Origin of the sequence: Corynebacterium sp. CMW7794, assembly GCF_001563605.1 — a bacterium.
GTDB classification, from domain to species: domain Bacteria; phylum Actinomycetota; class Actinomycetes; order Mycobacteriales; family Mycobacteriaceae; genus Corynebacterium; species Corynebacterium phoceense.
On sequence record NZ_KQ961737.1, the window covers coordinates 60,625 to 113,356 of the forward strand.

The 52,732-nt window shown below is 64.3% G+C and carries 49 protein-coding genes, 1 tRNA gene and 2 pseudogenes; 25 read left to right on the forward strand and 27 right to left on the reverse strand.

Features of this window, described 5'->3' with window-relative positions; translation table 11 throughout:
• On the reverse strand, positions 1-918 hold a 918-nt coding region (locus tag HMPREF3227_RS06565), incomplete at its 3' end, for an alpha/beta hydrolase (protein WP_066511430.1).
• 25 nt (positions 919-943) lie between these two features.
• Here HMPREF3227_RS06565 and HMPREF3227_RS06570 point away from each other — a divergent pair.
• A complete protein-coding gene (locus tag HMPREF3227_RS06570; RefSeq protein ID WP_066511435.1) occupies positions 944-2,272 on the forward strand; it encodes a M20 metallopeptidase family protein in 1,329 nt (442 codons plus the stop codon).
• Here the strand turns inward: HMPREF3227_RS06570 and HMPREF3227_RS06575 are convergent.
• From HMPREF3227_RS06575 to HMPREF3227_RS06630, 12 genes and pseudogenes are all read right to left on the reverse strand, one after another.
• Complete coding sequence (locus tag HMPREF3227_RS06575) at positions 2,228-2,593, reverse strand: hypothetical protein (protein ID WP_066511438.1); 366 nt, start codon at positions 2,591-2,593, stop codon at positions 2,228-2,230. The genes HMPREF3227_RS06570 and HMPREF3227_RS06575 overlap by 45 nt on opposite strands.
• A pseudogene (locus HMPREF3227_RS06580) lies at positions 2,574-4,357 on the reverse strand (BCCT family transporter). The gene HMPREF3227_RS06575 and the pseudogene HMPREF3227_RS06580 overlap by 20 nt, the downstream one beginning before the upstream one ends.
• 357 nt (positions 4,358-4,714) lie before the next feature.
• Positions 4,715-6,304, reverse strand: coding sequence for an FUSC family protein (locus HMPREF3227_RS06585; RefSeq protein WP_066511441.1), 1,590 nt, complete (start codon positions 6,302-6,304; stop codon positions 4,715-4,717).
• A 1-nt stretch (position 6,305) separates the two neighbouring features.
• On the reverse strand, positions 6,306-7,589 hold the full coding sequence (locus HMPREF3227_RS06590; protein WP_066511450.1) for an ATP-binding cassette domain-containing protein: 1,284 nt from the start codon (positions 7,587-7,589) through the stop codon (positions 6,306-6,308).
• Positions 7,586-8,371, reverse strand: coding sequence for an ABC transporter permease (locus tag HMPREF3227_RS06595; RefSeq protein ID WP_066511454.1), 786 nt, complete (start codon positions 8,369-8,371; stop codon positions 7,586-7,588). The genes HMPREF3227_RS06590 and HMPREF3227_RS06595 overlap by 4 nt, the downstream gene beginning before the upstream one ends.
• Positions 8,368-9,273, reverse strand: coding sequence for an ABC transporter permease (locus HMPREF3227_RS06600; RefSeq protein WP_066511460.1), 906 nt, complete (start codon positions 9,271-9,273; stop codon positions 8,368-8,370). Before HMPREF3227_RS06600 ends, HMPREF3227_RS06595 begins: the two co-directional genes overlap by 4 nt.
• The gene (locus tag HMPREF3227_RS06605; protein ID WP_066492443.1) at positions 9,270-10,703 is read right to left on the reverse strand and encodes an ABC transporter substrate-binding protein; all 1,434 of its coding nucleotides are present in this window, start codon (positions 10,701-10,703) and stop codon (positions 9,270-9,272) included. The genes HMPREF3227_RS06600 and HMPREF3227_RS06605 overlap by 4 nt, the downstream gene beginning before the upstream one ends.
• An 11-nt stretch (positions 10,704-10,714) precedes the next feature.
• Positions 10,715-11,479, reverse strand: a complete 765-nt coding sequence (locus HMPREF3227_RS06610; protein WP_066492442.1) for a GntR family transcriptional regulator — start codon at positions 11,477-11,479, stop codon at positions 10,715-10,717.
• Between the two features lie 141 nt (positions 11,480-11,620).
• Positions 11,621-12,610 carry an LLM class flavin-dependent oxidoreductase gene (locus HMPREF3227_RS06615; protein ID WP_066492441.1) on the reverse strand — a complete coding sequence of 330 codons (990 nt, stop codon included), beginning with the start codon at positions 12,608-12,610 and terminating at the stop codon, positions 11,621-11,623.
• 56 nt (positions 12,611-12,666) lie between these two features.
• Positions 12,667-14,037: a branched-chain amino acid transport system II carrier protein gene (gene brnQ, locus HMPREF3227_RS06620; RefSeq protein ID WP_066492439.1), complete on the reverse strand. Its 1,371-nt coding sequence runs from the start codon at positions 14,035-14,037 to the stop codon at positions 12,667-12,669.
• A 92-nt stretch (positions 14,038-14,129) separates the two neighbouring features.
• Positions 14,130-15,206, reverse strand: coding sequence for a MalY/PatB family protein (locus HMPREF3227_RS06625; RefSeq protein WP_066511466.1), 1,077 nt, complete (start codon positions 15,204-15,206; stop codon positions 14,130-14,132).
• Between the two features lie 9 nt (positions 15,207-15,215).
• On the reverse strand, positions 15,216-17,078 hold the full coding sequence (locus HMPREF3227_RS06630; protein WP_066492435.1) for an ABC transporter ATP-binding protein: 1,863 nt from the start codon (positions 17,076-17,078) through the stop codon (positions 15,216-15,218).
• Between the two features lie 114 nt (positions 17,079-17,192).
• On the opposite strand from HMPREF3227_RS06630, the gene HMPREF3227_RS06635 reads away from it, so the two are divergent.
• Both HMPREF3227_RS06635 and idi read left to right on the forward strand, forming a co-directional pair.
• Complete coding sequence (locus HMPREF3227_RS06635; protein ID WP_196131411.1) at positions 17,193-17,735, forward strand: hypothetical protein; 543 nt, start codon at positions 17,193-17,195, stop codon at positions 17,733-17,735.
• Entirely contained in the window at positions 17,732-18,235 is a 504-nt protein-coding gene (gene idi, locus HMPREF3227_RS06640; protein WP_066511469.1) for an isopentenyl-diphosphate Delta-isomerase, read from the forward strand. The genes HMPREF3227_RS06635 and idi overlap by 4 nt, the downstream gene beginning before the upstream one ends.
• 112 nt (positions 18,236-18,347) lie before the next feature.
• On the opposite strand, the gene HMPREF3227_RS06645 is transcribed toward idi, so the two are convergent.
• Positions 18,348-19,574: a carboxylesterase family protein gene (locus tag HMPREF3227_RS06645; protein ID WP_066511474.1), complete on the reverse strand. Its 1,227-nt coding sequence runs from the start codon at positions 19,572-19,574 to the stop codon at positions 18,348-18,350.
• A 25-nt stretch (positions 19,575-19,599) separates the two neighbouring features.
• On the opposite strand from HMPREF3227_RS06645, the gene HMPREF3227_RS06650 reads away from it, so the two are divergent.
• Both HMPREF3227_RS06650 and HMPREF3227_RS13540 read left to right on the forward strand, forming a co-directional pair.
• Complete coding sequence (locus HMPREF3227_RS06650; RefSeq protein WP_066511478.1) at positions 19,600-19,779, forward strand: hypothetical protein; 180 nt, start codon at positions 19,600-19,602, stop codon at positions 19,777-19,779.
• Positions 19,763-19,924, forward strand: coding sequence for a hypothetical protein (locus HMPREF3227_RS13540; RefSeq protein WP_168162255.1), 162 nt, complete (start codon positions 19,763-19,765; stop codon positions 19,922-19,924). The genes HMPREF3227_RS06650 and HMPREF3227_RS13540 overlap by 17 nt, the downstream gene beginning before the upstream one ends.
• Here HMPREF3227_RS13540 and malQ read toward each other — a convergent pair.
• On the reverse strand, positions 19,914-21,986 hold the full coding sequence (malQ, locus tag HMPREF3227_RS06655) for a 4-alpha-glucanotransferase (RefSeq protein WP_231732331.1): 2,073 nt from the start codon (positions 21,984-21,986) through the stop codon (positions 19,914-19,916). The genes HMPREF3227_RS13540 and malQ overlap by 11 nt on opposite strands.
• A gap of 76 nt (positions 21,987-22,062) precedes the next feature.
• Here malQ and HMPREF3227_RS06660 point away from each other — a divergent pair, with 76 nt between their 5' ends.
• From HMPREF3227_RS06660 to HMPREF3227_RS06670, 3 genes are all read left to right on the forward strand, one after another.
• Entirely contained in the window at positions 22,063-23,895 is a 1,833-nt protein-coding gene (locus tag HMPREF3227_RS06660) for an AMP-dependent synthetase/ligase (RefSeq protein WP_066511491.1), read from the forward strand.
• Between the two features lie 116 nt (positions 23,896-24,011).
• Positions 24,012-24,695 (forward strand): hypothetical protein, encoded by a 684-nt coding sequence (locus tag HMPREF3227_RS06665; protein WP_066492427.1) that lies wholly within the window; start codon positions 24,012-24,014, stop codon positions 24,693-24,695.
• 98 nt (positions 24,696-24,793) lie between these two features.
• On the forward strand, positions 24,794-25,693 hold the full coding sequence (locus HMPREF3227_RS06670; protein ID WP_066492425.1) for an endonuclease domain-containing protein: 900 nt from the start codon (positions 24,794-24,796) through the stop codon (positions 25,691-25,693).
• A gap of 91 nt (positions 25,694-25,784) precedes the next feature.
• On the opposite strand, the gene HMPREF3227_RS06675 is transcribed toward HMPREF3227_RS06670, so the two are convergent.
• Both HMPREF3227_RS06675 and HMPREF3227_RS06680 read right to left on the reverse strand, forming a co-directional pair.
• Entirely contained in the window at positions 25,785-26,825 is a 1,041-nt protein-coding gene (locus HMPREF3227_RS06675) for a CNNM domain-containing protein (protein ID WP_066511500.1), read from the reverse strand.
• Positions 26,818-28,185, reverse strand: coding sequence for a hemolysin family protein (locus HMPREF3227_RS06680; RefSeq protein WP_066492420.1), 1,368 nt, complete (start codon positions 28,183-28,185; stop codon positions 26,818-26,820). Before HMPREF3227_RS06680 ends, HMPREF3227_RS06675 begins: the two co-directional genes overlap by 8 nt.
• Positions 28,186-28,315: 130 nt before the next feature.
• Between HMPREF3227_RS06680 and hemW the strand changes: the two genes are divergently transcribed.
• From hemW to HMPREF3227_RS06735, 11 genes are all read left to right on the forward strand, one after another.
• The gene (gene hemW, locus HMPREF3227_RS06685) at positions 28,316-29,467 is read left to right on the forward strand and encodes a radical SAM family heme chaperone HemW (RefSeq protein ID WP_066511505.1); all 1,152 of its coding nucleotides are present in this window, start codon (positions 28,316-28,318) and stop codon (positions 29,465-29,467) included.
• A 5-nt stretch (positions 29,468-29,472) separates the two neighbouring features.
• The gene (gene hrcA / locus HMPREF3227_RS06690; RefSeq protein WP_066511515.1) at positions 29,473-30,501 is read left to right on the forward strand and encodes a heat-inducible transcriptional repressor HrcA; all 1,029 of its coding nucleotides are present in this window, start codon (positions 29,473-29,475) and stop codon (positions 30,499-30,501) included.
• A 49-nt stretch (positions 30,502-30,550) separates the two neighbouring features.
• Positions 30,551-31,693, forward strand: coding sequence for a molecular chaperone DnaJ (gene dnaJ, locus HMPREF3227_RS06695; RefSeq protein WP_066492409.1), 1,143 nt, complete (start codon positions 30,551-30,553; stop codon positions 31,691-31,693).
• Positions 31,694-32,416 (forward strand): 16S rRNA (uracil(1498)-N(3))-methyltransferase, encoded by a 723-nt coding sequence (locus HMPREF3227_RS06700; protein WP_066492407.1) that lies wholly within the window; start codon positions 31,694-31,696, stop codon positions 32,414-32,416.
• Positions 32,417-32,426: 10 nt separating this feature from the next.
• Positions 32,427-33,404 (forward strand): PhoH family protein, encoded by a 978-nt coding sequence (locus HMPREF3227_RS06705; RefSeq protein ID WP_066492405.1) that lies wholly within the window; start codon positions 32,427-32,429, stop codon positions 33,402-33,404.
• The gene (gene ybeY, locus HMPREF3227_RS06710) at positions 33,401-34,003 is read left to right on the forward strand and encodes an rRNA maturation RNase YbeY (protein ID WP_066492403.1); all 603 of its coding nucleotides are present in this window, start codon (positions 33,401-33,403) and stop codon (positions 34,001-34,003) included. Before HMPREF3227_RS06705 ends, ybeY begins: the two co-directional genes overlap by 4 nt.
• A 147-nt stretch (positions 34,004-34,150) precedes the next feature.
• Positions 34,151-35,797: a CTP synthase gene (locus HMPREF3227_RS06715; RefSeq protein ID WP_066511517.1), complete on the forward strand. Its 1,647-nt coding sequence runs from the start codon at positions 34,151-34,153 to the stop codon at positions 35,795-35,797.
• A 49-nt stretch (positions 35,798-35,846) separates the two neighbouring features.
• Positions 35,847-36,704 carry a pyridoxal kinase PdxY gene (gene pdxY / locus HMPREF3227_RS06720; RefSeq protein WP_066492397.1) on the forward strand — a complete coding sequence of 286 codons (858 nt, stop codon included), beginning with the start codon at positions 35,847-35,849 and terminating at the stop codon, positions 36,702-36,704.
• Between the two features lie 45 nt (positions 36,705-36,749).
• Entirely contained in the window at positions 36,750-37,790 is a 1,041-nt protein-coding gene (era, locus tag HMPREF3227_RS06725) for a GTPase Era (RefSeq protein ID WP_066492394.1), read from the forward strand.
• Positions 37,780-38,544: a DNA repair protein RecO gene (gene recO / locus HMPREF3227_RS06730; RefSeq protein ID WP_066511528.1), complete on the forward strand. Its 765-nt coding sequence runs from the start codon at positions 37,780-37,782 to the stop codon at positions 38,542-38,544. The genes era and recO overlap by 11 nt, the downstream gene beginning before the upstream one ends.
• A 22-nt stretch (positions 38,545-38,566) precedes the next feature.
• The gene (locus HMPREF3227_RS06735) at positions 38,567-39,325 is read left to right on the forward strand and encodes an isoprenyl transferase (protein WP_077210089.1); all 759 of its coding nucleotides are present in this window, start codon (positions 38,567-38,569) and stop codon (positions 39,323-39,325) included.
• A 2-nt stretch (positions 39,326-39,327) separates the two neighbouring features.
• Here HMPREF3227_RS06735 and HMPREF3227_RS06740 read toward each other — a convergent pair whose 3' ends face one another.
• Complete coding sequence (locus HMPREF3227_RS06740) at positions 39,328-39,750, reverse strand: Fur family transcriptional regulator (RefSeq protein ID WP_066492386.1); 423 nt, start codon at positions 39,748-39,750, stop codon at positions 39,328-39,330.
• Positions 39,751-39,780: 30 nt separating this feature from the next.
• Positions 39,781-40,098 (reverse strand): ArsR/SmtB family transcription factor, encoded by a 318-nt coding sequence (locus HMPREF3227_RS06745; protein WP_066511531.1) that lies wholly within the window; start codon positions 40,096-40,098, stop codon positions 39,781-39,783.
• Positions 40,099-40,417: 319 nt separating this feature from the next.
• Between HMPREF3227_RS06745 and HMPREF3227_RS06750 the strand changes: the two genes are divergently transcribed.
• From HMPREF3227_RS06750 to HMPREF3227_RS06760, 3 genes are read left to right on the forward strand one after another with little or no spacing between them, the layout of a single operon-like run.
• Positions 40,418-41,797 carry a glycine--tRNA ligase gene (locus HMPREF3227_RS06750; RefSeq protein WP_066492382.1) on the forward strand — a complete coding sequence of 460 codons (1,380 nt, stop codon included), beginning with the start codon at positions 40,418-40,420 and terminating at the stop codon, positions 41,795-41,797.
• A gap of 2 nt (positions 41,798-41,799) precedes the next feature.
• Entirely contained in the window at positions 41,800-42,312 is a 513-nt protein-coding gene (locus HMPREF3227_RS06755) for a hypothetical protein (protein WP_066492380.1), read from the forward strand.
• Between the two features lie 6 nt (positions 42,313-42,318).
• Positions 42,319-42,762 carry a hypothetical protein gene (locus tag HMPREF3227_RS06760; protein ID WP_066492375.1) on the forward strand — a complete coding sequence of 148 codons (444 nt, stop codon included), beginning with the start codon at positions 42,319-42,321 and terminating at the stop codon, positions 42,760-42,762.
• 144 nt (positions 42,763-42,906) lie between these two features.
• Here the strand turns inward: HMPREF3227_RS06760 and HMPREF3227_RS06765 are convergent, their stop codons facing one another.
• Together HMPREF3227_RS06765 and HMPREF3227_RS06770 are read right to left on the reverse strand one after the other, a co-directional pair.
• A complete protein-coding gene (locus HMPREF3227_RS06765; RefSeq protein ID WP_066492371.1) occupies positions 42,907-43,785 on the reverse strand; it encodes a hypothetical protein in 879 nt (292 codons plus the stop codon).
• Positions 43,786-43,910: 125 nt separating this feature from the next.
• Entirely contained in the window at positions 43,911-45,896 is a 1,986-nt protein-coding gene (locus HMPREF3227_RS06770) for a TPM domain-containing protein (RefSeq protein WP_066511535.1), read from the reverse strand.
• Positions 45,897-45,915: 19 nt separating this feature from the next.
• Between HMPREF3227_RS06770 and HMPREF3227_RS06775 the strand changes: the two genes are divergently transcribed.
• Positions 45,916-46,458, forward strand: coding sequence for a YdcF family protein (locus HMPREF3227_RS06775; protein ID WP_066511538.1), 543 nt, complete (start codon positions 45,916-45,918; stop codon positions 46,456-46,458).
• Between the two features lie 18 nt (positions 46,459-46,476).
• Positions 46,477-47,769, forward strand: coding sequence for a deoxyguanosinetriphosphate triphosphohydrolase (locus HMPREF3227_RS06780; RefSeq protein ID WP_066511542.1), 1,293 nt, complete (start codon positions 46,477-46,479; stop codon positions 47,767-47,769).
• Here HMPREF3227_RS06780 and HMPREF3227_RS06785 read toward each other — a convergent pair.
• On the reverse strand, positions 47,766-48,002 hold the full coding sequence (locus HMPREF3227_RS06785) for a hypothetical protein (RefSeq protein WP_066492360.1): 237 nt from the start codon (positions 48,000-48,002) through the stop codon (positions 47,766-47,768). The genes HMPREF3227_RS06780 and HMPREF3227_RS06785 overlap by 4 nt on opposite strands.
• Complete coding sequence (locus tag HMPREF3227_RS06790) at positions 47,999-48,484, reverse strand: guanyl-specific ribonuclease (protein WP_066511545.1); 486 nt, start codon at positions 48,482-48,484, stop codon at positions 47,999-48,001. Before HMPREF3227_RS06790 ends, HMPREF3227_RS06785 begins: the two co-directional genes overlap by 4 nt.
• A 75-nt stretch (positions 48,485-48,559) precedes the next feature.
• Between HMPREF3227_RS06790 and dnaG the strand changes: the two genes are divergently transcribed.
• The gene (gene dnaG / locus HMPREF3227_RS06795; RefSeq protein WP_066511547.1) at positions 48,560-50,473 is read left to right on the forward strand and encodes a DNA primase; all 1,914 of its coding nucleotides are present in this window, start codon (positions 48,560-48,562) and stop codon (positions 50,471-50,473) included.
• A gap of 141 nt (positions 50,474-50,614) precedes the next feature.
• Here the strand turns inward: dnaG and HMPREF3227_RS06800 are convergent, their stop codons facing one another.
• The 4 genes and pseudogenes from HMPREF3227_RS06800 to HMPREF3227_RS13730 form a co-directional block, all read right to left on the reverse strand.
• Complete coding sequence (locus tag HMPREF3227_RS06800; RefSeq protein ID WP_066511559.1) at positions 50,615-50,881, reverse strand: hypothetical protein; 267 nt, start codon at positions 50,879-50,881, stop codon at positions 50,615-50,617.
• Positions 50,882-51,074: 193 nt separating this feature from the next.
• Positions 51,075-51,147, reverse strand: a tRNA-Asn gene (locus tag HMPREF3227_RS06805).
• Positions 51,148-51,529: 382 nt separating this feature from the next.
• Positions 51,530-52,388: pseudogene (locus tag HMPREF3227_RS13995) on the reverse strand (transposase).
• Positions 52,363-52,665, reverse strand: a complete 303-nt coding sequence (locus HMPREF3227_RS13730; RefSeq protein ID WP_077210088.1) for a transposase — start codon at positions 52,663-52,665, stop codon at positions 52,363-52,365. Before HMPREF3227_RS13730 ends, HMPREF3227_RS13995 begins: the two are co-directional and overlap by 26 nt.
• Positions 52,666-52,732 lie beyond the last annotated feature (67 nt).

The following is a 52,732-nucleotide window of genomic DNA, read 5'->3' on the forward strand; positions in this document are numbered from 1 at the left end:
GCCGCCAATCTGATCCGTGAGCGGCTTGCCAGCGTAGCCGCGCTGGTCGGCCTCGGTGACCTCGCCGGTTGCCGCGGAGAGGTAAATGCGCGTGCCGCGCAGGCCTTCCGGGTGCGAGGTGACGTCGTTGCGCTTCCAGTCGGACGCGTCCCACATGTTGGCGGTGCTGCCGCCGCCGTTGCCGACGGTAAGCTCCACGGTGCCGCGGCCCGTCGGGTCGAGTGTCGAGTAGCAGCCGGAGATGCCCGCGACGGCGTCGAAGAATCCCGGATTGTTATTGGCCATCATGACGGCGCCGGAGGCACCCATGGACAGGCCGATGGCGGCGCGCTTGCCGTTATTGGGGATTTCGCGGTCTACAAGCGGGGCGAGTTCCTTCGTGTAGAACGTCTCCCATTTCATGCGGCCGAGCTTGGGGTCATCGCGGCGCCAGTCCTGCCACATGGAGGAACGGCCTTGGTTGGGAATGATGACGGTGGCATCGGAGTCCGCGAAGACCTTCTGCGCAATGCCGCGTTTGATCCAACCGGAGGTCTCCGGCGAGTCGACGCCCTCGAAGAGGAAGACGACTGGGCCGGTGCCCACGAGGACGTCGGCCTCGATGACGCGGCCCATGGCCGGTGAGGCGATGTCCCAGCGCTCTTGGCGACCATCGACCTTGTGGCGGGTGATGGATGCGGAGGGGAGGGAGGTGATGGGGTGGGGATAGGCGGCATCGGAAGCAGCCCAAAGATCGGTGAGAAGCTTGGCGTTGGGCCCCAGCGCGCCGAGGAGCGTGGTGACGGCCTCGACGGTGACGCGGGAGGAGCCGTGGTTGGTGCTGGAGAGCTGGTGTGCCTCGGAGGAAAGGTCCTGGGCGTGGGCCGCCGGGGCGGCGAGGGTAAGGGTAGCGGCGAGAGCAAGAGGGAGAATTCGCATGCGCGTTACCTTACAATAGGCGGGCATGACTACACCCCACATTGGCCAGCAGCTCCCGCCGCTTCCGGCGCCGGGCGCGACCTTGCAGGGCGAGCCTGCCGTCGACGTCCTGCGCAGCGAAGCTAAGGAATTATTGAGTAACCTGCAGGTTATTCGGCGCGACCTGCACGAAAACCCTGAGATTGGAAATCAGCTTCCGCGTACGCAACGTCGCGTGCTCGAGGAGCTCGAAGGTCTGCCGCTGGAGGTGTCGACCGGCCTGGCCGTGTCCTCGGTCGTCGCGGTGCTGCGCGGGGGTAAGAGGGGCGACCATCCGGTCTCGGTGTTGCTGCGCGCAGACATGGACGCGCTCGAGGTGGGGGAGCGCTCTGGCAGCCCCTTTGCTTCGACGAATGGCTACATGCATGCGTGCGGCCACGACCTACACACGTCGGCGCTCATTGGCGCGGCGCGCATGCTCTGCGCGCACCGGGAAGAGCTCGAGGGCGACATTATTTTCATGTTCCAACCGGGCGAGGAAGGCCCGGGCGGCGCGAAGCCGATGATTGAGGAAGGCGTGCTTGACGCGGCGGGGCGCCGTCCGATTGCGGCGTATGGTTTGCACGTCGGCCCGCAGGACTTTGGCACGTTCAACCACGCACCGGGGCCGCTCATGGCATCCTCGTCGAACCTTCGCATTACGGTGCTGGGCAAGGGTGGCCACGGCTCGCGCCCGCACGACGCGGTGGATCCCGTGCTGGCGCTGGCGGAGATTCAGCTCGCGCTGCAGTCCGCGGTCACGCGCCGCTTTGACGCGCTCAATCCGGTGGTCATCACCGTGACCAACCTCTGGGCGGGCGACGGCGCGATTAATGCCATCCCGGAGCGCGCGGGCTGCTCGGCCACGGTGCGTGTGCTTGACGATGCCGCCATTGAACGGGTCCGCCAAGTCATCACCGAGGTCACCACCAATGTCGCAGCGGCGCACCGCTGCTCTGTGGAGACCGAGTTCGAGGTGCTCTACCCGTCCACGAAGACGAATGCGCGCGAGGACGCGTTTGCCGCGGGCGTGTGGGCTCGCCAGTTCGGGCAGGAACGCGTGGTGCGCATGCGCACGCCGATGATGGCCAGCGAGGACTTTGGCGTCGTGCTTCAGCAGGTACCGGGCACGTTCGCGTGGCTGGGCACGGTTGACCCGAGCCTGCCGGAGCAAAAGCGCGAGTGGAATCACTCGCCGCTCGCGCGCTTTGATGATCGCGTGCTCGGCGATCAGGCGGCGGCGCTGGCTGCGGTGGCGGTGGAGCGACTGCATGCGGCGCAGTCGCACCCGTCACCGACGATTCATGCGGCGCGCCAGGCTGCCCACCAGGTATAGGACCACCGCGGCCGCGATGAGCACAAGGGTTTGGGGAAGCCAGTAGAGGGGGTAGTACTGCGCTGCATACCCGGCTGCCGTGGGATCGTCGAAGAGACGGTAGGCAAGAACGGGAATCCACCACAGGCGGTGGAGTGCTAGGAGGACGCCGGGGATGAGCAGCCAGCGGAAGCGCCAGCCTGCGATTGCGATGAGCACGAGGCCGACGACGGCGAGCAGCGAGAACGGCCCGCCCTCGGTGAGGAAGATATGGTCGATCTGGTGCTGCTCGGCAAGCGAGTAGCCGTCAAGAACGACCTCACTAGGAATTCTTGTAGCCATCGGCCCATTCTCCTGTCTCGAAATCGTAGTCGACGTTCTCGCCGTCTTCGTCCGTGCGCTGGTACCACTCGGTGTAGCGGTCCGCGGAGGAATCGAAGTCGGAGCCAGCGCCGCGGCCCTCTTCCGCATGCTCGACGGAAATCTCGAAGTCGTCTCCGTGTTCTTCGATGCCGCGGACGATGGCGTTCTCGACGGCGGTGCGCGCGTAGGCGCGGCGGATAAACATCGGGTCGGAGTGCAGGTCCTTGATGAACGCGACCATCATGACGAGCAGGACAACGCTAAACGGCAGGGCCGCGAGGATGGTGAGGTTCTGCAGTCCGGAGAGGACCTCCTCGCCGCCGGTGAGCAGCATGACGACCGCGATGCCCATCATGGACAGACCCCAGAAGACGACGACGAACTTATTGGGGTCGGGTCGCCCTTGGAGGACATGGTGCCCATGATGACGGAGGCGGAGTCCGCCGAGGTCACGAAGAAGACCGCGAGGACGAAGAGCAGCAGGAACGGCGTGATGGTACCCAGCGGCAGATCCTGGAACATGGCGAAGAGCACCTGTTCGTTGGATGCGGAGCCATCGAAGCCCTCGAGACCCTTCTGGTTGAAGCTAATCGCGGTGCCGCCAAAGACGGTGAATGCGAGAATGAGGATGGCCGTGGGCGCGAAGACCGTGATGAGGGTGAATTCGCGCAGGGTGCGGCCGCGGGAGATGTGGGCGACGAACATGCCCACGAACGGGGTCCACGCAATCCACCATGCCCAGTAGAACGCCGTCCAATAGGACTGGAACTCGATGGTCTCATCACCCCAGGACAGGCCCTTGGCCATCATGGGCAAAAGCTGGTCGAGGTAGGTGATAATGCCCGACGGGATGAGGTTGAGCAGCAGCAGCGTGGGGCCCACGATAAAGACGAAGATGACGAAGCCGAGCGTGAGCGTGATGTTGATATTCGACAGGTAGCGCACGCCGCGCGAGACGCCGGAGACCGCGGACAGGATAAACGCGCAGCCGAGGATGCCGATGATCACGAGCAGGCCCGCGTTCGCCACCGGGTGGCCGGAGATGATGGTTACGCCCTCGCCAATTTGGATGGCGGAGACACCCAGCGTTGCGGCGGTGCCGAAGAGGGTCGCGATGAGCGCGAGGGCATCGATAAGCTTGCCCAGCGGGCCGTCCGTGTCGCGGGAACCGAAGAGCGGCTTGAAGATGGAGGACACGAGCGGGACGCGGCCGCGGCGGTAAGACGAGTACGCGATGGCGCCGCCCACGAGGGCATAGGCCGCCCATGGGGAGATGCCCCAGTGGTAGTTGGCTTGCGCCATGGCCTGGTGGAGGGCCTCGACCGAATTGCCGTCCACGGTGTGCGGCGGCGGGGTGAGGTAGTGCGCCAGCGGCTCAGACGGGCCGTAGAAGAAGATACCGACGCCGATGCCAGCGCCGAACATCATGGCGATCCAGCTAAAGCGGCCGAACTCGGGTTCTTCGTCATCTGTGCCGAGCTTGATGCGGCCCAAGCGCGAGAAGCCGACGTAGGCCATGACGAAGATCGCGAGGATCATCGTGATGTTGAGCAGCCAGCCAGCGTTCGTAATCGCCCACGAGAACGCGGCTGAGGAGACATTGGCCACGGAGTCAGGCCAGATGACGCCCCAGATAATGAAGGCGATGATGAAGGCGGCCGTGGTGAAGAAGAGCGGCTTGTCGAGCCCGAAGCGGTTGCGCTGGTCATCGACGGAAATGCCCGGGACGAGGCCCGGGTGCATGTCGTGGGGATACAAGCCGACCGCGGTCTCCTTATCCGCGGGGTTGAGTGAAGAGTGGTAGGGATCCGCGGTTGTCACGGGAAATCCTTAAAGTAGACAGTGTCGCCAATTATCCCTGTGCGGCGCGAAAATTGCTACTATGTGGCTAATCTAGACCGGTAGGTGATACGCATGCATGTACCTGATTTTGATGAGGCCCTAGTGGAACTCGACGTCTTTGAGCGCGTCGAGGAGCATGTCCTCAACCCTGCCGTCCTGCTCGACATTTACTCCTCATAAGGTGTTGTAGCGCGCTCTTTCCGCCCGACGAGGTCGCGCCTGTCGAGTCGCACCTGGGTGAGGGCCGCGGCTACGAGGTTATCCAGACTTTTCTACTGCGCTAACGAGTTCGCGCAGCTCCGGCTCGGTGGGCCGGCGGTCCGGGTGAAGTGAGCAGAAGTCGAGCAGGTGATAGCCCGCGCGGCGCAGCCGCTGGTGGCGCTCCCAGAAAAGCTCACCGTGTCCATTGGCGGCGAGCGAAAGAATGGCACGGCGCTCGGAGAGCAGCTCATACTGGAGATCGCGGCGGGTGGTGAGCGCTGCGTCCGGGGTGGTGGTGAGCAACGAGCCGAGCAGCGTGGACATCGCCTGGACGCAGCGTGCCTGAAGACGCTGTTGATCCTGGGCCGCCGCACGGGGACGCCACAGCCACAGCACGGCGAGCGCGAGCGAGACGGACAAGGCAATCTCGGCGAGACGCGCCTCAATCGCCGCGAAATTCGAGTTGCCCATGAGAAGCGCCAGCGGCGTGGAGAATATGACGCAGATCGCGTAATTGCGCACGACGAAGGTTTCCGCCGCGTACTGGCAGGCCGCGAGCGCGAGCAACAGCGTCCACCCGGAGACGCCGAAATAGTGGAACGCCGCGAAGAGACACACGCCCAGGCACGAACCGAGCATGCGCTGCACGCCGCGAATGGTGCCGGGCACGCGGTCGGGACCCCATTGGAGGACGAGGAGCACGGAGACCGCTCCCCAGTCCGGGCGGTTGAGCCCAAGTGCGAGCCCAATGAGCACGGTGAGCAGACCGCCCCCGAGGACGCGCTGCGCCGCCAAGGACGGGTGCGAATTGCGCGTCGCCGAACGGTAGAGACGGTAGCGCGCGGTCGGGTTCGTGTGCGGAATGACGGTGCGGGAAGGATCGATATCCGCGGGTTCATCCGAGAGCAGCGCCGAATCCACGTGTTGGGCGGCGACGGCGCGTTGGGCGGCAAGCGTGCGGTCCACGAGGTCGCGCTGTGCGGGCTGGAGGATGCGGCCGCCGCGGATAATGGCGGCATCGGAAAGCGCTTGCCACGCGGAGACCAACGCGGTCTGCGCCTGGTGATGGTGGGCAAGCGTGGGCTCTTCTACGAAGGCGCGCGCGGCCTGTTCGACGCCGAGGACGCGGCGCTTCTCCGGCCCATGCGCGTCGAGGGCTGCGGGCAGCATGCCAAGGATGATGCCGGTGAGCGAACCGACCGCGCACCAGAGGCCGACTTCCCAGGCAGGCACTCCAGTGATCATGGTCGAGCCGCCGCCGACCATGACGATGAAGAAACAGCCCGGCGGCGGCAGGCGCAAGGCGTTTTGTACGAAGGTGCCCAGGACGCCGAGAGCTACCGCATAGAGACCGCCAGCGAGAAGGCCGTCGACGAGCACGCCGCCTACCGATGCCCCCAAGAGCAACAGCGCCGCAGTCGCCATCACCCGCAGGCGCGTGCGGTAGGGATGGCCCTCGCCGTAGATGACCGCGAACGCGCCGGCGGAGATGAGCAGGACCGCATGGTCATAGCCCAGGAGCAGCGCAATGGAGCCGGGGATGAGGATGGCGAGTGCTGCGCGCAGCGCGCCGGGCCAGCGGCGAACCTTCGAGTTGTAGGCGGTGAGTAACTGGAGGGGACTGGGTCTTTGGGGTAGCGCTTCCACGTCAGGGTAGCTTAGCCGCCGCGAGCAAACGCTGCGTATACGGGTGCTGGGGGTGCTCCCAGATCTCGTCGACAGGGCCGTGCTCGACAATCCGGCCCTCGTGGACAACGGCGACCGACGAACAGATCTCTTTGACGACGCCCAGATCGTGTGTGACGAAGACGAGCGTGAGCCCGTATTCGTCGACGAGCCGGTCGAGGAGCTCGAGGATCTGCCGGCGTACCGTGACGTCGAGAGCGGAGACCGCCTCGTCCGCGAGCAGGATATCCGGGCGGCCGACGAGGGCGCGCGCGATGGAGATGCGCTGGCGCTGGCCGCCGGAGAACTCGTGCGGGTACTTCTTCGCGTCTGAAGGTTGGAGGCCGACGTCCACGAGAGCCTGCGCCACGTCCGGACCGGCCTCCTTGATCGACCGGCCGACCCGCAGCCGCGGGTTGAGCGAGCCCCGCGGGTCCTGGAAGACCATCTGGATTTTCCCGTGGACCTCGATCGTGCCTGACGCTGGCTTGAGCAGCCCCGTGAGCATCTTCAACAAGGTTGTCTTACCGGAGCCGGAGCCGCCCACAACGGCGAGCCGCTCGCCGCGCGCCACCGTGAGATCGACGTGCTCGAGCCCATAGGGCGCGGCGGCGTGGACCTCGATAATGGGCTCGCCGGTCCTAGCCGGCGATGGGGTAATCGGCTGCGGCACGAGGCTGCGGCCATACTCGGACTCGAGTGACTCAAAGTGGCCCGCCTTGAGCAACAGCCGGCGCGTCGTCATGCGGTCGATGACCCGCAGGTCGTGCGAGATGAAAAGTAGCGCGAAGCCACGTTCATCCGCGAGCCGCTCGATCAAAGCGAGCACGCCTGCCTGCGTCGTCGCGTCGAGCGCCGTCGTGGGCTCGTCACAGATGAGCAGATCCGGATTCTGCGCGAGCGCCATGGCGATGAGCACGCGCTGGCGCTGTCCGCCGGAGAGCTCATGCGGATACCGCTTCGCCACAGCAGGGTCGAGGTCCACGTCCTTGAGGGACTCCGGCGTCGCGCCGGCATAGTGCAGCTGGCGCGAAATCTTCATCAACGGGTCCAACGCGGAGAGCGGCTCCTGAAAGACCATGGCGGCTTTTCCATCGAGCTCCACATCACCGGAATGCGCAACGAGCCCCATGATGGACAGAGCCGTCTGCGACTTGCCCGAACCAGACTCGCCGATGAGGCCCACTCTTTCGCCGCGGCCGACCTCGAAAGTGAGGCCGTGGAGGATCCCCGGAATCGTGAGGTTGCGTACTTCCAGAACGTTCATTGATCCTCCGGATCCAGTAGGTCGCGCAGGCCATCGCCCAGCAGGTTAAAGCCCAAGACGGTGAGCGCGATGGCCAGGCCCGGCCAGAGTGCGAGCAGCGGCTGCGTGCCGAGCATGGTCTGTGCGTCGTGGAGCATGCGGCCCCAGGAGGCGGCCGGGGGAGCGGTGCCCAGGCCCAGGTAGCTCAGGCCAGCCTCGGCGAGGATGGCGAGCGCGCAGTAGACGGAGGCCTGCACGACGATGAGGCTCACGATATTGGGAAGCACGTGGCGCACCGCGATGACCGGCTTGGATACGCCCGAAATCCGCGCGGCCGCGATGAAGTCCTGGTGCATGACCTGCAGCGTGCCTGCCCGGGCGACGCGGATAAACGACGGAATGCCTGCGATGCCGATGGCAATCATCGCCGTGAGCGTCGACGGCCCCCACACCGCGCCCGCGATAATCGCGAGCAGCAGCGCCGGGAACGCGAGGAGCAGGTCCGCGCCCCTCATGATGAGCGGGAAGCCCATGCCCGCCGCGATGCCCAGCGGCACGCCGATGACTGCCGCGATGAGCACCGCGACGATGGCAACAGACAGCGTAATCTGCGCGCCGGACATAAGGCGCGAGAGCTCGTCGCGGCCAAAGCGGTCGGTGCCGAGAAGATGCTCCGCCGACGGCGAGGCCGCAAGCTGGTTCGAGACTTGGAACGGGTCACACGGCGTCCAGAAAAACGCGACCACGGTCGTGAGCACCGTGAGCGCGACGAGGATCGCGCCAATCCACCCTGTGCGACTCATGCGCGCGCTCCAATCCGGGGGTCGATGACGCGGTACACTACGTCCGTGAACAGGTTGACCGTGAGCGTAAACGCCACGAGCAGCATGACGAGCGTCTGTACCGTCGTGAGGTCGCGCACCGCGACCGCGTCAAGGAGCATGGAGCCCAGCCCTGGGATGACGAAGACGGATTCGATGACTACCGCGCCGATGACCAGCGTGGTGAGCTGCAGCCCCGCGACGGTCAGCACCGGCAGCGCGGCGTTGCGCAGCCCGTGCCGCAGCAATGCCTGGCTTTCCGATGCCCCCAGCGAGCGCGCCGTGCGCATATAGTCCCGGTGGAGCTGCTCCCGCACGGCGCTGCGCACGTAACGGGTGAGCATCGCGCCTTGGACGAGCGCCAGGGAGATGACGGGCAAGACGAGATAGCGCGGCGAGACCGGCACGACCCAGCCGTTGGCGGGCAACCAGCCGAGTTTTACGGCGAAGACGGCAACGAGGAGGATACCGACGAGGAAGCTCGGCACGGCGATGCCCAGCTGCGTGAGCGCCGACACGGCCGTCGAGTCGCGTCGAGCCAGGAAGATGCCGGCGGGGATGGCGCCGAGGAGGGCGAGCGCCATTGCGGCGAGGACGAGGATGAGCGAGACCTGAGCGCGGTCGAGGACGAGCGGCGTGATGTCCTGGCCGGAGCTCAAGGACGTGCCGAAGGCGCCGGTGAACAGTCCGGAAAGCCATTCCCAGTACTGCGTGAGCAGCGGGCGGTCCAGGCCGAGCTCATGTGTTAGCGCGGCGACAGACTCGTCGTCCGCGTTGACGCCGAGGACGACACGTGCCGGGTTGCCGGGGACAGCGCGCATGAGAGCGAAGATGATGACGGAGGCGGCGAAGAGCGTGCCGAGGTAGCGAGCGAGGATTTTCACTGGGTGATCTCCTTCAAACGAATGCCGTCCGTGACCTGGTTGGCGTCGACGCCCGTGACGCCGTGGGAGAGCACGATATTGGGCATATTCGCGACGGTGAGCGCGCCGGCGTCGTCCATGATCTGGTCGACGGCGTCGTGCATGAGCTCCGGGTCCTTGGCGTCGGCCTCGGCGAAGAGCTCGCGGGTGTGCGCGTTGTCGTAGCCCAGGTAGTAGTCCGGGCTGCCGAAGAGCGTGGTGATATCGCGCGGCTCGACGTGCGCGACGATGGACATCTGGTAGTCCTTGGCACCCATGACTTGGCCGAGCCACAGTGCAGGGAACTCCGCGGACTCAAGCGTGACATCGAAACCGATATCCGTGAGCTGCGAGTAGAGCAGCTCGCCTAGCGTCTGCGCGTAGGGCAGCGTGGGCACCGTGATGGTCAATGGGGTACCCTCCGCGCCAGCGGAGGCCATGAGTTCCTTGGCCTTCTCCGGGTCGTACGGGTAGTAGTTTTTCCCGGTAAACCATGGGTCCGCGGGGGCTACGGGGGCGCCGCCGGTGTCGGTCGCCATGCCGTCGAAGAGGATGCGGTTGGCGAGCTCGCGGTCGACACCGTAGGCGACGGCCCGGCGCACGGTCACGTCGTCGAAGGGCGCGGTCTGGTTGTTCATGGAGACGAGCACCTCGCCGTTCGTGGCACCCACCTGGACCTCGTAGTCCTCCGGCAAGTTGGCGAGGAGCTCCGGATTCTGGACGGCCCACACGATGTCGACGCTGCCGGATTGCAAAGCGTTGACGGACGAGACGATATCCGGGAAGTAGCGGATCTGGACGTCCTCGTGCGCGGACTCGCCCCAATAGTCGCGGTTGACGGCGAGGTCGACGTACTCGCCAGGGGAGAAGGCGCGCACCGTATACGGTCCGGTGCCGATGGTCTCGCCGGACGGATGGAGCATGGCGCCGACGGTCGTGCCGAGCTTCCACAAGAAAGACTCCGAGGGCGCGTCCAGGCTGATCTTTAACGTGTGCTCGTCCACGGCGCGCGCGTGCGCGGCGGCGAGCTGCTTGCCCAGGGCGTTCGTCCACTCATGCGTATGATTAATCGCCCACGCGGCGGTCTCTGCAGAAAAAGCGTCGCCGTTACTGAAGGTGGCTTCGCGCAGGTGGAAGGTGTACTCCGTACCGTCGATATCCCAGGACTCGGCGAGGCCCGGCTGGATGGAGCCGTCGTCCGCGATGGTCACGAGGGTCTCGTAGACGTTGCCCATGAGCGCGGCCGGAATGGCGGCGCCGCCGGTCGTCGTGAAGTCGAGCGAGGTCGCCGCGGCCGTGGTGGCGAGGACCACGGAGGGAGTATCGGTCGCCTCGACGACGGCGGTGTGCCCGGCGGAACAGCCCGCGAGTGTGAACGCGAGCGCCACCGCCCCGAGAGAGGGTAGTTTCATACCCGATTAAGTTACTCGGTGGGTGATTGGAGAGTGAAGCGCAGGGGGGATCCGGCGCCGCGGATGGCGTTCATCTGCATCTGCATACGGTCAGCGGGGAAGACGTAAACGCCGTACTCGATGGGGTCGCCGTTGTGATTGTGGAGGCGATTGGTCACCTCGAAGACCGGGAAGCCCTCCTCAATGCCGAGCGTTTCCGCCTCCTCCGGAGTCGCGGGGCGGGCGCGCAGCTGACGCGAAAGATTGTCGACCTCGACGCCAGCGCGGGCGAGGACGGCATGCAGTGACGGCTCTGATTCATCGAAGTCGAGGATGTGGCGTCCCACCTCGAGCGGGAAGTATTCCTCCTGGATGAGGCGCGTCTGCCCCGCGCGTTGACGAGTGCGGTGGATATAGACGATGGGGTCGCCCTCTTTGACACCAAGGGCCTCGGCCACCTCGCGGGGCGCCGGGCGGCGGGCGAGCCAGTGAATCTTCTGCTCGAGCGTGAATCCAGCTTCCTTGTAGCGCTGCGCCGCGGAGTAGGAGGCCTCGAAAGACTCGGAGCTGAAGTTGCCCAGCACGACGGAACGGCGGCCGCGGCCCGAGGAGATGGTTCCCTCGGAACGCAGCTCGGCCATCGCCTGACGCACGGGGCCGCGCGAGGTCTGGAACTGCTCGCACAATTCCGCCTCGCTGGGAAGGACATCGCCTACACCGAGGCGACCAGAAGAAATTTCACCGCGCAGGAAGCTTGCGATCTTTTGGTACTGCTGCGGTTCGCGCCGACCAGGCATGGTGGTCTCTCCCCTGAATAGAATAGAAATGACCCACGTGGAACAGTGAAAGGTCGCTTAGATATTACATCGTGACGCATCAATGAATGAAGTCAGTTTGCATATTTTTGCGCATATTATTCACCCAGGTGCGGTAGAGCACTACGTGAGGTCCCAGGCCTCCGCGAGGAGCTCCATGTTGTGGAGCACGCTGTCATGCGTCGTGGACTGGAGCGAAATCATGAGTTCGTCGGCGCCCACGGACTGCTGGAACTGCTCGAGGTAGTCGCGCACCTCGTCCTTGGTGCCCACGGCGGAGTACTTGAGCATCTCGAGGATCTGCTGGCCCTGGTAGGACGCCACGATCTGCTCGACCTGTTGGTCAGTGAGGTACTTCCCGCGGCCCGCGAAGGCCTTGACACGGTTGAAGCAGACCTTCTCCCATTCTTCCTGGGCGGCCTCGTCCGAGTCCGCGGCAAGCACGTTGACGGCGGCGATGAGGTACGGCTCCGGGTACTGCTCGGACGGCTCGTAGTTGTCCTTGTAATACTTCGTCGCGGTCTGGAGGTGCTGGGGTGCGAAGTGGGAGGCGAAAGCGTAGGGCAGGCCCAGCTTCGCGGCGAGCGAGGCGCCGTACATGGACGACCCCAGGATGTAGATCGGGATACTGGTGTTCTCGCCAGGGATGGCGCGCACACCCGGGATGATCGACTTACCGGTGAGGTAGCCGTTTAATTCCTTGATGTCCTCAGGGAAGCGCTCGGCGGAGTGCGAGTCGCGGCGCAGTGCGCGGCCCAAGGTCTGCATGTCAGTGCCCGGTGCGCGGCCCAGGCCTAAGTCGATGCGGTTGGGGTGCAGCTCGGCGAGTGTGCCAAACTGCTCGGCGACGACGTAGGGGGAGTGGTTGGGCAGCATAACGCCGCCAGAACCCAGGCGGATGGACTGGGTGTTGGCGGCGATGTGTGCAATCAGCACGGCGGGGCTGGAAGAGGTGATGGTGGGCATGTTGTGGTGCTCCGTGTACCACATGCGCTTAAATCCGAACTTCTCTGCGTGCTGGGCAAGCTCCACGGAGCGGGCCATGGCCTGGCCGTAGGTTTCCCCTTCGTAGACGGTGCAGAAGTCGAGGACTGAGAGTGCGGCGCGGGTCATGGATTCTCCTTGAAAGTAAACAGCGTACTTACTAGAAAACCCTATCCGCGTCACGTTTATTCCGGTACCGTCACGGGCTCACCCTGCAACACGGCGGCGTCTTTGGCGCGGCCGCGGCGGGTGGCGAAGTCGAGGAGCAGGCCCACGATGAAGGCGAGGACGGTCGGCACGATCCAGCCCAGCTGAGCGTCCTGGCCCGGTGACAGCGCGAGCATGTCAGGGAAGATGCCCAGCTGGCTCAGTGCGGACCACAGGACGGACATCCACAATGCGAGACGGTAGCCCCAGTAGAAGATGACCTGCTTCTTCACCAGCGGCTGGACCATGGTGAGTGCGATGAGCGTGATCGCCGGCGGGTAGAGGAAGACGATGAACGGCACGGCGATGGAGAGCACCGTCTCCAGGCCCTGGAACGCGAAGAGGATGGACAGTGCGGTGAAGATGATGGCCCACAGGTGGTACGTCGTCTTCGGCACGAGGGCGGAGAAGAACTCCGAGGTCGAGGTGATAAGTCCCACGGCAGTGGTCATGCAGGCGAGCAGGACGATGGCGGAGAAGACGACCTGGCCGGCGGTGCCCATTGTGGAGTTGGCGGCATCGGCAAGCAACTGTGAACCGGACTCATAGGACTGGCCGTTGGGCATGGTCTGCGCGATGTAGCCCAGGCCCAGGTAGATGGCGGCGAGCAGGACGCCCGCGATGGCGGCGGAGACGACCGTCGCCTTGATGACCGGGGCACCGGCTTTGAAACCCTTGCCGCGCAGCGCGGAGACGATGACGATGGAGAACGCGAGGCCCGCGATGGCGTCCATCGTGTTGTAGCCCTCGAACAGGCCGGTGGCGAAGGCGCCGGAGGCATAGTCCTCAGTGGGCGTGCCAGGGTTGCGCGGATTGGCGAAGGCGGCCAGCGCGATCAGCACGACGAGCAGCGTCACCAGCGCCGGGGTGAGGAAGCGGCCCAGAGTGTCCATGATGGAGTTGGCCTTCCATGACAGCGCGAGTGCGATGAGGAAGAAGATGGCGTTGAAGATGCCGTTGGCGGCGGTGCCTTCCCAGCCCGTCATGGGAGTAATCGCCAGTTCCATGGACACAGCGCCGGTACGCGGCAGGGCATAGAACGCGCCGATGGCCAGGTACGCCATGGCGGAGAAGACGATGCCGAAGAGCCAGCCGCCGTGGTTGGCGATATCGCGCACGGAGCGACCGGTGATCGCGACGGCGACGACGGCGAGGACTGGCAGGAGCACGCCCGCGGTGAGGAAGCCCAGGATGGCGGGCCAGAAGTTGGTGCCGGAGCTAACCCCCACCATGGGCGGGAAGATGAGGTTGCCCGCACCGAAGAACATGGAAAAGAGCATGAGGGAGGCGACCACGACGGTCATCGCGCTCGGTGTTTGGGGAGATCCTGAGGAGACAGGTGAAGCCATGGAATTGGGGATCCTTTCGCGGCTTGAATACTTATCGACTACTCAACAGAGTAGCGATCCTCAGTATGGAAACACAATCCCATCATGTGAGACTACAGTGCGGTCGTGATCCTTTCGACCGCCTCACGGAGGATCTCCGGGGAGGTCGCAAAGTTGAGGCGGGCGTGCCCCGGGGCCGCGAAGGTCACGCCTTCGTTGACAGCGACCTTCGCGTGCGCGCGCAGCCATGCCGCAGGCTTCTCGCCGAGCTGGGGGAGCGTGAGCCACATGAGGTACGTCGCCGCGGGGCGCGTGGACTCGATACCGGCCTTGGCGAAGGCGTCAGCGGCGAAGTCGCGGTTCTGCTTAAGGATGGCGAGCTGCTCGTCCAGGTACGGGTCGCCGTCACGGTAGGCGGCCTCGGCAGCGAGCACACCGAGCGTGCCCGTGCCGTCCTTGGCCACGCTGGTGAGAGAACGCCACGTCTTCACGTCGTCTGCGTTGGCGAAGATCATCTGCGCGCACTTGAGACCCGCCACGTTAAACGCCTTGGAGGTCGCCGTCACGGTGATGACGCGGTCCGAGAGCGAGGCGAGCGGGATGTGCGTGCCTTCGTAGACAATGCCCGCGTGGATTTCGTCCGCGAGGATGCGGGCGCCGTATTTATCGGCGATGTTCACCAGTCGTGTGAGCCAGTCTTTTTCAAACGCGATGCCGAGCGGGTTGAATGGCGTGGACAGCACGATGGAGCCGGCGCCCTTCGCGAACGCAGCCTCGATCTCATCCAGGTCCAGCGAGGTCTCGATCTTCTCGCGGCCGGCGGTCTCCGGCAGCTCGAGCAGCGGCGGGTAGCTGGGCACCGGCACGACGACGGGGGAGCCGGGCGTGGTGAAGTACTGGACGCCGAGCAGCATGCCGCGCACGACGTCGCCGATGGTGAAGATGTAGTCCGGGTTCGGCTCCCACCCGAAGCGACGGTTGTAGAAGCCGGCGAGTTCCTCCGGCAACGTCGACGTGCCCGGCGTGTAGCCGAAGGACTCGTTCTTTACCGCGCGCTCGATCGCCTCCATGACCGGAGGGGCGGTGGGGAAATCGGACTCCGCGATCCACAGGGGCAGGACGTCGTCTCCGTAGACGGTCCACTTGCGGGTGCCGCGGGCTTTCAGTTCTTCAAGGCTGGGAAACTGCATGCACCCAGACTACTCATCGTCCTCAGATCCTGGCTCAATAAATCCATAGCGCTTGAGCCGCTCGCGGTCCTCCTTCGCCGAGGACTGCGTGAGCGCGAGCAGCTCAGCATAAATGCCTCCCGATGCCGCCAGCTCCGCAGGCGTACCAATCTCCGCGACCCGCCCGTGGTCCAGCGTGATGATGGTATCGACGTCCGCGATGGTGGACAAGCGGTGGGCGATAATGAGCGTCGTGCGGTCCTTCATGAGCTCGTCGAGGCCCGCCTGCACGACGCGCTCGGACTTCGTGTCGAGCGCCGAGGTCGCCTCGTCGAGGACCAGGATGGGCGCGTCCTTGAGCATCGCGCGGGCCACGGAGACGCGCTGCTTCTGGCCGCCGGAGAGCTTGAGGCCGCGCTCGCCGATGATCGTGTCGTAGCCTTCCGGGAACGCCATGATGAAGTCGTGGGCGTTGGCGCGCCTGGCCACGTCGAGGATTTCCTCCTCGGTCGCGCCCGGCTTGCCGTACGCGATGTTCTCGCGAATCGTGCCGGAGAAGAGAAAGGGATCCTGGAAGACGACGCCCACGGAGGCGCGGATTTCCGCCGCGGTGAGGTCACGGACGTCGTGGCCGAGGATGTGCATGCTACCGGAGTTGGGGCGGTAGAGGCCCAGGAGCAGGTTGACGAGCGTCGACTTGCCGCCGCCGGACTCGCCCACGAGCGCTACCTTGTGGCCTTCCGGCGCGGTGAACGTGATGTCCGTGACGACGGGCTTGCCTTCTTCGTATTCGAAGCCGACGTGCTGGAAGTCGAAGACGGGCGCGCCGGGGGTGACGTCCAGCGGTTCTGCCGTATCCAGGTCCAAGGTCGGTTCGTCCGAAGCCTCGATCGCCTTGACGAGCGACGCATTCGCCGTGGGCTCGAGGTCCTCCTCCATGACTTTGTAGTAGTCTGCCGAGCCCGCGATGGCGCGCTGGCCGGTGTCGACGATCCAGGAAAGCATGGTCACCGGCTGCTTGGACATGGTCACCAGCTGCATGAGCATGACCATGTCACCCAGAGTGAAGTCACCGGAGAGCGTGCGCCAGAAGATGACACAGTGAATGCCAAAGAACGCCGCCGCCATCGCGAGCTGACGCGCGGTGTCCATGGAATGCCACCAGTTCGACTGCGGCTTCGTCGTATCCACGATCCCGCGGTAGTGGTGCGCAAAGGAAGCGAGCTCGCGCGTCTCCGCCACGAAGGACTTGGTCACCTTCACCTGGCCGATGACCTCGGAGAAACGCCCGTTGGCCACGTCGATGTGCTCGTTCTTGACCTTCTCGAACTTCTGCCAGCGCTTGGAGGTAAGCGCCGTGAGCCAGAAATACAGCGGGAACAAGATGAGCAGCAGGATGGTGAGCGGCCAGTAGTAGAACGCCGTGATGACGAGCACCGCGACGATCTGCAGGATCATCGAGAAGAAGTTATTGCTAAACGACTGCAGGAACTGCGTGATGTTCATGATCGAGCGGTCGAGCCGTGCGATGATCGTGCCTGTCACCTGGTTGTCGTAATAACCCTGCGGCAGTGCGAGCAACTTTGCGAAGTAGCGCGTGGAGAGCACCTGACGCAGCCGCGCGACCATGACATCGCCGAAGTAGCCGCCGATATTGGCGACGATGCCTCTAGCGGCATCGGCAGCAAACAAAGCAACCGCAAGCCAGAGCACGGTGCGCAGCGCGCCCGTGGACGAGCCGCTCACGGCGTCGACAATCGTGTTGGTCGCCTCGCGGATAATGAACGGGGAAATAAGCGTCAGCACCGCGCCGGCCACGGCGGTGAGGAAAATTGCAAGATAATACGGCCACAGCGCAGCGGCGCCGCGCACGATACGAACGAGAGGTTTCATCAACCGGCTACTATGCCACCGCACGCGCGCGGTTGCACCTTGCCGTTACCTAAGATGGCCGGTGCGTCGGTTAAGGTAGAAGCACACTCATCGATATTCCGGAAGGTTCCTCCATTGCGTAAGCTCACCGTGGCATTTCTTGTGTCCGCCGCGTGCCTCCTCGCCTCGTGCAGCATCCTCGAACCAGGCGAGACCGGACTCAACCCAGGCGACGACATTTCCGTGACCACCTCGGAGACCCCCGCCTACCAGCCGCAGGACGTGAAGAACAAAGAGGTCAACTCGGACCTCGGCGCCCCCGTCCACGATGACGGCATGAACGTCGATTGGCAGCTCCAGGGCGTCTACTCCGACTCCGTCCAGGGGAGCGTGCTCACCGTGCTGCTCAAGAACCTCAACGACCAGCCCCTGCCTGTCGACGCCGTGACCGAGCCAGTCCTCGAGGTCGCCGACGGCAACGGCGGCTGGACCCGTGTCGAGCTCCTCCCGTATGACCCAGAGGCCAACGCGGACGTCCTCGCGCCGGGCCTCGACATGCCGCTGGGCGCGCATTCCGCGACGAACCTTCAGTACCGCTTCGACGCCGCCCCCGGCACCCTGTGGAACGCCCGCCTCACGATGGGCAACGTGACGTGGACTGGAAACCTCAACCTATGACGGAACTCGTAGTCCTCTGCGACGACGCAGGAAACCCCACCGGCACCGCCCCCAAGGCAACCGTCCACACCAGCGACACCCCCTTGCACCTCGCGTTTTCCTGCTGGGTCTTCCGCGGCGACGACGTGCTCCTCACCCGCCGCGCGCTCACGAAGAAGACGTGGCCCGGCGTGTGGACCAACACCTTCTGCGGCCACCCCGGCCCCGGCGAGGCCACCGTCGACGCTGTCCACCGCCGCGCCGCCTTCGAGCTCGGCGCCCAGCTTTCCGATGTCGCCCTTGCCCTACCCGATTTCCGCTACCGCGCCGTTGATTCCTCAGGCGTCGTAGAAAACGAGATTTGTCCCGTCTACACCGCTTGGCTCGCGGGCACCATCGACCCGAACCCGGAGGAAATCGACTCCTACGCGTGGGTTCCCCTCGATGACGTGCGCCGCGCTGTCGCCGCGACCCCCTTCGCGTTCAGTCCGTGGATGGTGGAGGAGCTCGCGCTCCTCTAATTCCCCTACGACCTCAAAGGCCATATCCCGTTGGCCATATTCCCTGGTCGCTCATTTTCGTCTCGTTTAGGCGACCTGCGGTTATGGCCACCGTGACATGGCCTTCTTGGTTTTAGTCCTCCTGGAACGCCTGTCCCACGTAGTCGAGCGCACCGTACGTGGTGGTCGCCTCGCCGGTGTCGAGGTTGAAGCGCCACACGGCGTGCTCGGGGTGGTACGGCTCGAAGCCCGGCTCGCCGGTGCGTGCGAGGCGCTGGAGCCAGCCGGTGAGTGGGGACTCGGTGACGCCGAAGAGCGGGCGCAGCTCTTGGCAGTGCAAGGCGTTGCCGTCACGAACGAATTCGACCATCCACGTGTTCACGTTGTGGCCCACGAGTTCGACCCAGCGGCGGATGCAGCCGTCGCCGATGAGCCGACCCACAATGCCCTTCGTGCCCGCGAGGTCTGCCCACGTGCTGAAGCGCTCGCGCCGCATGCCGAACTTGGGCGCAATATACCAGCCAATCGCCTTGGGAAACGGCGCGCGGTCGAAACGCTCGCCGAGGTTGGCGAACTCTTCGCGCGTGGAACCGAGCACGATGGGAATATCCGCGAGCTGCGTCGGGTCGAGCGGGTAGGGGCCGAGCGCCATGTCGAAGCCGAACTTCTTGCGAAACTTCGCGTAGCCGGCCGCGAGTTGTTCGTCGGTGAGTTTGTCCAGGCCCGCGCGCGTAATGGGCACCTTGAGGATCTGCCGCAGGGTGGCCTTGCGTGCCTCGAAGGGCTCGCGTGGGTAGCACGGCGAGAGCGCGACGAGACGACGGAACGCGCCGCGGTAGTGGTCCCGGCGCGCGAGCCACAGACCGATGGTCGCGCCCGCGGATTGACCGACGAGCGTGACATTCGTGGGGTCACCGCCGAAGGCCTCGATATTGCGCTGGATCCACTCGAGGCCCAGCTGCGCGTCGTCGATGGCGCGGTAGCGGAAGTACTCGTCCTCGGGGAATTTCGCGAGTCCCGCCAGGCCCACGCGGTAGCCGAGCTGCACCTCGACGATGCCAGCCCGTGCATTCGCGCTGCCCTCGGCCCGCGGATCTTCGTGGGTGCCCGACTCGAAGCGTCCGCCGTGGATATAGACGATGACGGGGGCGTCGCAGGCGTCCTCCGGTGTGGTGATGGTGAGCGCCACTGCGTCCGGCTGCGGCTCGCGCGCGTCGACGATGCCCTGGTCACCCAGCTTTTCCGCGTCCGCGAAGCGACTCGGGATATGCGAGTAGGGGATGGAGTGGAAGTAGCGGACTCCGCCTTCCGCGGTGCCGCGGAACGTGCCGCTGGGGGCCTCAATGCTCAACTCGTGCATGCCTTAAAGACTACAATTGCTCCCCATGGAATGGTTGCGCGAGGTCCTGGACGCCTTCTCCCAGTGGATGGTGGAGGCGCCCATCGCGGTGCAGATGCTCATCCTCACGGTGGCGGTGGTGCCCGCCTTCGTCGCTGTGGCGTGGGTGCTCATGTTCTGCATTGACCGGGTGGCTAGAATAAAGCACCATGTCGACGCCGAATAACAATGATCCGCGCGAGGGCCTGTGGGACCCGGAGCGCCGCCCGGTCAAGCGCAAGCGGGCGCTGCCCAAGTCCCGCGTCGCGCCCACCCTGCTGGCGATGTTCGCTTTGATCTTCATCGCCGCCGTGCTCGGCTTTATCTTCTAGACGCCTCCGCGACCTGCTGGAAGAGCTCGAGGCCCGCGAGGTCCTCGATAATTACCGGCTTGCCGTCCGGATCCGTAAGCGGCATGCACCAGTTGGGGTAGGTGTCGTGCGTCGTGCCCGGCATATTCTGCGCGCGGCGGTCACCCACCATGTCCACGAGGTTCGTGCACGTGAGCGCCGACGGCGTGCCCGCCATAAACTTGTGCAGCGCCACGAGCTGTTCGCGCTCGGTCTCGGCACCCGGCGCGGCGACGGCAAGGACGCGGTCCATCCACTCGCGCTCGCCAGCGAGCTCCTCGTCCGCCGGACGCGTGAGCAGGCCCAGGCGGGCGCGCAGCGTGATGTGCTCGCCAGCCAAGTACGCGAGCGTGGGCGGCAGATCGTGCGTGCCCACCGAACCGAGCGCCAGCGCGCGGTAGTCCTGCTGTGCCAGCGCGCTCACATTGTCCGAGGCGTGCTCGAACCACACGATGGACGTGCCCATGACACCGCGCGACGCGAGCGCATCCAAGACCCACGGCTCGAGCGTGCCCAAGTCCTCGCCAATGAGCACCGCGCCAGCGCGCTCGGCCTCGAGCGTGAGCACGCCGAGCATCGCCTCCCAGTCATAGGCGACATACGCGCCCATCGTCGGCGCCTGCATGCGCGGAATCCAGTACAGACGGAACAGGCCTAGCACATGGTCGACGCGCACGCCGCCGGCGTTGCGCAGCACCGTGGCCATCATGTCGCGCCACGGCTTGTAGCCCGCCTCCGCCAAACGGACAGGGTGCCATGGCGGCTGGGACCAGTCCTGGCCCATCTGGTTGTACTCGTCCGGCGGGGCGCCTACCGATGCCGCCGGCGCCAGGTAATCCGCCAAGCTCACCGCCTCTGCGCCGCCCGGGTGAATGCCCACCGCGAGGTCGGTGACGAGGCCGATGCCCATGCCCGCATCGATCGCCTTCTGTTGCGCCGCGGCGAGCTGCTCGTCGCAGAGGAACTGCAGCCACGCATAGAAATCCGTGAGCTCGGTGAGGCCTTCCGTCATCGCGTGGCGGCGGCCCGTGTCGCGCGCCAGGTGCTGCTCCGCGCACCACACGGCGAAGTCGCGCAGCGCCTGGCCCTCGCGGGCCTGGTACTCGCCGAAGGCCACCGCGCGCTCGTCGCTGAGCGGGTGCCCAAACATCGCATGGAGGGCCTGGAGCTTTGCCTCGAAGATGTCGTTGCGCACGATTTCCCCAGCCGACTGGTTGCGGGCGCGGAATTCCTCGGCGAGCTCGGCGACATCGGAAAGCTCGTCGGGGGAGAGGTTGTTCAGCTCCGGGACGTCCTCGACGCGCAGGTAGATGGGGTTGACGTAGCGGCGCGAGGTGGGCAGGTACGGGGAGTCCTCGACCGGTGGGAAGGGCTCGGCGGCGTGGAGCGGGTTGATAAGCAGGAAGTCCGCCCCAGCGTCGTGGGCGAGGGTCTGGGCGAGCTCGCCCAGATCGTGGAAATCGCCCATGCCCCAGGACTCGGCGGAGCGCACCGAGTAGAGCTGTGCCATGACGCCGCCGGTCGGGTGCTCGAGGTACTGGTCCACGGTGGACAGGCGGGTGGGGGTCACGATGAGCGGGCATGTGGCAGCGATTCCCTCGGAAACGAGTTCAATTTCGTGGTAGCCCAGCGGCAGGTCGCCCGGGACGTGGAAGGTGGCCTCGCCCCACATCTGGCCCGCGACGTCAGCGTCCGGCTGCATGTTCTCGTCCTGGTAGACCTCGCGCGTGCCGCCGTCCTCCAGTCGAATCTCGACACGGGCTTCCATGCCCGCGTGGACGTGGACGTCGAAGCGTTTCTCGTGCCCCGACGTCGTCACCACACATGCAGGCAGCGGCCGTGACATACGGGTCTGGTACTCCTCGAAGAGCAGGCGCGTGAGCTCCTCATCGGAAGGATCGGAGCTCACGTTCACACCGAGCGCGGTGAGGGTATAGAGAATAGACGAGGTTGGGGTGACGATGTACTGGCCGCCCGCGGAGGTATACCCGGTGGCGACGCCGTACCGTCCGGCGAGTTCGCTTAGCAGCTCATAATTAATCACGAACCCGATTGTGCCATCTTGAAGCGTTGCTAGAGTGGTGAATAGCAAATTTATCGCGCTACAAGGAGTTTCGCCCATGACCCTGCAGGAAGCCACCACGCCCGCCCCGTTTACCATCGAGCCGGGCGAAACGTGTCTCACCGCCATGATGGACACCGCCAAGGCGCGCCCGCACGGCGTCATGTTTACCCGACCGGCCAACTACGAGTGGGTTAACGTCACCGCGAAAGAATTCGTAGACGAGGTCTTCGAGGTGGCCAAGGGCCTCATTGCGTCGGGTGTTGAGCACGGCGACCGCGTGGTCCTGCTGTCGAATACCCGCTACGAGTGGTCGCTGCTCGACTTCGCCATCTGGGCCGCGGGTGCCGTAAGCGTGCCGATTTACCCGTCCTCCTCGTTGTCCCAGATTCAGTGGATTGTCGAAGACTCCGGCGCCGTGCTCGCTATTACCGAGACCCGTGACCACTCCGAGCTCATGCGCCACCTCGTCCTCGGCGAGGACGGCCAGCCGGGTATCAAGGGCTCGCCCTCGCAGCTGCGCCGCATGCTCGAAATCAACTCCTCGGCCATCGCCACCCTCAAGTTCGAGGGCCGCGAGGTCTCCGATGACCAGGTCTGGGAGCGCATTCACGGGACGAAGACGGAGGATCTTGCCTCGCTCGTCTACACTTCCGGTACCACCGGCCGCCCCAAAGGCTGCATCATCACCCACCGCAACTGGTTGGCGGAGGCCCGTGGCCTGCTCACCAACCCCATCGGCGCCATCGCCGTCCCGGGTTCTCACGTGCTCACGTTCCTGCCGCTTGCCCACGTGCTCGCCCGTGCGGTCTCGCTCGCCGTGGCCATCGGCGGCGCCTCGCAGAACCACTGGTCTGACTTCTCGACCATCACGATTGAGTTCGCCCGCTCGCGCCCGAACCTCATTCTCGGCGTCCCGCGCGTCTTCGAGAAGGTCCGCAACGCCGCGGCTGCGAAGGCCTCTGCGAACCCGGCGCAGGCGGCCATCTTCGCCCGCGCTGAGGCCACTGCCATCGAATATTCCAAGGCGCTCGACCAGCCGGAGGGCCCGTCCCGCCTGCTCAAGGCCCGCCACGCCATCTTTGACAAGCTCGTCTACTCCAAGGTCCGCGCGGCCATGGGCGGCGACGTCAAGTACGCGATTACCGGTGGCTCCGCCATGAGCCCGGACCTCCTCCACTGGTACCGAGGCCTGGGCGTGCCGGTCTATGAAGGCTATGGTCTCACCGAGGTCGCCGCGGCCGCCGCCGTCGACTTCGTGGACCAGACCATCGGCACCGTCGGCCCGCCGCTCGAGGGCGTGTCCATCAAGATCAACGACGAAGGTGAAATCCTCATCAAGGGTGACATCGTCTTTGACGGCTACTGGAACAACCCGGAGGCCACCGCCGAGTCCATCCAGGACGGCTGGTACAACACGGGTGACCTCGGCGAAATCAACGACGAAGGCAAGGTCGTCATCACCGGGCGCAAGAAGGACCTCATCGTCACCGCCGGCGGCAAGAACGTCTCGCCGGGCCCCATGGAGGACCAGCTGCGCTCCCACCCGCTCATCTCCCAGGCGATGGTGGTGGGCGACGGCAAGCCATTCATCGGCCTGCTTGTCACCCTCGACGACGACGCCCTGGCTCGCTGGCGCCTGGCTCACAACATCCCGGAGGGCCGTTCCATGAAGGAGCTTGCTACCGATGCCACCCTCCGCGCCGAGATTCAAGACGCCATCAACCAGGTCAATTCCACGGTCTCCCATGCCGAGGGCATTAAGAAGTTCTTCATCCTCGAAACCGACCTCACGGAAGAGGAAAACGAGCTCACCCCGACGATGAAGGTCAAGCGCAACGTCGTGGCGCAACGCTACGCGGATGCCATCGACCACATTTACCAGCGTTAGATTTCCTGTGAAATCCATCGGAGTGTCGCACAGTTAATCCGCGCGGCACCCGATAGAGTTTCACCCGTTGAGCAAAACCCTCAACCTTTACTAGAGGTCTTGAAAGGAGTGCGCGGGTGCACAAAATCGCCGCTGAGCTGCGTCACCGCGAGCTCACCCAGGAGCTCTACAACATCGGCGACGAGGTTGTCGAATACATCGAGCACCTCATCGAGGCCATCGAAGACTGGGACGACGAACTCACCCTCGACTGTCTGGCCGAGCTCCACGACATCGTGGGTGACGCCCGCCGCGACTCCGGCCGCGTCGTAGGCGAACTCATCGGCCTGCGCCACGCGCTCGTCTCGGGCGTACGCGCCGGCACCATCTCTGCGGCCGTCACTGGCGACTTCGACATCGAAGCCCCACGCGACGTCACGGCCCGCACTCTCACGCTCAAGTTTCCGCTCGAAGGACCCCAGGTCATCTCCGAGATGGCCCACGCCCTCCAAGGCCGCACGTTCCTCGTCACGGACTACCTGCGCGACATGGTCGAGTACGTCCTTGAGCAAACCGATGCCGTCGCCCGCAACCTCGACATGGTCTCGCTCCCGCAGCTCTACCGCCGCTCCGGCGAGTCCGTCGCCACCGCGGTCGAGGGCTGGCTCCACACCGTGGTCCACGCCCAGCCTGCCTATGCCCGCGCCATGCGTGGCCACAACCCGCCGCCGTTCCTCGAGGAACGCGCCCGCGTCAACGCCATCGTGGCCAAGGTTGCCGCGAAGCGTGCCGCCGCCCGTAAGAAGGGCCAGACGGCTTAAACCCCACATTCTTCGACTCCCCGCAGCACTCCCTCTTCCGCTGCGGGGAGTCGAGCCTTATCCGGAACCTTTCGCGGCGTGCTGCGGTCTAAGGAGGTATGAACCTTCACGAAGTAATCATCCGAATCCCCGGAGATCCGAAAGCCTCGAGACCCCTTATCGACGGAATCTCTGACGGCGCCTACCTGCGTCTCGGCAATGCTCACGCCGTGGCGCGTGGCGCGTGGTCGGAGATGCCCGCCTATCAGCAGCACCATCTCCGCACGCTGGCCATAGGTCGCGAGCTGCGCGGCGGCGTGCTCGCGGGGCGTTCCGCTGCGCGGGTTCACGGACTATGGGTAATTGCGGCAAAGGAAGAGCGCGTCCATGTCGTGTTGCCTTCCGGTGGCCGGCGTCCGCGTGGTGCATGGGGACCCCACACTCTTTATCTCAAACGGCGAGTTTTCCCCGAGGATATCGTTGAGCTCCATGGCATCCGCGTGACAGCGGCTCCGCGTACCTGCGTTGATATTGCGTGCTGGGAGGGCTTCGCGGCCGGTCTCGCGGCGATGGATTGCTTCTTGAGCAACGGCGGCCACCCTTCTGCCTTGCAGAAAGCCATTGCGCGTGCAGCACGGCACAAAGGAGTTGCACATGCCCGTCGGGCTTTCGCCGCTGCGCGTAACGACACCGAGTCGCCTTACGAGTCTTATTTCCGTGCGCTGCTCCTCGACACTGAGATTGCCGGCCTAGTGAGCTGGCGCGAACAAGTCTCGCTCTATGGCTATCGGGTCGACTTCCTCATGCCTGGCGGGCTTGTCGTCGAAATCGATGGCGACAGCAAATACGGTGAGCGCCCAGAGTCGGTCATCGTCGCGGAGCGCAAACGGGAGAAGGAACTCACCAACCGTGGCCACCGAGTGCTGCGTTTCTCTCCGCGGCAGTTGCTTACGAAACCACAGCAGTGTCTCGCCCTACTGGAGCAGGCCCTCAGCGAGGTGAACGCAAAACAGAAGTAAACCAGAAGAAGTGAAGTTTTCGATCAATTTTTCGAGTGGTTCACTTCTTCTGGTTTACTCTTGAGGTCTCCGGCGCGTGCGCCTCGAGGGGCTACGACGCCGCCGGCGGAGCCGCCTGATCCAGCTGCTCCGTAATCTGCGGCCACAGCTGGCCCATGATGTCGTCCCACGTGAGGATCCAGGCCGCGTTGTCGGAACTCGGGCGGCCGACCATGACGAGCTGTTCGCCGCGGGCGCGCATGAGATCGAGCGTGCGCTGCACCGTGGCGGTGGGCGTCACGATGACGGCGGGGCGGGAGAACTCGAGCGCCTTCGTGTCCGGGGAAGCGAGCAGAGTGTCTCGGACGTGGACCACGCGGACATTGCGGGCGCGGTCGAAGACGAGGACGCGCATGATGTGCTTGGACGTCACGAGACGCTGCAGGTCGGCGACCGTCGCATCCGCGGGCAGCGGCACGATCTGGGAACCGTGGGCGCGCGCCATGTCGGCGGCCGTGGCGGACTCGAGCTCGATGACGCCGGTGATTTGGTTCGCGGACTCATCGTCCATGGTGCCGACTTGGCGGGAGTGTTCGACGAGATTGCGCAGCGTCTCCGGGTCGTAGCCAGCCGCACCCGCCCGGTCGACCGGGGTTTCACCGGCGGCGCGGACCATGTGGTTGGCCATGGTGTTGATCCACGTGAGCAGCGGGCGGAAGACCCAAATGAAGCCGCGCGCGGGAACTGCGATGAGCTGCAGCGCCGTCTCCGGATGGGTAATCGCCCAGGACTTTGGGGCCATCTCGCCGATGACGAGGTGGATGAAGGTGACGATGAACAGCGCGAGGATGAACGCGACCACGTCCGCGATGCCCAGCGAGAGGCCGAGCGCCTCGAGCGGGTGCATGAGCAAGTGGTGCACCCATGGCTTGGTCACGGCACCGAGGATCAGCGTGCAGGCGGTAATGCCCAGCTGCGCGCCGGCGAGCATGATGGTGAGTTCGTTGAGGGAGCGCAGGCCGGCACGAGACGTGCGGGAGGTCTCCGCGGTTTCTTCGAGGCGGTTGCGGCGCGCGCCCATGGTGGCGAACTCGATGATGACGAAGAACGCGGACGCGATGAGGATGAGGATGGTGATGATCAAATCAGTCATTGTCGGCCTCCTCTTCGATAAGTTCCAGAGCAAGGGAGGACGGGACGTGACGCTCGACCTCCTGGACGGTGATGTGGAGGCGGCGGGTGGGGGCATCGTCGCCCTCGACCCAGTCCTCCGGCTCGGCCTCGAGCTCGACGGAGAACTCTTCGCCTTCCTCCGGCAGAGAGGAGGACTGCGCGATGAGCAGGCCCGCGATGGTCTCGTAGTCGCCATCCGGCAGGTCGTGGCCCACGGCGCGCTCGATCTCATCGATGGGCGTGTCGCCGTCCACGATCCAGTGGGAGTCGTCCGTCTCCGTGATTTCCTCGGTTTCCTCAAGATCGTGTTCGTCCGTGACGTCGCCGAGGATTTCCTCTGCGAGGTCCTCCATGGTGACGATGCCGATGAAGCCGCCGTATTCGTCAATGACGCACGCGAGCTTCTCGGAGGAATCGCGCAGCTCCTTCACCGTGTCCGGCAGGTCCATGAGCTCCGGCACGACGACGGCCTCGCGCATGAGCGTGGTGACGTGTGCGTCGGAAGGCAGTGTCGATTCGAGCACGTCATAGAGGTGCACGACGCCAATCGGATTGTGCTCGTCATCGATGACGGGGTAGCGCGTGTGGTTCTCAGCCATCATCTCGCGCACCTCGCCCAGCGTGGTGTCCGGGTCGACAACGTCCACGCGCGAACGCGGAATCATCGCGTGGCCCGTGTCATGTTCCGGGAAGTCGAGCAGACGGTCGAGCACCATGTACGTGTTCTCGTCCAGGGTGCCAGACTCGTGCGAGTTGTCCACGATGGATTCAAAGTCTTCCGTCGTCGCCGAGGAATCGAGGTCCTCGACCGGCTCAATGCGGAACAGACGCAGCAGGCCGTTGGAGGCGTACTCGAAGAAGTGGATGAGCGGGCCGAAGATGCGCAAGTACCAGCTCGTCGAGTTGGTAATGCCCATCGTTACCTTCATGGGCGTGGCGAGCGCGTAGTTCTTCGGGAACAGCTCCGCGAAGACCATGGACGCCACCGTCGACAAGGCGAGTGCTGCCACGGTGCCGACGGTCACCGACGCCGCGCGCGGGATGCCCACGCCGCCGAGGAGCTCGCCCAGGCCGTTGCCCACGAGGGGCTCTGCGATATAACCCACCAACAGGCCGGTGACCGTAATGCCCAGCTGCGAGCCGGAGAGCACGAACGAGGTGCGGTGGGTGAGCATGAGCGCGCGCTCTGCTTTTTTATCCCCCTGTGCCGCCATGGTGCGCAGCTGCGCGCGGTCCACGTTCATAAACGCAAACTCTTGGGCCACGAAATACGCGTTAAACGCGATGATGATGCCAATGACAACAATGCCTAGGACAATCATGCCGATTGCAGTCCACATGGCTAGACCCCGCTCCTAAGCTTCAGGAAACGGGGACTTCGACTCGGAGGTTCCACCTCGGTAGTGCCTTTCTTCAGGTAGCAGATTAAAAGATGAGAAATAGCGTACACGCACGCTAGGCTAAAACGCTATGAATCCTCCGTTTGGCGTTTATATCCATGTCCCGTTTTGTTCTTCACGCTGCGGATATTGCGACTTCAATACCTATACGCCGAATGAATTAGGGGGCACCGAACTCATCGGCGCCTACCTCGACGCGCTCGACCTCGAACTTGAGCTGGCCGCTGCTCGCGCGCCTCAGCGTGCCGATACCGTCTTTATCGGCGGAGGCACTCCCTCCCTGCTTGGCTCGGAAGGCCTTGCACGCATTGTGAACAAGGTCAAGGACACCTTCGGGCTCCAGCCCGGCGCCGAGGTGACGACCGAGTCGAACCCCGAATCCACGAGCCCCGAGTACTTCGCGGCGCTCCGCGACGCCGGTTTCACGCGCATCTCGCTGGGCATGCAGTCCGCGTCTTCGCACGTCTTAAGAATCCTTGAGCGCGTCCACACGCCCGGCCGCGCCTTCGACGCCGCGCGTGAGGCGAAAGACGCAGGCTTCGAGCATGTGAATCTCGACATGATTTACGGCACGCCCACGGAAACGGATGACGAGGTCAAAGAAACCCTGGACCGTGTCCTTGAGACCGGCGTCGACCACGTCTCCGCGTACTCGCTCATCGTCGAAGACGGCACCCGCATGGCCCGCAAGGTGAAGAAGGGGCTGCTGCCGGCGCCGGACGAGGACGTCCTCGCGCGCCGCTACGAGTTCATCTCCGAGACTCTGGAAACCGCAGGTTTTCAGTGGTACGAGGTCTCCAACTGGGCGAAGCCCGGCGGGGAGTGCCAGCACAACCGCATCTACTGGGTCGATGGCAACTGGTGGGGAGCCGGCCCCGGCGCGCACTCGCACCTCGACGGCGAGCGCTTCTATAACGTCAAGCATCCGCGCCGCTACGTCGACACCCTCGCGCACGGCGAGCTGCCCATCAAAGAATCAGAGACGCTCACGCCGGAGGAACGCCACGAGGAAAAGGTGATGCTCGGCCTGCGCCTGCGGGAGGGCATCCCGGCGGACTGGATAAGCGACAACGCGACGCAGACCCGTGACCGCTTCATCGACAGCGGCCTCCTCGAACTCGCAGGCGGTCGCCTGCGAGTAACAAAGGAAGGCCGCCTGCTCGCTGACGGCATAATCACCGACTTGCTCGTCGCCGAGGAACGAGGCGACGAAGTACACTAACGGGCATGTCTACCTCAACCGAAGCGCGGCGCCGCGAGGTCCTGCGCGCCATCGTCTCGGACTTCATTGCGAGCCAGGAGCCAGTGGGCTCCAAGGCGTTGCTCGAGCGCCACCAGCTGGGCGTGTCCTCGGCGACCATTCGCAATGACATGGCGGTCCTCGAGGACGCCGGGCTCATCACGCAGCCGCACTCTTCGTCAGGGCGCGTGCCCACCCAGGCGGGCTATCGCCACTTCGTCGACACGCTCCACGACGTCAAGCCGCTGTCCAAGCCGGAGCGCCAGGCCATCCTGCACTTCCTCGAGAACGGCGTGGACTTGGAAGACGTGCTGCGCCGCTCCGTGCGGCTGCTCGCGCAGCTCACTAAGCAAGCCGCCGTCGTCGCGATGCCGAACCTCAAGGTCTCGCGCGTCAAGCACTGCGAGGTCGTGGCGCTCTCCCCGGTGCGACTGCTGCTCGTGCTCATCACGGACGCCGGCCGCGTGGACCAGCGTAACGTCGAGCTCGACCAGATCATCGAGCCGGACGACGTCGCGCGCCTGCGCGACCTGCTCAACCAGGCGCTCGAGGGCCGCACGCTCGACGAGGCCTCCGTGGAGCTCGCGCAGCTTACCGAGCACGCGCCGCTCGACCTGCGCGGCCATGTGCTCAACTGTGCGACGACGCTCATCGAAACGCTCGTCGAGCACCCCGCGGACCGGCTCATCATTGCGGGTGCCTCGAACCTCACGCGCGTGGCCCGCGACTTCCCGCAGCGCCTGCCCGGGATCATCGAGGCCCTCGAGGAGCAGGTCGTCGTGCTCAAGCTGCTGTCCAAGGTCCCGGATCTGGGCAACGTCTCGGTCGTTATCGGCGAGGAGCATGAGGAGGATCGCCTGCGCGGCTCGTCCGTCGTCGCCACCGCGTACGGCACTGACGGCGCGGCGCTGGGCGGCATGGGCGTCGTGGGACCGACGTTTATGGACTATTCGGGAACAATTTCCAAGGTTTCTGCTGTTGCACGCTATGTGAGTGACATCGTGGCGGGCGAGTAAACTCGCAACGATCCCCGAAGACGATTGAGTAAAGGACTGGTAATTTCCCGTGGCTCGTGATTATTACGGCATTCTCGGCGTGGACAAAGACGCTACCGATCAACAGATTAAGAAGGCCTACCGCAAGCTAGCGCGCAAGTACCACCCGGATCTCAACCCGGACGACGCGGAGGCCGCGGAGAAGTTCCGCGAGGCCTCGCTCGCCCAGGAGGTCCTGCTTGATCCGCAGAAGCGCCAGATTGTCGACCGCGGCGGCGACCCCATGGAGCAGGGCGGGTCCATGCCTGGCGGCGGATTCGCCGGCGGCTTCGATACCGGCGGCCTGGGCGACATCTTTGCCGAGTTCTTCGGTGGCGGCGCGGCGTCTCGCGGCCCGCGTTCGCGCGTGCAGCCGGGCTCGGATGCGCTGCTGCGCACCCAGATCACGCTCGAAGAGGCGTTTGCTGGTGCGAAGAAGCCCGTCACCATCGACACGGCCGTGCTCTGCGATACGTGCCACGGCTCCGGCTCGGAGTCCGGCTCCAAGCCCGTGACTTGCGAGACCTGCCACGGCGCCGGCGAGGTTCAGGAGGTCCAGCGTTCCTTCCTCGGCAACGTTATGACCTCCCACCGCTGCCCGACGTGCCAGGGCTACGGCGAAGTCATCAAGGACCCCTGCGGCCACTGCGGTGGCGACGGCCGCGTAAAGAAGCGCCGCGACCTCACCATCAATATCCCGGCTGGCATCGGCGACGGCATGCGCATTCGCATGTCGGGCCAGGGCGAGGTCGGACACGGCGGCGGCCCGGCTGGCGACCTCTTCGTTGAGGTCCATACGCAGCGCCACCCCGTCTTCGAGCGTGACGCGGACGACCTGCACGTCACGGTCCGCGTCCCCATGGTCGACGCGGCGTTGGGCACGAATTTCACCGTCACGCAGCTCGACGGCACGGACCTCGAGGTCGAGATCGAGCCGGGCACGCAGCCGGGCCAGACAATCTCCGTCGAGGGCCAGGGCATGCCGCGCCTGCGCACGGACGGCCGCGGCCGCCTGCTCGCGCACGTCGACGTCGTCGTGCCTACCGACCTCGACTCCAAGTCCCGCGAGCTGCTCGAAGAGGTCCGCGACCGCACCGAGCACACCACCGCCATCCACACCGAGGACGAGGAAGACAGCTTCTTCGACCGCCTGCGCGCAAGGTTCCGCCGCTAAATGAGCCTTGCCGTCTTCCGCGTAGAATCGCTCGCTGGCGCGAGCGAGAGTGATATCGTTGAGCTCTCCGGGCCCGAGGGCCGCCATGCCGTCACCGTCAAGCGCGTCGCGCCCGGCGAGCGCATCCAGCTTGCCGATGCCGCCGGGCGCCTCGCCACAGTCACCGTCACCGAGGTGCGCGGCAAGGACGCGCTCGTCGCGCGCGTCGACGAGATCGAGACCATCCCCGAGCCTGACCCCAAGGTCATTGTCATCCAGGCGATCCCCAAGTCCGAGCGCGCCGAGCTTGCCGTCGACCTCGCGACGCAGGCCGGCGCGGATGGGATCATCGCGTGGCAGGCGGACCGGTGCATCGCCAAGTGGGACGCGAAGAAGGCTCCCAAGGCGCTCGCCAAGTGGCAGTCTGCGGCGACCGCTGCCGCCAAGCAGTCGCGCCGGGCGCGCGTGCCCGAGGTCACCGGTCCCTTAAGCACCGCACAGGTCGCCGAGCTCATCAATGGCGAGACTGCCTACGTCCTCCACGAAGACGCAACGACATCGCTGCGCGATGTCGAGTTACAAGGAACGGTGTACCTGCTCATCGGGCCGGAGGGCGGCATCGGCAGCACAGAGCTGGCTAAGCTGGGGGCTACGGCGGTGAAGCTGGGGCCGGAGGTCTTGCGGACGGCATCGGCAGCAATGGTGGCCTTGGCCGCCATCGGGGTGCGGACCTCGCGCTGGTAGATTGGGACTCGTGCCAATTATCACTCAGAAGATAGAGGTGGACTCCGCCTATGTCGCCGCCGTGCTGGGCACGGCGGATGCCAACCTGCGGGTCCTCAACAATCAGCTCGATGCGGACCTTTTCGCACGCGGGACGACCGTGACCATCACGGGACCGGACTACGAGGTCGCGCGTGCGGCCAAGGTTCTCGACGAGCTCGAGTCTATCGCGCGCCGCGGCCACACCATCTCCCCGGAGACGGTCAAGCACGCCGTGAAGATGGTCGCCGTCGAGGCCCCGCAGTCGGTCTCCGCGGCGCTCGCCGCGGATATTGTCTCGCGCCGCGGCAAGACCGTGCGGCCTAAGACCGTCGGCCAGTCCGAGTACGTGCGCGCCATCGATAACAACACGGTCGTCTTCGGTATTGGCCCGGCCGGTTCCGGTAAGACGTACCTCGCCGTGGCGAAGGCCGTGCAGGCGCTGCACAATAAGGACGTCTCGCGCATTATTTTGACCCGCCCGGCCGTGGAAGCGGGGGAGAAGCTCGGCTTCCTGCCGGGCACCTTGAACGACAAGATCGACCCGTACCTGCGCCCGCTGTACGACGCGCTGCGCGACATGCTTGATCCGGAGATCATCCCCAAGCTCATGGAGGCCGGCATCATCGAGGTCGCCCCGCTGGCGTACATGCGTGGCCGCACGTTAAACGACGCCTTCGTCATCCTTGACGAGGCGCAGAACACCACGCCTGCGCAGATGAAGATGTTCTTGACGCGCCTGGGCTTCGGCTCAAAGATCGTGGTCACTGGCGATATCTCACAGGTCGACCTCCCGCGCGGTCATGTCTCTGGCCTGCGCATCGTGCGCCGCATCCTCGACGGCATTGACGATATCTACTTCGCGGACTTGGGCGCCGACGACGTGGTGCGCCACCAGCTTGTGGGTCGCATTGTGGGTGCCTACGATCGCTTCGACGCAGAGCAAGAACGGAAGAAGGACCAAGAATGAGCATCGAGTTTTTGAACGAGTGCGGCTACGACGGCGTCAACGAAGAAATGCTCATCGACGTTGCCTCCTACGCCTTCGGCCGCATGGACGTGAACCCGGACGCGGAGTGCACCATCACCGCCGTGGATCTTGCGACCATCGCGGATCTGCACGTGCGCTGGATGGATCTCGACGGCCCGACCGACGTCATGAGCTTCCCCATGGATGAGATCACCCCGGGGGCTGCGGGCGGGCGTCCCGATGCCGCCGCTCCCGGCCCCGCCATGCTGGGCGACATCGTGCTCTGCCCCGAGTTCGCACAGCGTCAAGCCACGGCCGCCGGCCACTCGCTGGGACACGAGCTGGCCCTGCTCACCGTCCACGGGTGCCTCCACCTGCTGGGCTACGACCACGCGACGCCAGCCGAAGAGAAGGAAATGTTCGGCCTCCAGAACGAGCTGCTCGCGGACTGGTACGACGACGTGAAGGAACGCGGCTTGAGCTTCCAACCGAAGCCCTCCGGCCCTAAGGCCTTCCCGGACGCCGCCGAGCGCGCGAACCTGGACAAGCAGGTGCCCGGTGGTGGGATTCCGGCGGTGGGGGAGCCGCACGGGGAGTAATATCTGTCTGGGGAGTAATATCTGTCTTCTTATTGTTGAATTTTCACGTTCCGTGTTATCCTGAAATCCCGTAGGTAAATAGTTCACCTGCGGGATGTCGCATTTTTCGCGGTACACGCAGGTCCGTCTCCGTCAAGGAGGACCCCCATGTCTGCTACGCCGACTAAGTTCATTTTCGTCACCGGAGGCGTTGTCTCCTCGCTGGGCAAGGGGCTCACCGCCGCCAGCCTGGGCCAGCTGCTCACCGCCCGCGGCCTGTCCGTCACCATGCAAAAGCTCGACCCGTACCTCAACGTGGACCCGGGCACCATGAACCCGTTCGAGCATGGCGAGGTCTTCGTCACCGAGGACGGCGCCGAGACCGACCTGGATCTGGGCCACTACGAGCGCTTCCTCGACCGCAACCTCACCAAGAACGCGAACGTCACCACCGGCAAGGTGTACTCGACCGTCATCGCCAAGGAGCGTCGCGGCGAGTTTCTGGGCAAGACCGTCCAGGTCATCCCGCACATCACGGACGAAATCAAGGCCCGCGTCATCGCGATGAGCGAACCGGACGCCGAGGGCAACACCCCGGACGTCGTCATCAGCGAGATCGGCGGCACCGTGGGCGACATCGAGTCCCAGCCCTTCCTCGAGGCCGTGCGCCAGGTCCGCCACACCGTGGGCCGCGACAACGTCTTCTTTATCCACTGCTCCCTCGTGCCGTACCTCGCGCCGAGCGGGGAACTCAAGACCAAGCCCACCCAGCACTCCGTGGCGGAGCTGCGCGGCATCGGCATCGTGCCGGACGCCGTGGTCCTGCGCTGCGACCGTGAGGTCCCGGCCCCGCTCAAGGCCAAGATTGCGCTCATGTGCGACATCGAGAAAGAGGGCGTGACCTCCTGCCCGGATAGCCCGTCCATCTACGACATCCCGGAGGTCCTCTACCGCGAGCATCTCGACACCTTCGTCATCCGTAAGCTGGGCCTGCCCTTCCGCGACGTGGACTGGACGCAGTGGCGCGACCTCCTCGACCGCGTCCACAACCCCCAGCGCGAGGTCACCGTGGGTATCGTGGGCAAGTACATCGACCTGCCGGACGCCTACCTTTCCGTGGCCGAGGCCACCCGCCACGCCGCCTTCGCCTTCCACGCCAAGGCCAACGTCCGCTGGATTGCCGCTGACACCATCGCCGAGGACACGAGCGAGCTCGAGGACCTCGATGCCATCATCGTCCCCGGCGGCTTCGGCGTGCGCGGCATCGAAGGCAAGCTGGCCGCCGTGACCTACGCCCGCGAGAACGACGTGCCCTTCCTCGGCCTGTGCTTGGGGCTCCAGTCCATGGTGCTCGAGGCCGCCCACCACGCCGGGCTTTCCGATGCCTCCTCCACCGAGTTCGACCCCACCACCAGCACCCCAGTCATCGCCACCATGGCCGAGCAGAAAGCGGCCGTGGCCGGCGAGGCAGATCTGGGCGGCACCATGCGCCTGGGCGCCTACCCGGCCGTCCTGGCCGAGGGCAGCGCGGTCGCCCAGGCCTACGGCACCACGCAGGTCTCCGAGCGTCACCGCCACCGCTACGAGGTCAACAACGCGTACAAGGAGCAGATCACGGAGGGCTCCGGCCTCGTCTTCTCCGGCACCTCGCCCGACGGCAACCTCGTCGAGTTCGTGGAGTACCCCGACCACAAGTACATGGTCGCCACCCAAGCGCACCCGGAGTATAAGTCGCGCCCGACTCGCCCGCACCCGCTGTTCACCGGCCTCATCGGCGCCGCCCTGGGGGAGGAGACAACGAAGACCGACAAGTAATTCGCCAAATACTTGGTACGCGTCCGTGCTTCGTAGCACAATAAGCCCCATGAATATTCTGTCGATTCAGTCCCACGTCACCTACGGCCACGTCGGCAACTCCGCCGCAGTGTTCCCGCTTCAGCGCGCAGGCCACGAGGTGTGGCCCATCCACACGGTGAATTTCTCCAACCACACCGGCTACGGTGACTGGGGCGGACCGATGATTCCGGGCACCGAGGTGACCTCGATTGTCGACGGCATCGAGAAGCGCGGCGCCTTCCCCAAGATCGATGCCATCCTCTCCGGCTACCAGGGCGGCTCGGACATCGCCGGCGCCATCGTCGACGCCGTGCGCCGCATCAAGGCCGTCAACGGCAACGCCCTCTACGCGTGCGACCCGGTCATGGGCAACGCGAAGTCCGGCTGCTTCGTCTCGGACGAGATCCCGCCGCTGCTGCGCGACAAGGTGGTTCCCGTCGCGGACATCATTACGCCCAACCAGTTTGAGCTGGGCTACCTCACCGAGCACGAGACCGGCACCCTTGAGCAGACCCTCGAGGCCGTCAAGGTCGCCCAGGAGATCGGCCCCCGCACCGTGCTCGTGACCTCCGTCAACCGCCCGGAGACCCCGGAGGATTCCATCGAGATGCTCGCCGTGGACGGCGACCGCGCTTTTATCGTTGCGACCCCGCGCCTGCCGTTCAAGCGTAACGGCTCCGGCGACGTCACCGCCGCGCTCTTTACCGGCCACTACGCCAAGACTCGTGACGCGAAGGCCGCGCTCAAGGCCACCGCGTCCTCCGTCTGGGACCTGCTCAACGTCACCTATGAGGCCGAGTCGGACGAGCTGTGCCTCATCGCTGCCCAGGACTACTTCGAGCACCCGCAGCTCCAGTTCTCCGTCACCGACGTCGAGGATCTCTAGCAGGGATCGTGAAAACCCCCGCCGAGCGGGTATGATGTGGGCACGATGAACGATACAGACCCTCACGAATCGAACCCGGCCGACAAACCCGCAGCCACTCCTGCAGACAACTTTGACGCCGCCTTCGAGAACCTGCCCGACGAGGCAGCACTTGATTACCGCGACTACACCGACACGCCCGAGGGCTTCCGCTCTGGGTTCGTGTCATTTGTAGGCCGCCCCAACACCGGCAAGTCCACGCTCACCAACGCCATTGTGGGCGAGAAGATTGCCATCACGGCCAACCAGCCGGAGACCACCCGTCGCCCCATCCGCGGCATCGTCCACCGCGAGGACTGCCAGATCGTGGTCGTCGACACCCCAGGCCTCCACCGCCCGCGCACTTTGCTGGGCGAGCGCCTCAACGAGATCGTCAAAGACACCTACGCCGACGTCGACGTCATCGGCCTGACCATCCCCGCCGACGAGAAGATCGGCCCCGGCGACCGCTGGATCCTCGACAACGTCCGTGAGGTCGCCCCGAAGACGAAGATCATCGGTATCGTCACCAAGCTCGACAAGGGCTCCCGTGACCAGGTCGGCGCTCAGCTGCTCGCCCTCCACGAGCTGCTCACCGAGCACGACCCTGACGCCGTGGTCATCCCCGTCTCCGCCAAGGACGGCACCCAGGTCGAAGACCTCGTCGGTGTTATCCGCGACGCCCTGCCCGAAGGCCCCAAGTTCTACCCGGACGACCACGTCACGGACGAGCGCCAGGAAGAGCGCATCGCCGAGCTCATCCGCGAGTCTGCTCTCGCCGGCCTCAAGGACGAACTCCCGCACTCCGTCGCCGTGGGCATCGACGAAATGCTGCCCAACCCCGAGCGCCCCGGCGTCCTCAACATCCATGCGATCATCTACCTCGAGCGCCCCGGCCAGCAGAAGATCATCGAAGGCAAGGACGGCCGCCGCCTCAACCGCATCATGGGCGAGTCCCGCAAGAAGATCATCGCGCTGCTCGGCCAAAACGTCTTCCTCGACCTGCGCATCAAGGTCCTGAAGAACTGGCAGTCCGACCCGAAATTCCTGGGACGCCTTGGCTTCTAAGCCCACAGGCGCGGGCGCTCGTACCTCGCGCCCGAAAAGCAGCGGCGGTCGCCCCAACTTCCGGGATCGCGCCGTCGTCATCCGCACATACGACTTCGGCGAGGCCGACCGCATTATCGTGCTGCTCACGCACCACCATGGACTCGTGCGCGCCGTCGCCAAGGGCGTGCGCCGCGCCAAGTCCCGCTTCGGCTCGCGCCTTCAGCACTTCGTCGACCTCGACGTGCAGTTCTACGAGGGGCGCAACCTCCACACTATCTCCCAAGCAGACACCGTGGGCTACTACGGCGCGCACATCATCGACGATTACGAGCGCTACACCGCCGCCTGCGCCGCCCTCGAGGCCGCCGAGAAACTCGCCCTCGACACCGACCCCTACTTCTATGAGGCCCTCGTCGCCGCCCTCCGCGACTTCCAACACGAGCCGCCCACCCGCGTCCTCGACCGCTTCCTCCTTCAAGCCATGGCCCATTCCGGCTGGGCGCCGAGCCTCTTCGACTGTGCCCAGTGCGGCAAACCCGGCCCGCACCACGCCTTCCACCCGGCCATCGGCGGCGCCGCCTGCCACGAATGCCGCCCGCCCGGCGCCGCCGAGGTCGACCCGGAGACCCTCCATCACCTCTGGCTACTTGCGCACGGACACTCCAGCACACCCACACCCGTACAGGAAGCGGAAGGCCACCGGCTCGCCATTGCGCACCTCCAGTGGCACATCGAGCGCAAAGTGACCGCACTGGCGGTCATGGACCAATAGCGAGTCGAGTAAGATTGGGCGGGTGATTACGCCTGACCCCAACCGAGTCCTCACTCCGCCCGAGATCCCCGCGGAGTTCCTCCCCAAACACATCGCCCTCGTCATGGACGGCAACGGGCGCTGGGCCCAAGAGCGCGGCATGGAGCGCACGGAAGGTCATAAGAGGGGAGAGGCGGTCCTCCTCGACGCGGTCGACGCCTGCCTTGCCATGGGTATCCCGTACCTGTCCGCCTACGCCTTCTCCACGGAGAACTGGCGCCGCAGCCCCAAGGAAGTTCGCTTCCTCATGGGCTTTAACCGCGACGTCATCCGCCGCCAGCGCGACTGGCTCAACGAGCGCGGCGTCCGCGTCGTCTGGGCTGGCCGCCGCCCCCGCCTCTGGCGCAGCGTCATCAAAGAGCTTGAGGCCGCCCAAGAGCTCACCAAAGACAACACCCGCATGACACTCGCCATGTGCGTCAATTACGGCGGCCGCGCCGAGCTTGTCGATGCCGTCCGCAAGCTCGGCACTGATATCCAATCCGGTCAGCTGGCGCCCAGCGCCATCAATGAGAAGACCATCGCGCAGTATCTCTACGACCCGCAGATGCCTGACGTAGACCTGTTCCTGCGCCCCTCCGGCGAGAAGCGCACGTCCAACTTCCTGCTGTGGCAGTCCGCGTACGCGGAGATGGTCTACCAGGACAAGCTCTTCCCAGATTTCACGCCGGAGGATCTCTTCGCCGCGGTCGAGGAATACGCCCGCCGCGACCGCCGCTTCGGCGGCGTCAAAAAGAATTAGCGTTAAGCTGCTTTTGCGCGGCACTGCGCGCAGATGCCAAAGACCTCGGCGTCGTGGCCAGTGAGTTCGAAGTCGAACCTGCTGGCCATTTCCTTTGCCCAGGCCTCGATGGGGCCGCCATCGATTTCCTCGGTGCGGCCGCATTTGGTGCATACGAGGTGGTGGTGATGGTGGCTCGATTCGCAGTGGCGGTAGAGCGTCTCACCTGTGGGCATATGAAGCGCGTCCACTGCGTCGATCTCGGACAGGGACTGGAGGGTGCGGTAGACGGTGGTAAGACCCACCTTGGCCTCGTGCGCCTGCAGCTCCTGGTGAATGTCCTTGGCCGAAGCGAACTTATCCATCTCGCGAAGAACCTCGACGACGGCAGTGCGCTGCTTCGTATTGCGCGCACCCAGCTTCGGAATATTGGACTGCACAGTCATACGGTTATCTTAACGCATATAACTTGAAAATCAGTTCTCGCTTGCTGCCATGAGCTCTTCTTCGAGCTTTGCGGCCGTGGTGATAAGGCGGATTGACTTCGGCGAGGACAGTGAATAAATGACCTCGCGGCCCGAGCGCTCGGAGCGCACGAGACCCGCGGACTTGAGCACGCGCAGGTGTTGGGAAATAAGCGGCTGCGACTTCTCCAACTTGCCCACGAGCTCGTGGACGAAGTGGCCGCGATCGGCCAGCAGGATGAGGATACGCAGACGCAGCGGCGAGTCGAGTGCGCTGAACAGATGCTCAGCGTTCTTCAGCTCGTCTGCAGTGGGTAGTGTGTTGGGCACGGTAAATCCTCCGTCGACGTGTATGACCTAGACACTATATCAATAGACCATTTTTGTGCATACTTGCCCTAGCTGGGAAGTTACTGTGGGACATTGGAAAAGTCTGGGTGAATTTTTCCACTCTTTCTCAATGGTGTTATTCACCTGCGGCTAGGGATAATGTTTACGCATTTCACCCATAGTGTTAGGAACGTGCACTGTTTCCCTCCACCCCTTCCTGCCGGTCCGCCCCCGTACAGGCTAGGATAGGAGGCTATTGCAAGCGTCCGACGATTCGCCCTCAACCGCGAATCCGATCCGTAGGAGTGTAAAAGGAATCATGGCATCCGTCATCGACACCGTTGTTAGCCTGTGCAAGCGCCGCGGCCTGGTCTATCAGGCCGGCGAGATTTACGGCGGTTCCCGCTCCGCATGGGACTATGGCCCGCTGGGTGTCGAGCTCAAGGAAAATATCAAGCGCCAGTGGTGGCGCCACATGGTCCAGTCTCGCTCGGACGTCGTGGGCGTCGACACCTCCGTCATCCAGCCGCGCCAGGTGTGGGTCTCCTCCGGCCACGTCGAGGTCTTCACTGACCCGCTCGTCGAGTCCCTCTACACCCACAAGCGCTACCGCGCTGACCACCTCCTCGAGGCCTACGAGGAGAAACACGGCCACCCTGCTCCCAACGGTCTCGCTGACATTAACGATCCGGAGACCGGCCAGCCGGGCAACTGGACTGAGCCCAAGGCCTTCTCCGGCCTGCTCAAGACCTTCCTCGGCCCCGTCGATGACAAGGAAGGCCTGCACTACCTGCGCCCGGAGACCGCCCAGGGCATCTTCGTCAACTTCAAAAACGTCCTCACCTCCTCGCGCATGAAGCCGCCGTTTGGCATCGCCAACATCGGCAAGTCTTTCCGTAACGAGATCACCCCGGGTAACTTCATCTTCCGTACCCGCGAGTTCGAGCAGATGGAGATGGAGTTCTTCGTCAAGCCGGGCGAGGACGAAGAGTGGCACCAGTATTGGATCGACGACCGCTACAACTGGTACGTCGACCTGGGCATCGACCCGGAGAACCTCCGCCTCTACGAGCACCCCAAGGAAAAGCTCTCCCACTACTCCAAGCGCACCGTCGACGTTGAGTACGCCTTCGGCTTCACCGGCTCCAAGTGGGGCGAGCTCGAGGGTGTTGCTAACCGTACTGACTACGACCTCCGCGTCCACTCCGAGGGCTCCGGCGAGGATCTGTCCTACTTCGACCAGACCACCGGCGAGCGCTGGATCCCCTACGTCATCGAGCCGGCCGCCGGCCTCGGCCGTTCCATGATGGCCTTCCTCGTCGATGCCTACGACGAGGAAGAGGTCCCCAACGCCAAGGGTGGCACCGACAAGCGCGTCGTCCTGCGCCTCGACCGCCGCCTCTCGCCGGTCAAGGTCGCCGTTCTTCCGCTCTCCAAGAAGGAAGAGCTGTCCACCCCGGCCCAGGAGCTGGCCAACAAGCTGCGCGCCAACTGGAACGTGGACTACGACCAGTCCGGTGCCATCGGTCGCCGCTACCGCCGCCAGGACGAGATCGGCACCCCGTTCTGCGTCACGTACGACTTCGACTCCCTCGAGGACGGCTCCGTCACCGTGCGCGAGCGCGACTCCATGGAGCAGGAGCGTGTGAAGATCGACGAGCTCGAGTCCTACCTCGCCGCCCGCCTGGTGGGCTGCTAAGCATGCACTACACGAGCTGGGATCGCACCGATCGCTCTGCACCGCGTCTCCTCGCGGAGGCCGCAGAGCCGATCGGTGAGTTCACCGAGTCTTCCGCCACCGTTGCTGACGCCTACTGGCGCCTCGACGCCTCGGACCTCGGCGCCTCTGCCACGCTTGCCGATGACCGCGTTTTCCGCCTCGCCGGCAACGCCAGCCGCGACAAGCGGCTCGACGCGTCCCTCGACGGCCGCACCTTCGCGTTCATCTGCGAGACCTCCGGCAATTGGATCATCGAGGATGCCTCCGGCACGAAGGTCGCCCAGTTCACCTCGAAGAACCGCGGCGTGCGCGAGGCCATCCTCGAATTCGAGGGCGACTACACCGACCACGACCTCTCCGTCGAGGAAGTCGCCGCTCTCAGCTGGTTCACGCGTCTCATCCTTGAGGCGAAGACCTCCAGCGGCGCCATCGCCTGGATCGCCACGCTCGTTCTCGCGTCCCTCGTCGCCGTCGGCGCGCTGTTCCTGGGCTAGGTCACCATGTCGACTGAATACTGGACCTGGCGCCACGACGGCCTCACGGACCCCGGCGGGGCCGAGGCCGCCGCCGTGCGTGAGCACGTCATCCACTTCGCCCACGGCCAAATCCTCACCGAGGTCACCCGCGACGACATGCAGTTGGTCATCAAGGCCACGACCTCCGACGGCGAGGTCTTCACCGTCGCCCAAACCGGCTTCTCCGTCAACCGGCTCTCCGCCGTGTGCGGCACCCGTCGCTACACGCTCAACCGCACCCGGCGGCTGCGCCGCGAGCGCGCCATCATCGACGCCGCCGGCAACGTGGTCGCCCGCACCCGCCCCCACGGCTCCACCCTCGAGGTCTTCGACCACCCGCAGGACATGCCCATCCCAGACGTGGACTTCGTCTTCCTCACGTGGTGCTGCATGGAAGTCGACAACTCCGGCCACATCCGCCGCATGTAACCATCGGCAACCACCCCCGCGGCCTCCACAACCACCTATCCCCGACAAAGGCAATGTCATAATAGCCATATGCGCTGGTCGCTTTAATTCACCCAAATTCCACGACCAGCGCATAGTGCCAACGGCACATTGCCTTTGTTTCTTTTACGCCGCTTTCCGCGCAAGCGCCGCCGATACCTCCGCGATGAAGCGCTCCGGCTCCCGGCGTAATTGGGCAGGGGAGTAGCGCACCATCTGATACCCCGCGTTGTGGAGCTGCTTCTCGCGCGCTCGCTCCGCCACGATGGTTTCCTCAGTCCCGCGATACGTCTGCCCGTCGTATTTCACGTCGCCATCAATCTCCACGACCACGTGCTCGTCCACGAGCAGGTCTACACGAACCCCCGGCAGCACCCGTACCTGCGGCCGAACCGCCGCTCCCGGAAGCCCCTCGATGAGCAGCGCCCGCGCGAAAGACTCATACGGCGACTCCGACGTCGATATTGCCAACTCGAGGCACCGTCGCGCGACCGTGATGTTCTTACACCGCCCCATCCGTGCAATCACAAGTGAGACATGCTCGCGGTAGTACCCCTGCCGCAGCAGCGAATCCATCGCCACCAGACCGTCCGCGAAGCCGTGGAAGCGCGCGGTATCGATGCACGCCCGCGGCCGTGACGTCACCCGCAGACCGTCAATCTCTCGATAATCGTCATCCGCCAAGATCAATCGCCTATACCGATATCCCGCGCTCCACTGCGTCCGACGCGGCAAGCCGCCTGCCGGCAACGTGAGCTCGACTTCTTCCTCACGCGCCGATAGGACCCATAATCCATGGATACGCGCCGCGGATTTCCCCACGAGCACCGCCTCCCGGACCGATAATCCTGCCGCGCGCACCCGCCACTCCTGTTGTTCGTGATAGGCGAGTGCCTCCCACTCCGCGCGGTCGCACGCGTACCCGCCCGCGACCTGAATGAGCTGTCCCGCAGCGACCAATGCCAGTGTTTCGTGTGTTGCTTCGTGCAATGCAATGAGGTTCATACCCCTAGAAAACCCACAACGGCGGCCACCCGCAAGCATGTACCCTGCATACCTGTGGATAACCGCCGTCTTGCACAATTTAGTGGGCAACCATGACCCTGCAACCTGTGGACAACACCCGAGGACTAGAACGCACCCGTCCTCGAACCGCCACCGCCCCCAAAGCCGCCTCCACCGAAGCCGCCCCCAAAGCCTCCGCCGTAGCCACCACGGTGTCCACCGCCGCCGAGCATCTGTCCAATGACCATGCCCGTGATGAGGTCACCCGCACCGGACGCCATCTGCTGGCGCTGCTGGCGCCGGCGGTAGTCATCGATATCGTTCTGCGCACGGCGTTGCGCTTCCTGTGCCGCGGCAACTGCCTGACGCGCCAAATCCAAGGCACTACGGATATCACGGTCACGCTGCTGCAACGCCTGCGCATGCAGACGCTTCGCATCCTCCAACGCGGTACGCGCCGAGGCGCCCACCAAACGACCACGCGCCGAGATGAGGTCTTCCGCCGCCTGAATCGTGGACGAGGCCACCGAAATCTGCTGCGCAAACATATCCAGCTGGCGCGCATGCGTCTGTGTCACTTCACGCACCGTATCCAGCGCCTCATCGAGCCGCCCGTCCAGGGACATCAGCGTCGTGTAATGCCCCAACGGATCCGCCGCGCCACCCGCACGCGCCGCCTCAGCGGCAGCAGACGCCTCCGACAACAACGCCTCCAAGGACGCCCAGTCCGCCGAGGTCCCCTGGGATTGACCCTGCGCCTCAATCTGACGCGCCTCAGAAATCTCGCCATCAACCTCTGCAATGAGCGCGGACAGACCCTGCTGCGCCGTCGTGATCGTGGACTGCGCGTTCTCCACAGCCGACAGCAACCGGTCCGCAACCTCAATCGCGTGCTCGGAGTCACGAATCGCCCCCACGAGTCCGCCTTGCTGGCCAGCCGGCTTCGACTGCAACGAACGACCCAACGACAAGGACTTCTCTGCCTCATCCAAGGACACAGACGCCATCTGAGGATTATCCGCAATCGACTGCAGCATTTCCTCCGAGTACTGCTCCCGCAACGAATTCAACGTCGCCGTCGCCTGCGGCATACGCGCCCTCAAATCCACCGTCTTCTGCGTCAACTCATCGAGCTTCGAACCAGCATTGACCAACAAGTCGCGCATCGACGCGAACTCAGCTGCCTGCGCATCCAACGCATCATCCGCTTGCCCACACGAGGACACAATCGACACCAAAAGCTCACGCTTCTGCGCCTCCGGCATCCCACGCTGCGCCTCAATCTGCTTATGCGTCGCAAACGCACGCTGCAGGGTCGAGGTGGACTGATTCATCGCCGCCGTAAACTTCCGCGCGCGCTCCGGCCCGAACTCCGCAATCGCAATGTCGAGCTCCTCCTTGCCACGGCGAATGGACTCATCTGTGGACACGAGCTCTTCCTGCGCGAGTTCCTCCAACACGGGCAGTGGCAACCGTGCTAACGCCGTCGTGTTCGTTGGCTCGATCTCCCGCGCGGACTCGACCGTCGCCGCGGTCTCCTTCTTAGTCTTCCGCTTCGACATCGCATACGCGCCGCCGCCCGCCGCGAGCACAGCCGCACCGCCGGCACCCAGCCACAGCGCGCCATCACCCGAGCCCGAGCTTCCCGATGCCGCCTCCACCACAGCGCTGCCCGCTCCAGCCCAATCGGAGGCAGCGAGCGAATCATAGGCGGCCTCAAAGAGTTTGTCCTGCGAGCCCGACGGCCACTCGGACCCCACGCTCACCGTCGCCTTACGTGCCTCGGTATCCACGACGAACGCCGCCGTATTCGTACCGCGCGAATCCACAATCGACTCCGCATAGGACTCGACCTGGGAATCCAGGCCCGTGGTGTAGACGACGTAGAGCAAACGTTGATCGGAGGACTGCAGCTGCGCAATCTGCGACTCCAAGTCGGACTTCTGCGACGAGGAGAGCACACCCGAGTCATCCGTCACCTTCGCCGTGATCGAGGAAGCTGCCGGCGCCGCCTGTGCGACCGCCGTGCCCAGGAACACCGCCGGTGCGCCCGTGCCCAGTCCGATGAGTAGCGCGGCCACTGCCGCGCGTCCAACGCGCGAAAAAGTCATGCCACTAGACTACCCACTAATGGAACATGAACTCGGCCCAATCGTCATTTTGGGTGCCGCCCAGTATGACGGCCGCCCCTCCAAGGTCCTCCAAGCTCGTCTCAACGCCGCCCTTGTGCTTGGCACCGACCGCCACTTCGTGACGACCGGCTCCAACATGCCCGGCGACCGCTTCACCGAAGCCGGCGTTGCCGCCCGCTACCTCGAAGCCCGCGGCGCCACCCACATCACGGCTCTGCGCGAAGGCCACACCACCGACGAAGAACTCGATGCCGTCAAGCGCGCTTTCCCGGACAGCAAGGACATCACCCTCGTCACCGACCCCTACCACGCGCCGCGCGCCTGGCTCATCGCTCGCGGCCACGGCTTCCGCGCGACAACTGTCACCGCCAAAGACTGCCCCATCCACTTCCCACAGGCATCCTGGTTCCGCTGTGTCATCCACGAAGTCGGCGGCATCCTCGCGCTTGTCATTCCTGGCCTCACACCCGCCCTCCACCGCCTCGAGCGAATAATGCGCCCCAGCTGGAGCGCGCGCCACGACCAGCTCGAACGCGAATAAACGCTAGGCTTAACCTCGATGTATTCCTACCAACCCGCCGATACCGAGCGCCTCTTCGACGAGTCCCCCAAAGGCTCCTCTTTCGCCCACGACGCTCGCCCAGATCATCGAGGCGCCTTCTCCCGCGACCGCGCCCGTGTGCTCCACTCTGCGGCCCTGCGCCGCCTCGCCGATAAAACGCAGGTCGTCGGACCCCGCGACGGCGACACACCCCGCACCCGCCTTACCCACTCTCTCGAGGTCGGCCAGATCGCCCGCGGCATCGGCAGCGGCTTGGGCCTGGACCCGGACCTCTGCGACATGGCCGGGCTTACCCACGACATCGGCCACCCGCCCTACGGACATAACGGCGAGACCGCCCTCAACGAGGTCGCCCAGAACGGCTTCGAAGGCAACGCCCAAACCCTGCGCATCCTCACCCGCCTCGAGCCCAAAGTGGTCGCGACCGTGAACGGTCGCGAGGAAAGCTATGGACTTAACCTCACCCGCGCTGCCCTCGACGCCGCCTGCAAATATCCCAAGCTCAAGACCAACCCGGACGGCACAACGAACCGCAAGTACGGCTGCTACGACGAGGACGCCCACATCCTCGAGTGGGTCCGCCAAGGCCACACCGACGGCCTTCCGCCCATCGAAGCCCAAGTCATGGACTGGTCAGACGACATTGCCTACTCCGTCCATGACGTCGAAGACGGTATCATCTCCCGTCGCATTTCCCTGTCCGTCCTCTGGGACTTGGTGGAGCTTGCCACCCTCGCCGAAAAGGGCGCCCAGGCCTTCGGCGGGGATGCAGCAGAGCTTCTCGATGCCGCCGATTCCCTCCGCCGTCTCGACGTCATCAATGCCATCGGCGATTTCGACTACTCCCTGCGCGCCTACACCGATCTCAAGAAGATGACCTCCGAGCTTGTCGGCCGCTACGTCGGGGCCACCGTCGGCGCCACCCGTACCGCCAACGCAGACCTCCTCGCCGAGAATAAGCTGGGCCGCACCAACGGCCACCTCGTCGTTCCCAAGCTCGCCCAAGCCGAGGTCAAGCTGCTTAAGACCATCGCGGTCCTCTACGTCATGGACGTCCCCGCGCACCTCGCGCGCCAGGACCGCCAACGCGAGCGCATCTACCGCGTCTACGATTACCTCGTCGCTGGCGCCCCCGGCTCCCTCGACGCCATGTTCGCCGGCTGGTGGCTCGCCGCCGACTCCGACGCCGAACGCGACCGCGTCATCATCGACCAAATCGCCTCCATGACCGAGTCACGCCTCGAGCGCCTGGCCAAGCGCAGCGCCGAGCTTTCCGGCTTCATGGACTAGCGAACCAACTTCACACCCTCAGCCTCCAACACCCGCACCAGGTCCGTGTAGTCATGCAGCTCGAGCGCCATATCTGCGGCCACAATCACGTCAACGCGGAATTCGCGCACAAAGTCGGCAAGTGCGTCGAGGTTGCTGGGAGCAGGGGAGTCTCCCACGAAGTGCATCTTGCCCAGGGCGGCAAAGAATTCCTCGCGCGTGCGCAGCGGTTCGGTGATGAGAACTCGGTTCATGATGGTTCCCCTTCCGCGTCGGGAATAGTGCAGAAGCTTTCGTAGTGGTCGTCGGTGTAGTACCAGACGTCGGGGTCGGTGTCGGAGCCGCCGCCGGTGACGATGCGGCGCGTGCCGCGATGGTTAAGCCCCGGCGTCTCGACGGTGTATTCGCGGTAGTAGTCCCGCGACTCCTTCGGCAGCACGCCTTCGTAGTTGCCAAACCGCACGTTGTCGTTGTCGGGGTACTCGTACGGCCCGCCGGCGAGGATATCGTCGACCGTCTCCGCCGCCTCAGCCGGCAGCGTGTCCAGAGCACACGAGCTTTCCGATGCCCCCTCAGCCTCCGCCGTCCCAGATGCTGAGGCAGGAGCAGACGTCGCCGACGACGAAGCCCCAGAATCGCCCTTCAAGTCGATGCCAAAATAGCCCGCTACGAGGACCAGCACCACGCCGCCGATGACGGCAGGCAGTGATTTCTTCGAGGGGGTAGAGTGCGCCATACCCCCATCATTGCAAACGGATAGCACCATGAAGAAATCGGTCGCTGATTTGCCAGTGCAGGTAATCTATTACCCATGGCGAAAGGCAGGATTCCGGACAGCGATATTCAAGCGATCCGTGAACGTGCACCCATTGAGGAAATCGTGGGGGAGTACGTACAACTAAAGCCTGCTGGCTACGACTCGATGAAGGGGCTGAGCCCATTCAAAGACGAGCGCACCCCGTCCTTCCACGTGCGCCCGCAGCGCGGCTACTATCACTGCTTCTCCACGGGCAAGGGCGGCGACGTCTTCAACTTCCTTATGGAGATGGAGCAGCTCACCTTCCCCGAGGCCGTCGAGGCCGTCGCCCAGAAGATCGGCTACCACATCACCTACCAGGGGGGTAGTGCCGCCGCCCGTGAGGAAAAGCCAGGCCTGCGTCAGCGCCTTATCCAGGCGAACAAGGCGGCGCACGATTTCTACCGCAAGCAGCTCGAAACCCCCGAGGCAGCACCTGGCCGAGATTTCCTCCTCAACCGCGGCTTCTCCCAAGAGATCATTTACGACTTCCAGTGCGGCTACGCTCCCGAGGGCTGGGACACGCTTACCAAGCACCTCATCCGCATGGGCTTCTCCTTCGAGGAACTGGAGAAGGCCGGCCTGTCCAAAATGGGCAAGCGCGGCCCCATCGACATGTTCCACCGTCGCCTCATCTGGCCCATCAAGGACCTCGCCGGCAACGTCATCGGCTTCGGCGCCCGCAAGCTCTTCGATGATGACCCGATGGGCAAGTACATGAACACCAGAGAGACGATGCTCTACAAGAAGACTAAGGTCCTCTTCGGCATTGATCTCGCCAAGAAGCACATCGCGGAGGGCCACCAGGCCGTCATCGTCGAGGGCTACACAGACGTTATGGCTATGTACGCCGCCGGCGTCAAGACCGCCGTCGCCTCCTGTGGCACCGCCTTCGGTGAGGACCACCTCCAGATCCTCCGCCGCCTCATGCTCGACGACTCCTACTTCAACGGCGAGCTCATCTACACCTTCGATGGCGACGAAGCCGGCCAGAAAGCCGCTATGCGCGCCTTCGAAGGCGACCAGAAGTTCACCGGCCAGTCCTTCGTCGCCGTCGCCCCCGAGGGCCTCGACCCCTGCGACTTACGCATCAAGCGTGGCGATGCCGCCGTCCGCGACCTCATCGCAGACCGCATCCCCATGTTCGAGTTCGTCGTGCAGACCATCATCACCGGCTACCGCATCGACACTGCCGAGGGCCGCCTCCAAGCCCTGCGCCGCGCCGTCCCCGTCGTCGCCGACATCCGGGACAAGCCCCTGCGCGACGAGTACGCACGCCGCCTTTCCGCGTGGGTTGGCTGGCCTGACCCCATGGAGGTCCTCCAGCAAGTCGAGCAGGCCCACCGTGCACCTAAGAAGGAGAAGCGCACCATTCGTCGCTTCGACGACTCCAAGCAGGCTCTTGCGGCGCAGGACGTCCCGGTGCTCCATCGCCCCAACCCGAAGGACACTCATCTCTGGCCGCAGCGTGAGGCGCTGAAAATCGCCCTCCAGTACCCGCAGAACGCCGGTGAGTACTTCGATGGCATCGATGCCGCCAGCTACACCAACCTGGCCTACCGCGCCGTGCGCGAGGCCATCTCCAAGGCCGGTGGCATTGCCACCGCGCTGACGATGCCCCCCGTCGAATGGGTCGCACGAGTCAGCGAGCAGATGCCCGACGTCACCGCCCAGAGCTTCATCTCGGAGCTCGCCGTCGAGGAAATCCTGCCCACCGACGTCGACATGAACGTCTACACCGACTCCGTGCTCTCCCGTCTCCAAGAGTCCCGCGTTGGCGACCAGATTGCTCTCATCAAGGCCCAGCTCGGCCGCATGCGCCCCTCCGATGACCAAGCGGCGTACAACTCCCTGTTCTCGGATCTGGTTGCGCTAGAACAAGCTCGCAGGGAGCTCAACGAGCGCGCGTTCCGCAGTGGGCAGAACTAAGAAATTAACCATTTTCGACGCGGCCAGTAATCCGCCGTCACTTTTTGCTACTTAACCCAAAAATTCGAATGAGCACTGCCCTCAGGGCAGTGCTCATTCTGGCTACTAGTGTGCAATGCACACTAATATCAGCCTAAACCACTAATCTTGGTCGGGTTCGTACACGGTATCCGAATTGTCGAATTGACCCGAATTCCGCCGTCCGCGTGAGAGATCCTTGACCTCTTTCATTCTCGGTTCCGGATCGAGACGGTTGGCAATTGCCCGACGAGTGCCGTTAACAAGCGTCTTGGTGGCAGGGGAGTTCACCAGCTTTTCGTAACCATCCTTGATCTGGTGGTAGCGCTTTCGGCCCGCCTTAGTGCCGAATACGTAGCCTGCCGCGGCGCCAACAACAAACTGGATCATCTGTGGGGAGCTTCCTTAATGGTTTGAGTAGTAGGTATGCGGAACATAGCCTACCTACTTCTCGCTTTCGACGTCTCGTGCCCCTCCAATACGGCCTGGGAACTAGAAAGGCCTTTGGCTACTTAGCCCCGGTTAGGCATCAGAGCCAGAGGAAAACGAAGAAAGCCGCCCTTTCAGGCGGCTTCGTTGAGTGCTCCTCCAACTGGGCTCGAACCAGTGACCCTTCGATTAACAGTCGAATGCTCTGCCAACTGAGCTATGGAGGAATATCACGGGGAATCTCTTGCGTTCCCTTGCGACGTGAATAAACTATATCGGTGATGTCTGATTGAAACAAATCGCCTGGTAAGTAGGGATTTTCTCGACGATGGCAGCCAGGGGTCGATCAGGCAACAGGTCTCGTTCGTGGGTGCCTGTTGCCTGTGATCTGCACAGAATAATGGGTAGAAAACCGGTTCCATCAGCAAGGCCAGCATCCTTGTAAACCGGGGCCGCGGGGGAGGTCGGAGACCTTGATATTTGGGGCTGAAAGGCAAATTGATGCGTGAAGCGGGTCAGGTCCGTGTAGGTGGTGGATGAGTTCTTTCGAATCGTCGGTGATCTGTGAGCAGGGATCGGGTCCGGCACGGGCCTGGGCGTGGTTGGTCATTAGGCTGCAATCTCCTTGCCTGCCGGGGTGGTGGTGTCGGCGTCGATGACATTGGCTGTGATCAACGCCTTGGTTTGCTCTAGGCTTGTCAACGGCATGGAGCGTTTCTGCTGAATCCACACATCATGCTGCTCAGCAAGGACGGCCCCGACTAAGCGAATCACAGCATCACGGTGGGGCAAGATACCGACAACATCAGTGCGCCGGCAGATCTCGCGCTTGAGCCGTTCGGTGGGGTTATTCGACCAGACTTTGGTCCACACTGACTTCGGTGTGTGTAAACGCCAACACATCATCAAGTTGTTCTTCGAGCTAGTTTGCCACATGCGGAAATTTCGCCTGGCAGAATTCCACCACTTCCCGAGCCTGAGCCCACACCGCTTCAGCATCGGGTTGTTGGAAGATCGTGTGGAACGTCGCCGATAATGTCGGCCACTGGGTCTTTGGCACCATGGACGAGAGGTTCTTAGCGAAGTGAGTGCGGCACCGTTGCCAGGAGGCATTTGGCAGCACATCAGACACCGCTGCTTGAATTCCTACGTGAGCGTCACTTGTCACCAGGTAGACATCACCTAGACCGCGGGCTTTTAAGTCCCTGAGGAAGCCGGGCCACGAGCCGGTGGACTCAGCGGTAGCTATTTTGCATGCCTAATAGTTCTCGGTAGTCGTCATTGTTGACACCGGTTGCTAGGAGCACACTCGTTTGACCACGCGTCCGCCTTCCCGGACTTTCATCGTCAGCGCGTCGCACGAGAGGTAGTAGTACGGGCCGGTATCCAGTGGCCGGGTGTGGAAATCCTCCACTATCGAATCCAAGTCGTTGGCCATCTCACTAACTTGTGACTTCGATAGATTCATCGATGCCGAGGGTGGCGACCAGGTCGTTCATCCTGCGGGTAGACACATCGACGATGCCGACCCGTGTATCCAGTGGTCGGTGGCGGTAGTCGTTGCGGTGGTTGACGCGGTTGTCGCTGGTGGTGCCCCAGTCAGCGCCGCAGACAGTATCGGCTTGGGCAGAGAGAATTTGGTTGATGAAATCACCGAGCATTTCACGCATCAGATCGGGCGATGCTTGGGTGAGTAGCTCTTCGAGATACGCGGTCGGGTCGATAGACTCAGGGCCAGCGGCCATTATGGATGTAGGGCCTGACCCCTGGAAAGTAGCCACGTCGGGGGTTAGCTATGCTGCTTGGGTCAGT

Excerpts from the sequence above, each read along its gene's own strand:
- HMPREF3227_RS06615 (WP_066492441.1), bottom strand. The coding sequence starts at position 12,610 with ATGACCCGCGCCGCACTCTCAGTCCTCGACTTCTGCACCGTCTACGAA.
- HMPREF3227_RS06785 (WP_066492360.1), bottom strand. The coding sequence starts at position 48,002 with ATGAACCGAGTTCTCATCACCGAACCGCTGCGCACGCGCGAGGAATTC.
- HMPREF3227_RS06595 (WP_066511454.1), bottom strand. The coding sequence starts at position 8,371 with ATGAGTCGCACAGGGTGGATTGGCGCGATCCTCGTCGCGCTCACGGTG.
- HMPREF3227_RS13730 (WP_077210088.1), bottom strand. The coding sequence starts at position 52,665 with ATGGCCGCTGGCCCTGAGTCTATCGACCCGACCGCGTATCTCGAAGAG.
- HMPREF3227_RS06660 (WP_066511491.1), top strand. The coding sequence starts at position 22,063 with ATGACCCTGCAGGAAGCCACCACGCCCGCCCCGTTTACCATCGAGCCG.
- HMPREF3227_RS06750 (WP_066492382.1), top strand. The coding sequence starts at position 40,418 with ATGGCATCCGTCATCGACACCGTTGTTAGCCTGTGCAAGCGCCGCGGC.
- HMPREF3227_RS06650 (WP_066511478.1), top strand. The coding sequence starts at position 19,600 with ATGGAATGGTTGCGCGAGGTCCTGGACGCCTTCTCCCAGTGGATGGTG.
- HMPREF3227_RS06700 (WP_066492407.1), top strand. The coding sequence starts at position 31,694 with ATGAGCCTTGCCGTCTTCCGCGTAGAATCGCTCGCTGGCGCGAGCGAG.
- HMPREF3227_RS06760 (WP_066492375.1), top strand. The coding sequence starts at position 42,319 with ATGTCGACTGAATACTGGACCTGGCGCCACGACGGCCTCACGGACCCC.
- HMPREF3227_RS13540 (WP_168162255.1), top strand. The coding sequence starts at position 19,763 with ATGTCGACGCCGAATAACAATGATCCGCGCGAGGGCCTGTGGGACCCG.
- HMPREF3227_RS06770 (WP_066511535.1), bottom strand. The coding sequence starts at position 45,896 with ATGACTTTTTCGCGCGTTGGACGCGCGGCAGTGGCCGCGCTACTCATC.
- HMPREF3227_RS06605 (WP_066492443.1), bottom strand. The coding sequence starts at position 10,703 with ATGAAACTACCCTCTCTCGGGGCGGTGGCGCTCGCGTTCACACTCGCG.
- dnaG (WP_066511547.1), top strand. The coding sequence starts at position 48,560 with ATGGCGAAAGGCAGGATTCCGGACAGCGATATTCAAGCGATCCGTGAA.
- era (WP_066492394.1), top strand. The coding sequence starts at position 36,750 with ATGAACGATACAGACCCTCACGAATCGAACCCGGCCGACAAACCCGCA.
- HMPREF3227_RS06755 (WP_066492380.1), top strand. The coding sequence starts at position 41,800 with ATGCACTACACGAGCTGGGATCGCACCGATCGCTCTGCACCGCGTCTC.
- HMPREF3227_RS06575 (WP_066511438.1), bottom strand. The coding sequence starts at position 2,593 with ATGGCTACAAGAATTCCTAGTGAGGTCGTTCTTGACGGCTACTCGCTT.
- HMPREF3227_RS06625 (WP_066511466.1), bottom strand. The coding sequence starts at position 15,206 with ATGCAGTTTCCCAGCCTTGAAGAACTGAAAGCCCGCGGCACCCGCAAG.
- HMPREF3227_RS06610 (WP_066492442.1), bottom strand. The coding sequence starts at position 11,479 with ATGCCTGGTCGGCGCGAACCGCAGCAGTACCAAAAGATCGCAAGCTTC.
- HMPREF3227_RS06715 (WP_066511517.1), top strand. The coding sequence starts at position 34,151 with ATGTCTGCTACGCCGACTAAGTTCATTTTCGTCACCGGAGGCGTTGTC.
- brnQ (WP_066492439.1), bottom strand. The coding sequence starts at position 14,037 with ATGGCTTCACCTGTCTCCTCAGGATCTCCCCAAACACCGAGCGCGATG.
- HMPREF3227_RS06570 (WP_066511435.1), top strand. The coding sequence starts at position 944 with ATGACTACACCCCACATTGGCCAGCAGCTCCCGCCGCTTCCGGCGCCG.
- HMPREF3227_RS06645 (WP_066511474.1), bottom strand. The coding sequence starts at position 19,574 with ATGCACGAGTTGAGCATTGAGGCCCCCAGCGGCACGTTCCGCGGCACC.
- HMPREF3227_RS06775 (WP_066511538.1), top strand. The coding sequence starts at position 45,916 with ATGGAACATGAACTCGGCCCAATCGTCATTTTGGGTGCCGCCCAGTAT.
- hrcA (WP_066511515.1), top strand. The coding sequence starts at position 29,473 with ATGTCTACCTCAACCGAAGCGCGGCGCCGCGAGGTCCTGCGCGCCATC.
- HMPREF3227_RS06740 (WP_066492386.1), bottom strand. The coding sequence starts at position 39,750 with ATGACTGTGCAGTCCAATATTCCGAAGCTGGGTGCGCGCAATACGAAG.
- HMPREF3227_RS06800 (WP_066511559.1), bottom strand. The coding sequence starts at position 50,881 with ATGATCCAGTTTGTTGTTGGCGCCGCGGCAGGCTACGTATTCGGCACT.
- HMPREF3227_RS06780 (WP_066511542.1), top strand. The coding sequence starts at position 46,477 with ATGTATTCCTACCAACCCGCCGATACCGAGCGCCTCTTCGACGAGTCC.
- ybeY (WP_066492403.1), top strand. The coding sequence starts at position 33,401 with ATGAGCATCGAGTTTTTGAACGAGTGCGGCTACGACGGCGTCAACGAA.
- HMPREF3227_RS06630 (WP_066492435.1), bottom strand. The coding sequence starts at position 17,078 with ATGAAACCTCTCGTTCGTATCGTGCGCGGCGCCGCTGCGCTGTGGCCG.
- hemW (WP_066511505.1), top strand. The coding sequence starts at position 28,316 with ATGAATCCTCCGTTTGGCGTTTATATCCATGTCCCGTTTTGTTCTTCA.
- HMPREF3227_RS06765 (WP_066492371.1), bottom strand. The coding sequence starts at position 43,785 with ATGAACCTCATTGCATTGCACGAAGCAACACACGAAACACTGGCATTG.
- pdxY (WP_066492397.1), top strand. The coding sequence starts at position 35,847 with ATGAATATTCTGTCGATTCAGTCCCACGTCACCTACGGCCACGTCGGC.
- HMPREF3227_RS06790 (WP_066511545.1), bottom strand. The coding sequence starts at position 48,484 with ATGGCGCACTCTACCCCCTCGAAGAAATCACTGCCTGCCGTCATCGGC.
- HMPREF3227_RS06675 (WP_066511500.1), bottom strand. The coding sequence starts at position 26,825 with ATGACTGATTTGATCATCACCATCCTCATCCTCATCGCGTCCGCGTTC.
- idi (WP_066511469.1), top strand. The coding sequence starts at position 17,732 with ATGACGGAACTCGTAGTCCTCTGCGACGACGCAGGAAACCCCACCGGC.
- HMPREF3227_RS06680 (WP_066492420.1), bottom strand. The coding sequence starts at position 28,185 with ATGTGGACTGCAATCGGCATGATTGTCCTAGGCATTGTTGTCATTGGC.
- HMPREF3227_RS06590 (WP_066511450.1), bottom strand. The coding sequence starts at position 7,589 with ATGAACGTTCTGGAAGTACGCAACCTCACGATTCCGGGGATCCTCCAC.
- HMPREF3227_RS06670 (WP_066492425.1), top strand. The coding sequence starts at position 24,794 with ATGAACCTTCACGAAGTAATCATCCGAATCCCCGGAGATCCGAAAGCC.